This is a genomic window from Streptomyces sp. NPDC047525, from assembly GCF_040643025.1.
GTDB lineage: Bacteria > Actinomycetota > Actinomycetes > Streptomycetales > Streptomycetaceae > Streptomyces > Streptomyces durmitorensis.
The window spans coordinates 1-57329 of the sequence record NZ_JBEYTL010000015.1 but is presented as its reverse complement, the minus strand read 5'-3'; the positions used below and the strand labels follow the sequence as shown (position 1 = coordinate 57329).

Annotated in this window: 50 protein-coding genes and 2 pseudogenes (1 of these 52 running past the window's edge); 36 read left to right on the top strand and 16 right to left on the bottom strand. The window is 69.9% G+C overall.

The features are described 5' to 3' along the window. From ABZ833_RS33685 to ABZ833_RS33670, 4 genes are all read left to right on the top strand, one after another. On the top strand, nt 1-1436 hold the end of the coding sequence (locus ABZ833_RS33685; RefSeq protein ID WP_361054782.1) for a BTAD domain-containing putative transcriptional regulator. It extends 1549 nt beyond the left edge of the window; only the last 1436 of its 2985 coding nucleotides appear in the window; its start codon lies off the left edge, out of view; it ends in the stop codon at nt 1434-1436. Nucleotides 1437-1533: 97 nt separating this feature from the next. Further along, nucleotides 1534-2259: an A24 family peptidase gene (locus ABZ833_RS33680; protein WP_361054779.1), complete on the top strand. Its 726-nt coding sequence runs from the start codon at nt 1534-1536 to the stop codon at nt 2257-2259. 99 nt (nt 2260-2358) lie between these two features. Further along, nucleotides 2359-3558: a cyclic dehypoxanthinyl futalosine synthase gene (gene mqnC, locus ABZ833_RS33675; RefSeq protein WP_361054776.1), complete on the top strand. Its 1200-nt coding sequence runs from the start codon at nt 2359-2361 to the stop codon at nt 3556-3558. Nucleotides 3559-3581: 23 nt separating this feature from the next. Beyond that, a complete protein-coding gene (locus ABZ833_RS33670; protein ID WP_361054773.1) occupies nt 3582-4217 on the top strand; it encodes a hypothetical protein in 636 nt (211 codons plus the stop codon). A gap of 47 nt (nt 4218-4264) precedes the next feature. On the opposite strand, the gene ABZ833_RS33665 is transcribed toward ABZ833_RS33670, so the two are convergent. Further along, a complete protein-coding gene (locus ABZ833_RS33665; RefSeq protein ID WP_361055173.1) occupies nt 4265-5224 on the bottom strand; it encodes a chitinase in 960 nt (319 codons plus the stop codon). A 400-nt stretch (nt 5225-5624) separates the two neighbouring features. Between ABZ833_RS33665 and ABZ833_RS33660 the strand changes: the two genes are divergently transcribed. The 3 genes and pseudogenes from ABZ833_RS33660 to ABZ833_RS33650 all read left to right on the top strand — a co-directional run bounded on the left by ABZ833_RS33660 (nt 5625) and on the right by ABZ833_RS33650 (nt 9212). Continuing rightward, nucleotides 5625-6317: a demethylmenaquinone methyltransferase gene (locus ABZ833_RS33660; RefSeq protein WP_361054770.1), complete on the top strand. Its 693-nt coding sequence runs from the start codon at nt 5625-5627 to the stop codon at nt 6315-6317. Between the two features lie 216 nt (nt 6318-6533). Next, a pseudogene (locus ABZ833_RS33655) lies at nt 6534-6602 on the top strand (zinc-ribbon domain-containing protein); the annotation flags it as partial. Nucleotides 6603-6695: 93 nt separating this feature from the next. Next, nucleotides 6696-9212 carry a PT domain-containing protein gene (locus tag ABZ833_RS33650; protein ID WP_361055215.1) on the top strand — a complete coding sequence of 839 codons (2517 nt, stop codon included), beginning with the start codon at nt 6696-6698 and terminating at the stop codon, nt 9210-9212. 21 nt (nt 9213-9233) lie between these two features. On the opposite strand, the gene ABZ833_RS33645 is transcribed toward ABZ833_RS33650, so the two are convergent. Next, the gene (locus ABZ833_RS33645; RefSeq protein WP_361055170.1) at nt 9234-9518 is read right to left on the bottom strand and encodes a serine/threonine kinase; all 285 of its coding nucleotides are present in this window, start codon (nt 9516-9518) and stop codon (nt 9234-9236) included. Between the two features lie 94 nt (nt 9519-9612). Further along, nucleotides 9613-10137, bottom strand: a complete 525-nt coding sequence (locus tag ABZ833_RS33640) for a GNAT family N-acetyltransferase (protein WP_361054767.1) — start codon at nt 10135-10137, stop codon at nt 9613-9615. A gap of 97 nt (nt 10138-10234) precedes the next feature. On the opposite strand from ABZ833_RS33640, the gene ABZ833_RS33635 reads away from it, so the two are divergent. Genes ABZ833_RS33635 through ABZ833_RS33625 form a run of 3 tightly spaced genes read left to right on the top strand, consistent with a single transcriptional unit; the run spans nt 10235 to nt 12644 of the window. Continuing rightward, nucleotides 10235-11524, top strand: coding sequence for a geranylgeranyl reductase family protein (locus tag ABZ833_RS33635; protein WP_249588409.1), 1290 nt, complete (start codon nt 10235-10237; stop codon nt 11522-11524). 7 nt (nt 11525-11531) lie between these two features. After that, the gene (locus ABZ833_RS33630) at nt 11532-12269 is read left to right on the top strand and encodes an IclR family transcriptional regulator C-terminal domain-containing protein (protein WP_361054763.1); all 738 of its coding nucleotides are present in this window, start codon (nt 11532-11534) and stop codon (nt 12267-12269) included. Nucleotides 12270-12317: 48 nt separating this feature from the next. Beyond that, nucleotides 12318-12644 carry a putative quinol monooxygenase gene (locus ABZ833_RS33625; RefSeq protein ID WP_249588406.1) on the top strand — a complete coding sequence of 109 codons (327 nt, stop codon included), beginning with the start codon at nt 12318-12320 and terminating at the stop codon, nt 12642-12644. A gap of 82 nt (nt 12645-12726) precedes the next feature. On the opposite strand, the gene ABZ833_RS33620 is transcribed toward ABZ833_RS33625, so the two are convergent. Further along, nucleotides 12727-13542: a C40 family peptidase gene (locus tag ABZ833_RS33620; RefSeq protein WP_361054759.1), complete on the bottom strand. Its 816-nt coding sequence runs from the start codon at nt 13540-13542 to the stop codon at nt 12727-12729. A gap of 999 nt (nt 13543-14541) precedes the next feature. Between ABZ833_RS33620 and ABZ833_RS33615 the strand changes: the two genes are divergently transcribed. The 15 genes from ABZ833_RS33615 (at nt 14542) to recQ (ending at nt 32645) form a co-directional block, all read left to right on the top strand. Continuing rightward, nucleotides 14542-14901: an NADH-quinone oxidoreductase subunit A gene (locus tag ABZ833_RS33615; protein ID WP_003992243.1), complete on the top strand. Its 360-nt coding sequence runs from the start codon at nt 14542-14544 to the stop codon at nt 14899-14901. Nucleotides 14902-14921: 20 nt separating this feature from the next. Next, nucleotides 14922-15476, top strand: a complete 555-nt coding sequence (locus tag ABZ833_RS33610; RefSeq protein WP_160506582.1) for an NADH-quinone oxidoreductase subunit B — start codon at nt 14922-14924, stop codon at nt 15474-15476. Beyond that, complete coding sequence (locus ABZ833_RS33605; RefSeq protein ID WP_249588404.1) at nt 15473-16195, top strand: NADH-quinone oxidoreductase subunit C; 723 nt, start codon at nt 15473-15475, stop codon at nt 16193-16195. Before ABZ833_RS33610 ends, ABZ833_RS33605 begins: the two co-directional genes overlap by 4 nt. Beyond that, the gene (locus tag ABZ833_RS33600; RefSeq protein ID WP_361054754.1) at nt 16195-17517 is read left to right on the top strand and encodes an NADH-quinone oxidoreductase subunit D; all 1323 of its coding nucleotides are present in this window, start codon (nt 16195-16197) and stop codon (nt 17515-17517) included. Before ABZ833_RS33605 ends, ABZ833_RS33600 begins: the two co-directional genes overlap by 1 nt. A gap of 38 nt (nt 17518-17555) precedes the next feature. After that, the gene (nuoE, locus tag ABZ833_RS33595; RefSeq protein WP_361055167.1) at nt 17556-18362 is read left to right on the top strand and encodes an NADH-quinone oxidoreductase subunit NuoE; all 807 of its coding nucleotides are present in this window, start codon (nt 17556-17558) and stop codon (nt 18360-18362) included. Continuing rightward, complete coding sequence (gene nuoF, locus ABZ833_RS33590) at nt 18359-19723, top strand: NADH-quinone oxidoreductase subunit NuoF (RefSeq protein ID WP_361054751.1); 1365 nt, start codon at nt 18359-18361, stop codon at nt 19721-19723. The genes nuoE and nuoF overlap by 4 nt, the downstream gene beginning before the upstream one ends. Beyond that, nucleotides 19720-22233 carry an NADH-quinone oxidoreductase subunit G gene (locus ABZ833_RS33585; RefSeq protein ID WP_361054748.1) on the top strand — a complete coding sequence of 838 codons (2514 nt, stop codon included), beginning with the start codon at nt 19720-19722 and terminating at the stop codon, nt 22231-22233. Before nuoF ends, ABZ833_RS33585 begins: the two co-directional genes overlap by 4 nt. Beyond that, nucleotides 22233-23606: an NADH-quinone oxidoreductase subunit NuoH gene (nuoH, locus tag ABZ833_RS33580; protein ID WP_361055164.1), complete on the top strand. Its 1374-nt coding sequence runs from the start codon at nt 22233-22235 to the stop codon at nt 23604-23606. The genes ABZ833_RS33585 and nuoH overlap by 1 nt, the downstream gene beginning before the upstream one ends. Further along, nucleotides 23599-24261 carry an NADH-quinone oxidoreductase subunit NuoI gene (nuoI, locus tag ABZ833_RS33575; protein ID WP_361054745.1) on the top strand — a complete coding sequence of 221 codons (663 nt, stop codon included), beginning with the start codon at nt 23599-23601 and terminating at the stop codon, nt 24259-24261. Before nuoH ends, nuoI begins: the two co-directional genes overlap by 8 nt. After that, entirely contained in the window at nt 24258-25073 is an 816-nt protein-coding gene (locus tag ABZ833_RS33570) for an NADH-quinone oxidoreductase subunit J (protein WP_361054742.1), read from the top strand. Before nuoI ends, ABZ833_RS33570 begins: the two co-directional genes overlap by 4 nt. Continuing rightward, nucleotides 25070-25369 (top strand): NADH-quinone oxidoreductase subunit NuoK, encoded by a 300-nt coding sequence (gene nuoK, locus ABZ833_RS33565; RefSeq protein WP_249588397.1) that lies wholly within the window; start codon nt 25070-25072, stop codon nt 25367-25369. The genes ABZ833_RS33570 and nuoK overlap by 4 nt, the downstream gene beginning before the upstream one ends. 14 nt (nt 25370-25383) lie before the next feature. Continuing rightward, nucleotides 25384-27279 carry an NADH-quinone oxidoreductase subunit L gene (nuoL, locus tag ABZ833_RS33560; RefSeq protein ID WP_361054738.1) on the top strand — a complete coding sequence of 632 codons (1896 nt, stop codon included), beginning with the start codon at nt 25384-25386 and terminating at the stop codon, nt 27277-27279. Nucleotides 27280-27284: 5 nt separating this feature from the next. Beyond that, the gene (locus ABZ833_RS33555) at nt 27285-28856 is read left to right on the top strand and encodes an NADH-quinone oxidoreductase subunit M (protein WP_361054735.1); all 1572 of its coding nucleotides are present in this window, start codon (nt 27285-27287) and stop codon (nt 28854-28856) included. Further along, complete coding sequence (gene nuoN / locus ABZ833_RS33550; protein WP_249588394.1) at nt 28853-30517, top strand: NADH-quinone oxidoreductase subunit NuoN; 1665 nt, start codon at nt 28853-28855, stop codon at nt 30515-30517. Before ABZ833_RS33555 ends, nuoN begins: the two co-directional genes overlap by 4 nt. A 187-nt stretch (nt 30518-30704) precedes the next feature. After that, on the top strand, nt 30705-32645 hold the full coding sequence (gene recQ, locus ABZ833_RS33545; RefSeq protein ID WP_361054731.1) for a DNA helicase RecQ: 1941 nt from the start codon (nt 30705-30707) through the stop codon (nt 32643-32645). Nucleotides 32646-32751: 106 nt separating this feature from the next. Here the strand turns inward: recQ and fahA are convergent, their stop codons facing one another. Next, nucleotides 32752-34047: a fumarylacetoacetase gene (gene fahA, locus ABZ833_RS33540; protein WP_361054728.1), complete on the bottom strand. Its 1296-nt coding sequence runs from the start codon at nt 34045-34047 to the stop codon at nt 32752-32754. 194 nt (nt 34048-34241) lie between these two features. Between fahA and ABZ833_RS33535 the strand changes: the two genes are divergently transcribed. Together ABZ833_RS33535 and ABZ833_RS33530 are read left to right on the top strand one after the other, a co-directional pair. Beyond that, nucleotides 34242-35519, top strand: a complete 1278-nt coding sequence (locus tag ABZ833_RS33535) for an ATP-grasp domain-containing protein (RefSeq protein WP_361054725.1) — start codon at nt 34242-34244, stop codon at nt 35517-35519. 43 nt (nt 35520-35562) lie between these two features. Beyond that, on the top strand, nt 35563-36765 hold the full coding sequence (locus ABZ833_RS33530; RefSeq protein WP_361054722.1) for an FAD-dependent oxidoreductase: 1203 nt from the start codon (nt 35563-35565) through the stop codon (nt 36763-36765). On the opposite strand, the gene ABZ833_RS33525 is transcribed toward ABZ833_RS33530, so the two are convergent. The 3 genes from ABZ833_RS33525 to ABZ833_RS33515 form a co-directional block, all read right to left on the bottom strand. Then, on the bottom strand, nt 36656-37183 hold the full coding sequence (locus ABZ833_RS33525; RefSeq protein WP_361054719.1) for a hypothetical protein: 528 nt from the start codon (nt 37181-37183) through the stop codon (nt 36656-36658). The genes ABZ833_RS33530 and ABZ833_RS33525 overlap by 110 nt on opposite strands. A gap of 57 nt (nt 37184-37240) precedes the next feature. Next, nucleotides 37241-37807 (bottom strand): hypothetical protein, encoded by a 567-nt coding sequence (locus ABZ833_RS33520; RefSeq protein WP_361054716.1) that lies wholly within the window; start codon nt 37805-37807, stop codon nt 37241-37243. Between the two features lie 334 nt (nt 37808-38141). Then, nucleotides 38142-38459 carry a hypothetical protein gene (locus ABZ833_RS33515; protein WP_361054713.1) on the bottom strand — a complete coding sequence of 106 codons (318 nt, stop codon included), beginning with the start codon at nt 38457-38459 and terminating at the stop codon, nt 38142-38144. 346 nt (nt 38460-38805) lie between these two features. On the opposite strand from ABZ833_RS33515, the gene ABZ833_RS33510 reads away from it, so the two are divergent. Next, nucleotides 38806-39630 carry an HAD family hydrolase gene (locus ABZ833_RS33510; RefSeq protein ID WP_361054710.1) on the top strand — a complete coding sequence of 275 codons (825 nt, stop codon included), beginning with the start codon at nt 38806-38808 and terminating at the stop codon, nt 39628-39630. A 24-nt stretch (nt 39631-39654) separates the two neighbouring features. Here ABZ833_RS33510 and ABZ833_RS33505 read toward each other — a convergent pair whose 3' ends face one another. Continuing rightward, nucleotides 39655-41643 carry a CocE/NonD family hydrolase gene (locus tag ABZ833_RS33505; protein ID WP_361054706.1) on the bottom strand — a complete coding sequence of 663 codons (1989 nt, stop codon included), beginning with the start codon at nt 41641-41643 and terminating at the stop codon, nt 39655-39657. A gap of 19 nt (nt 41644-41662) precedes the next feature. Next, nucleotides 41663-43186, bottom strand: coding sequence for a peptide MFS transporter (locus ABZ833_RS33500; RefSeq protein WP_361054703.1), 1524 nt, complete (start codon nt 43184-43186; stop codon nt 41663-41665). 307 nt (nt 43187-43493) lie between these two features. Here ABZ833_RS33500 and ABZ833_RS33495 point away from each other — a divergent pair, with 307 nt between their 5' ends. The 5 genes from ABZ833_RS33495 to ABZ833_RS33475 all read left to right on the top strand — a co-directional run bounded on the left by ABZ833_RS33495 (nt 43494) and on the right by ABZ833_RS33475 (nt 49257). Continuing rightward, nucleotides 43494-44504, top strand: coding sequence for a polyprenyl synthetase family protein (locus tag ABZ833_RS33495; protein WP_361054700.1), 1011 nt, complete (start codon nt 43494-43496; stop codon nt 44502-44504). Nucleotides 44505-44657: 153 nt separating this feature from the next. Beyond that, nucleotides 44658-45704, top strand: coding sequence for a CHRD domain-containing protein (locus ABZ833_RS33490; RefSeq protein ID WP_361054697.1), 1047 nt, complete (start codon nt 44658-44660; stop codon nt 45702-45704). Between the two features lie 272 nt (nt 45705-45976). Beyond that, nucleotides 45977-47236 carry a DUF2092 domain-containing protein gene (locus ABZ833_RS33485; protein WP_361054694.1) on the top strand — a complete coding sequence of 420 codons (1260 nt, stop codon included), beginning with the start codon at nt 45977-45979 and terminating at the stop codon, nt 47234-47236. Between the two features lie 121 nt (nt 47237-47357). Further along, nucleotides 47358-48323: an ABC transporter ATP-binding protein gene (locus ABZ833_RS33480; RefSeq protein ID WP_361054691.1), complete on the top strand. Its 966-nt coding sequence runs from the start codon at nt 47358-47360 to the stop codon at nt 48321-48323. After that, complete coding sequence (locus ABZ833_RS33475) at nt 48310-49257, top strand: ABC transporter permease (protein WP_361054688.1); 948 nt, start codon at nt 48310-48312, stop codon at nt 49255-49257. Before ABZ833_RS33480 ends, ABZ833_RS33475 begins: the two co-directional genes overlap by 14 nt. Before the next feature lie 50 nt (nt 49258-49307). On the opposite strand, the gene ABZ833_RS33470 is transcribed toward ABZ833_RS33475, so the two are convergent. Both ABZ833_RS33470 and ABZ833_RS33465 read right to left on the bottom strand, forming a co-directional pair. Further along, complete coding sequence (locus ABZ833_RS33470; protein WP_361054685.1) at nt 49308-49889, bottom strand: NAD(P)H-dependent oxidoreductase; 582 nt, start codon at nt 49887-49889, stop codon at nt 49308-49310. Nucleotides 49890-50077: 188 nt separating this feature from the next. Beyond that, entirely contained in the window at nt 50078-51019 is a 942-nt protein-coding gene (locus ABZ833_RS33465; RefSeq protein WP_361054682.1) for a M28 family metallopeptidase, read from the bottom strand. Between the two features lie 376 nt (nt 51020-51395). Here ABZ833_RS33465 and ABZ833_RS33460 point away from each other — a divergent pair, with 376 nt between their 5' ends. After that, the gene (locus tag ABZ833_RS33460) at nt 51396-52616 is read left to right on the top strand and encodes a hypothetical protein (protein ID WP_361054679.1); all 1221 of its coding nucleotides are present in this window, start codon (nt 51396-51398) and stop codon (nt 52614-52616) included. Here ABZ833_RS33460 and ABZ833_RS33455 read toward each other — a convergent pair. After that, nucleotides 52550-53419: an AraC family transcriptional regulator gene (locus tag ABZ833_RS33455; protein WP_361054676.1), complete on the bottom strand. Its 870-nt coding sequence runs from the start codon at nt 53417-53419 to the stop codon at nt 52550-52552. The two genes, ABZ833_RS33460 and ABZ833_RS33455, sit on opposite strands and share 67 nt — an antisense overlap. Before the next feature lie 112 nt (nt 53420-53531). Between ABZ833_RS33455 and ABZ833_RS33450 the strand changes: the two genes are divergently transcribed. Beyond that, nucleotides 53532-54383, top strand: coding sequence for an NAD(P)H-binding protein (locus tag ABZ833_RS33450; RefSeq protein ID WP_361054673.1), 852 nt, complete (start codon nt 53532-53534; stop codon nt 54381-54383). A gap of 93 nt (nt 54384-54476) precedes the next feature. On the opposite strand, the gene rarD is transcribed toward ABZ833_RS33450, so the two are convergent. Continuing rightward, nucleotides 54477-55505 carry an EamA family transporter RarD gene (gene rarD, locus ABZ833_RS33445; protein WP_361054670.1) on the bottom strand — a complete coding sequence of 343 codons (1029 nt, stop codon included), beginning with the start codon at nt 55503-55505 and terminating at the stop codon, nt 54477-54479. Between the two features lie 133 nt (nt 55506-55638). After that, nucleotides 55639-56499 carry an NAD(P)H-binding protein gene (locus tag ABZ833_RS33440; RefSeq protein WP_361054667.1) on the bottom strand — a complete coding sequence of 287 codons (861 nt, stop codon included), beginning with the start codon at nt 56497-56499 and terminating at the stop codon, nt 55639-55641. 91 nt (nt 56500-56590) lie between these two features. On the opposite strand from ABZ833_RS33440, the gene ABZ833_RS33435 reads away from it, so the two are divergent. Continuing rightward, a complete protein-coding gene (locus tag ABZ833_RS33435) occupies nt 56591-56998 on the top strand; it encodes a helix-turn-helix domain-containing protein (protein WP_361054663.1) in 408 nt (135 codons plus the stop codon). A gap of 1 nt (nt 56999) precedes the next feature. Here ABZ833_RS33435 and ABZ833_RS33430 read toward each other — a convergent pair. Beyond that, nucleotides 57000-57329: pseudogene (locus ABZ833_RS33430) on the bottom strand (2-oxoacid:ferredoxin oxidoreductase subunit beta); the annotation flags it as partial.

Sequence of the window (57329 nt, the reverse complement as noted above, 5' to 3'; positions counted from 1 at the left end):
CGCGGCTGCTGCTCAACCTCGAAGCCGTGCCCGGTGTCGTCTCGCTGAGCGGGCGCGAGGCCGACCGTGCCGCCGTCTTCGCCTCCGTGGCCGCCGAGCTCGCCACCAACGGGTGGTCCGACCGCATGACCATCACCCTCGTCGGCTTCGGGCAGGACCTGACGCCGCTCGCGCCCAACCGTCTGCGGCACCTCGACGACATCGAGGCGCTGATCGAGACGATGGAGGCCGAGACGCGACAGCGCCGCGGAGCCCTGGGGGCCGCCGGGCACGACTCGGTGCTCACCGGCCGTACGGGACCCGCCCAGCACACCCGCTGGGCCCCGCACCTGGTGCTGCTCGCCGCCGAGCCCACCGGGGACGATGCCGTGAAGCTCGCCGAACTGGCCGCCGACGCGAGCCGGTTGGGCATCGGGTACCTCGTCGGCACCGAGTCCGGTGACCTGCCGGGCGCCGCCTGGGAGATGGAGATCACCCCCGAGGGCAAGCTCCTCGCCCCGCTGCTCGGCCTCGAGCTGGAGGCGCAGGCGCTGCCCGAGGCCCAGCAGCGGGCCGTCGTGGAGCTCTTCCTCGACGCAGACCCGGGGGAGGGCGGGACCGCAGGCTCCACCGGTTCCGGCCGTACGGCCGCCGCTCCGCCGTTCCTGGTCGACGTCACCGAGCAGGGGCGGCCCGCGGTGTACGCGCGCCTCGTCGGTACGTACGAGATCATCGGCCTCGACACTCCGGACGGCGAGCGCAGCCCGTTGATGCACGAGGCCCTGGCGCTGCTCCTGCTGCACCGCGAGGGCGTGCACCCGCGGGTGCTCTCCTCCGCGCTGTGGCCGCGCGGTGTCACCGAGGACGTGCGCGACGCGCTCGTCGAGCGGCTGCGGGAGTGGCTCGGCACCGAGCCCGACGGGTCGCCGCGGCTTTCGGCCGACCGGAGCGGGCGGCTCACGCTCGCCAAGTCCGTGGTCTCCGACCTGGACGTCCTGCGGTCGCTGTACCACGAGGCGACTCAGGGGCGCGGGGCCAACAGCCGGGCTGTGCGCGGGCGGATGCTCACCGACGCCCTGGTGCTCGTGCGCGGGCCGCTGCTCGCGGACCGGCCGCAGGGGCGGTACGCGTGGCTCACGCACGAGATCATCGACGCGCAGCTGCCGCTGCTCGTCGCCGACATCGGGCTCGCCCTCTCCGAGTTCCACCTGGAGAAGGGGCGCGCGGAGAAGGCCATCGAGGCGCTGAACGCCGCGTTGAACTCTTCGCCGGGGGACGAGCGGCTCTGGAACGAGCTGCTGCGGGCGACCCACGCGGTGGGTGATCCGGCGCGGCTCCAGCAGGTGGCCGCCGATCTCGTTGCCCGCAGTGGGGCGCGGGGCGTTCCGCCCCGGACCGAAGCCTTGCTGGACGAGTTGCTGCCTACCTGGCGCAGTGGCCTCACCGCCGTGGGGTAGTTCTTTCGCTGCGGAGGGTGGGGCGTTTCGAGGCCGCCGCTTCGCGGCGGACCTCTCCCACCCACCTACCCGTATCTCCGCCTCTAGAGGGTGACCGTTGGACCCGCTGTTGTACGTCGTCGTCGGCAGCGCCCTCTGGGGCGCCGCCGCCGGGCTGCTCGTCCCCCGTGCCGTCTACCGGCTCTCCGTGCCGCCCGACGAGGCATGGCGGGACAGCTGCCCCGACGGGCACCCCCTGAGCGGCTGGGTCGGGCTCGCGCGGTGCCCGCGAGGAGACCGCTTCGGGCCCCGCACTCTGACCGTCACCCTCGCCACCGCCCTCGTCTGCGCCGCCCTCGCCGCCGCCACAGGCCCACGGCCCGAGCTGGCAGTCTGGCTGCTGCTCGCGCCCTTCGGCGTCCTGCTCGCCGTCGTCGACTTCGGTGTGCACCGGCTGCCCGACGTGCTGACTCTTCCGCTCGCCGTGGCCGCGCTCGCCCTCCTCGGGGGCGCCGCGCTGCTGCCCGAGCACGGCGGTTCCTGGTCGCACGCGCTGTACGGGGCGCTCGGGCTCGGCGGTGCGTACTTCGTGCTCTTCCTCATCAGCCCGAACGGCATGGGCTTCGGGGACGTGAAGCTCGCGCTCAGCCTCGGTGCGGTCCTCGGCTGGTACGGCTGGGGCGGGGTGCTGCTCGGCACCTTCGCCGGGTTCCTGCTCGCCGCCCTGTACGGGACAGTGCTGGTCATCGCACGCCGCGCCGGGCGCAAGACGGCGATCCCGTTCGGGCCCTTCCTGATCGGCGGGGCGTTCGTGGGGCTGCTCGCCGGGGCGTACGCCGCCTGACGTGCCGCACGGTGCGTACGCCGCCTGACGTCGGGCGGCGCAAACAGCTGGCGTACGCTGGATCGGTCCGTCCAGAACCCTTACGAAAGGGACGCCCCGGTGACCGAGAAGGCCGACCTTCAGTCCGTCCTCGACCGTGCCGCCGCAGGTGGGCGGATCAGCGCCGAAGAGGCGCTCGACCTCTACCGCGATGCTCCGCTGCACGCGCTCGGCGCCGCCGCCGACGCGATCCGCCGCCGCCGGTACGCAGGGACCGAGCACATCGCGACGTACATCATCGAGCGGAACATCAACTACACCAACGTGTGTGTGACCGCCTGCAAGTTCTGCGCCTTCTACGCCGCCCCGAAGGACACCAAGAAGGGCTGGACGCGCGACCTCGACGACATCCTGCGGCGCTGCGCCGAGACCGTCGAGCTCGGTGGCACGCAGGTCATGTTCCAGGGCGGGCACCACCCGGACTTCGGCGTCGAGTACTACGAAGAGCACTTCTCCGCGATCAAGAAGGCCTACCCCCAGCTGGTCATCCACTCCCTCGGTGCCTCCGAGGTCGAGCACATGGCCCGCATCTCGAAGGTCTCCGCCGAGGAGGCCATCAAGCGCATCCACGCCGCCGGGCTCGACTCCTTCGCCGGCGCGGGCGCCGAGCTGCTCCCGGCCCGCCCGCGCAAGGCCATCGCCCCGCTCAAGGAGAGCGGCGAGCGCTGGCTGGAGATCATGGAGATCGCCCACGGGCTCGGCGTCGAGTCGACGTCCACGATGCTCATGGGTACGGGCGAGACCAACGCCGAGCGCATCGAGCACCTGCGGATGATCCGCGACACCCAGGACAGGACCGGTGGCTTCCGGGCCTTCATCCCGTACACGTACCAGCCCGAGAACAACCACCTCAAGGGCCGGACGCAGGCCAGCATCTTCGAGTACATCCGCATGATCGCGATCTCGCGGATCTTCCTCGACAACGTGGCCCACATCCAGGGTTCCTGGCTGACCACCGGCAAGGAGGCCGGCCAGCTCACCCTGCACTACGGCGCGGACGACCTCGGCTCCGTGATGCTGGAGGAGAACGTCGTCTCCATGGCCGGCGCCAAGCACCGGAACAACCTGCGCGACATGATCGACATGATCCGCACCGCGGACCGCGTCCCGGCCCAGCGCGCCACGACGTACGAGCACCTCGTCGTGCACGACGACCCGGCGAACGACCCGACCGACGACCGCGTCGCCTCGCACATCTCGTCCACGGCGATCGAGGGCGGCACGGCCCACCCCGAGCTGAAGCTCCTCGCCTCCAACTGAGGAACCAAGGAACTGAGGCCGCCGTGCTGACGATTCATGCCGCGCCGCTGGTCCTTCCGGTCGGCGCGGCGCCGGTGGCCGAAGGCGCGGTACTCGTCGACGGCGACCGGATCGCGGCCATCGGGCCGTACGAGGACGTGGTGGCCGCCCAGCCGCGCGCCCGCGTCAGGCAGTGGCCCGGCGTGATCACTCCGGGGCTTCGGCAGTGGCACGGCCGATGGCTCCTGACCCGCGTCTACCACCCCGATCCGCGCGAGGCCGACGAGCTCGGCACCGCGCCGATCCCGGACTTCGAGTGCGACGACGACGCCCGGTGGGCGGGGAGCGCGCGGCGCGGTCTGCAGCGGATGCTCGCGCACGGCACGACGCACGTCGGCGGGGATTTCCCCGACGGGGTGCGGCAGTCGGTGGCGCGGTCGGGGCTGCGCGAGGTGCCGGGCGCGTGGCGGCTGGCGCCGCCGCTGACGACTGGTCCTGACCTTGACCCCTTTGTCGAGGGGATCGACCTGGCGGGCACGGTCCACGGACCGCTGGCCGTCGGCGGGCGTGCCGACCTCGCCGCCTTCGATGTGCCCGACGAGGCGGCACTGGTCGAGCGCGGCGGGGCGACCTGCGTCGCCACGGTGCTCGGCGGACGCCTGGTGTACCGGCGCCGCTGATCTTCCGCGGGCCCGGTGGGGGCTTGTCGCGCAGTTCCCCGCGCCCCTTACGGGGCCGACAGAGTCTTCGCGAAAGCCCCCGGCTCCTGCTCCACCCCGCTGCACGAGTCCTGGGCCTTGGCCGTCGACGTGCCGTCCGGGCACTGCCGGTCGCGGAACGACGCCCACATCGAGACCCAGGCCAGGCCCTTCTTCTCGCCGTACGAACGGAGTCGGGCCGCGTCCGCGAGCGTGAACGTCTCGCCCTTCACGTCGTTCACGCCGATCATCGCGGTGACCGCGAGCCCCTTCCAGGCATTCCTGTCCGAGAGGCCGAAGGCCTTCTTGATCTGGGCGTGCGCCTTGGTGGCCGACGTGATCGCGTAGTCGCCCATGTCGCCGGTGAAGGACGTGCCGTAGTTCATCGCCATGATGTTCACCGTCGAGACCCGGGCGTCGTGGTCGTTGGCGGACTCAAGCAGCGCCACGCTGTCCGCGTCCAGACCCGACGGCATCACGGGCAGCGTGAAGGTCGCCTTGAGGTCGCGCTTCTTCTGCAGCAGCGCGATCGCCTCGGAGCGGCGGGCGACGGAGGCGGAATCGGTGAGCGCGTCGCCCTCGATGTCGAAGTCGGCCTCGCTCGCGCCGGTGGCGTCCAGGACCTCGGCGTAGGCGTCGGCGAGTTCGGACGCGCTGTCGCAGGTGAGCGCGAGCTCCTTGCCCGCCGCGCCGCCGAAGGAGACACGGACGGTGCCGCCCGAGGACTTCAGCTTCGCGATCCGGGACTTCACGGCGGCGTCGTCGACGTCCGTCGTCCCGCCCCACACGGGCGTGCAGTCGCTGCCGTCCGCGACGGCGAAGGCCACGTTGTACGCCGACGGGGTGCCGGAGCTGTCGCTGTCCCCGGCGGTCGTGGCGCTGACGTACGGGGCGTAGGCGGTGGTGGGTTCGGGCGTCGCGGACGCCTCGGAGGGCGATGTGCTCGACCGGGCCTCTGTGCTGCCGGACTCCGAGCACCCGGAGCACATCAGCACGACCAGACAGCCGAGACCGGCGGCCGGCTTCAGCAAGCGCCGGGTATTCCGCACGCCTCGTATGTTCCGCACGCTTTACTCGCTCACTTGCTCTCGCGCTCGCGCGCTGCCGTGAAGTTCCTGAACCAGGGGAATGGGCTGGCTTTTCAACGTACAGGGAGACGAGTTCAGGGAGTTTTGCGAAAGTGGCCTGCTTGCCTCCTCGAATGCATATGGCCCGCTTCGGGTTCTCGACCGGCTCGTGACGGTCTTCGAGCGGTGGCTGCCGCTGGACAGTCAGGGGTTCCTGTTCGGCGCGGGCCCCGGCCGCTGCCGTGAGCCGCTTCGCGCCCGCTTCGCGCCCGCTCCGTGAGCCGCCTCCTTGAGCCGCCGCCCGTACTGCCACAATGGCCGGGTGACCCGCGCATCTCTGGACAAGCAGCCGCACGAAGTCGCCTCGATGTTCGACGACGTGGCGGAGAAGTACGACCTGACGAACGACGTGCTGTCGCTCGGGCAGGCCCGGCTGTGGCGCAAGGAGGTCGCGAAGGCCGTCGACGCGCGGCCCGCGCAGAAGGTCCTCGACCTCGCCGCGGGGACCGCCACCTCGTCGCAGCCCTTCGCCCAGGCGGGCGCGTACGTCGTGCCCTGCGACTTCTCGCTCGGCATGCTCCAGGTCGGCAAGGGCCGCCACCCCTGGATGCCGTTCACGGCCGGGGACGCGACGAAGCTGCCGTTCAAGGACGACACGTTCGACGCCGTCACGATCTCCTTCGGCCTGCGCAACGTCCACGAGACGGACGAGGCGCTGCGCGAGATGTACCGCGTGACGAAGCCCGGCGGCCGGGTCGTCATCTGCGAGTTCTCGCACGCGACGTGGGCGCCGTTCCGCACGGTCTACGAGGAGTACCTGATGCGGGCGCTGCCGCCGGTCGCGCGCACGGTCTCCTCCAACCCCGACGCGTACGTCTATCTCGCGGAGTCCATCCGCTCCTGGCCGGACCAGCCGACGCTGGCCGCGCGGTTGCAGGGCGCGGGCTGGTCGAAGGTGGCGTGGCGGAATCTGACGGGTGGGGTCGTGGCCCTGCACCGGGGGTTCAAGGCCTAGGCCTGCGCCCTTTCCGCGCCTGGACCGGGAGCGCGCAGAATCCTGCGTTGTGAACCGAGTTGACGGGAACCAGCCGCCGGGCAAGATGTGTCCGTTGTGATACGACTCCGCCGACGCGACGGGTCGATGCGAAGCCGCTCTTTCGCACCGGCCGCCGCGGGATCTTTCGGCACGGGTCGGTCATTCTGGTCATCTCCCCAATGACGGAGCGTTCCCATGGCGTCGCATTGCCCTCACTGCGGGGCACCCACCCCTGACGAGGCCCGCTTCTGCATGAAGTGCGGGCGAGAGCGTCCGCGTGACACGACGGTGGACGCGGGGCCCGCGGAGCTGCCTGCGGCCGAGCTTGGGGTCCCGACCTCCGCGGATGCGGCGCCGGTGGAACCTGAGGCCGACGCACCCGCCGGTGAGGCGCCGGAAGCTCCGGCGCCCGAAGTCACGCCCGCAGGCCCCGGGTTCACCGCGACCTCCCTGCCCGCGCCCGCACTTCCGCCCGCCCCGGCGCCCGCCACCCCCGCATCCCCGCCCCCTCCCGCGTACGTTCCCGCGGCGCCCGCCGCTCCCTCGCCCCTCGGCGCCTTCTTCGGACGGGCGTTCAGGGGCGACTGGGCCGGGGCCGCGCAAGCCGCCCTGTGGCCGGTGGGGTTGGTGCTCGTCGCGGCTGTCGCACTGGCCATTCCCTCCTACGGGCAGGGCGACGACAGTGACGTCGTCGTCGGGTTCGGCGAGCGGATGCGGATCGCTCTCGCGCTGCTGCTCCAGGCCGTCGGCGGCGGCTTCGAGATCTCCGGGAGCGAGCGGCAGCAGTCGTCGCTCTTCGGCGGCGAGAGCTCCAGCGTGGACGTCGCCTTCGACGGCACCGCCACGCTGCACCTCATTCCGCTCACCGCCACCGCGCTGTGGATCGGGGCCCTCTTCATCGGCGTACGCATCCTGCGCAACCGCGTCCTCCTGCGCTCCGGAGGCCTCGGCGGCGGCACGGCGGGGCTCGAATCGGCCGTGCGCGTCACCCTGTTGGTGACCGTGGGCACCCTCGTGCTCAGCCTCTTCGCACAGCCCGAGATCGAGGGCGTCGAGCTCTCCTCCTCGCCGGTGCTCGCCGCACTCGGTGCCTTCGTCCTCGGCATCGCCGTCTGTGGCGGTGTGCTGCACCGCCACGACCTGGCCCACTGGCTGGCGGCGCGGCCCGGCTGGCAGGCGGCGTTCCGCGCCACCGGCACCGCGCTGCGGGCGCTCGCGATCGTGCTCGTGCTCTGCTCGGTCGTCGCGTTCATCAGCCTCGCCCAGATCGACGACCTCGAAGGCCTCACCGACCTCGACGACGCGGACGTGTCCCCGCTGCTCATCGCCCTGCTCCTGCTGCCGAACCTCGGCGCGGCCGCCCTCGGCCTCGGCTGGGGAGCGCCGCTCGACGCGTCGGTGCAGGGGAGCAGTTCGGCGTACGGCGGTGGCTACGAGAGCGAGTCCTTCGGGCTCTCCGAGCTCGGCGACGTCACCAACGACTGGGCGATCGCGGGCGCGTTGGCACTCGGGCTCGTGTGTGCGCTGACCATCGGCGTCCTCGCCGCACGCCGCTCCGCCCACCGAGGCGAGCAACTGCTCGCCGCCGGTGTCTTCTTCGGGCTCTTCCTGCTCCTTGCCGGGCTCAGCGGATTCAGCGTCGACGCCTCCGGGAGCGCGGCGTCGGAGTTCGGCGGAGGCGGCGGCGGGAGCGGCTCGGGCAACGGCAGCTTCGAGGCGGGCGTGAGCGTGCCGGACGCGCTGCTGTTCGGGCTGCTCTGGGTGTTCGCCGCCGCGTTGATCGCGCCGTTCCTGCTCCAGATGACGGGACAGCGGACGGGCGTCCTGGCGCCGATGCCGCAGGTTCCTCCGATGCCGGCGGGACCCGCGGGCGCGCCCGGCGCCATCGGCGCTCCCGGTTCCGTGTCCACCGCGCCCACCGAAGGCGCCGTCGGTGCAGTCGGTGCAGTCGGTGCAGTCGGTGCAGTCGGTGCAGTCGGTGCAGTCGGCGCCGTGGGGCCCGTCACCGGCGACGCCCCCGCGCCCGGAGTCGCCACCCCGGCGCCCCAACCCGCGTACGACCCGGCCGCGAACCCGGCCTACGCCCCCGCCGCCTACGACCCCCACACCTTCCAGCTGCACCAGCGGCCCCCGGCCACCCCTCAGTCCCGCCGCACCGCCCTCTGGGTCGGTACCCTCGCCGCCGCCTTCCTCATCGGCAGCGGCATCGCGGCCGGCGTCCTGCTCTGGCAGAACAACGACGACGGCAAGGCCGACAAGGCCGGGGGCAAGGACGACAAGCCCGCCATCAGCCGCAGCGAGAACCCCACCCAGGACCCCACCGAGGACCCCACCGAGGCGCCGTCGCCGTCCCCCACGTTCACTCCCACCGAAGAGCCGAGCGAGACCCCCGACACCGTGGACGAGGGCCCCGAACTGCCCGCAGGCTACGACCTGGTGTCCGACGTGAGCGGCTTCGAGTTCGCCGTGCCCGACGGCTGGACCCGGCAGGGCGAGGAACGGCCGGGCCAGGTCGTGTACGCCGGGTCGACGGGCCGGGAGGAGTTCATCGTCGGCGTGGTCCCGAACGCCCCGTACACCTCGTACCAGAACTTCACGACCATCGAGAAGGATGCCAAGAAGGACCCGAAGAAGTCGGACTACGAGCGGATCCGTCTTGAGCCGAACACCTTCCAGGGGCGCAGCGGCGCGATCTGGGAGTACACCTACACCGACACGGCGGGCCGCGAGATCCATGCCCTGAACCAGAGTTACGTCGCGGACAACGGCACCGAGTACGCCATCCAGCTCTCCTGGCGCGCGGACTTCTGGCCCGCGGTCGAGGGCGAGGAGACCCACAGGACCGCGCTCGAACACTGGCGGATCAACGGCTGAGGCACCCGGCGGCTCCGTGCCTCACGGCATGGCGCCGACCTCGTTCCCCGGCTCGTCCAGTTCCTGGCGCAGCCCGCCGTCCCCGGGCCCCGGGCGGCGCGGCTCGCGCACCCCCGCGCCGCCGTCGCCCTCGCCGGGGCCGAGCTCGAACCAGACGGTGACGACGGCGTCGCGCGGGATCCACATGTCGGGGAGCGGGTACTGCCGGACGACATGGTCGAGGACGACGAGGTGGAAGTCGGGGCGGTCCGGCGCCGCGAGCAGCACGCCGTGCTTCGCCGCCGACTCGCGCGCGTCGACGGCCATCAGACCGATCAGCCGCGGCACGCGCACTTCGTCGGCTGTCCTGGGTGCCTTCGGCACGGGCGTCACCCCCCAGCGGTACCGGCAGGGTAGACCGCTACAGGGCGAGCCGGAAGCGGTGTGCCTGCCGCTTCGACGGCGTCGTGAAGGTCTCGGCCAGCTCCATGCCGAGCCGCCGGGCCACCGCGGCGGACCGCGCGTTGCGGGCGTCGACCATCGCCACCACATGCCCCACGCCCGCCGCGCGCACCCGCTCCAGGGTGGCCTGCGCGGCTGCGGTCGCGTACCCCTTCCCCCAGGCGGCGCGGCCGAGCCGCCAGCCGATCTCGATCTCGCCCTTGGGTCCCCAGTCGTGCGGCCAGGGCTGCGCTCCGGTGAAGCCGATCGGCTCGCCGTCCGCGTCGAGCAACGTCCAGAAGCAGAAACCGCGTTCGGCGTCGTGTCTGCGCTGCCGGGCGGTCAGCTCCTCGTACACGGAGAGCTCGGCCGACGCACCGCTGCCGAAGAACTCCATGACGTCCGGATCGTCGAAGAGCCGGTGCCAGACGAAGGCGTCCTCGTGGGTCGGAACACGCAGCTGTACGGCGGGCAGGGTCTTCGTCGGCAGTGCCTGCTTTGTCACGGGTGGCCCTTCGGCTTGCTGATCAGTACCGCTGCATAGACTGCCCATAACCCGTGCCCTCCGGCACACAGATTTCGAGCCTTGGGGAGAACCCGCCGTGACCGAGCCCCAGCCCCTCACCGAACACACCGCTGATGTGATCGTCGTCGGGGCCGGGCCAGCCGGTTCCACGACCGCCTACTACTTGGCGAAGGCCGGACTCGACGTACTCCTCCTGGAGAAGACCGCGTTCCCAAGGGAAAAGGTCTGCGGCGACGGCCTGACGCCGCGCGCCACCAAACAGCTCGTCTCCATGGGGATCGACATCTCCGAGGAGGCGGGCTGGCTGCGGAACAAGGGCCTGAGGATCATCGGGGGCGGCGTTCGGCTCCAACTGGATTGGCCGGAACTCGCCGCCTACCCGAACTACGGCCTCGTCCGTAAGCGCGACGACTTCGACGAGCAGCTCGCCAACCAGGCCCAGAAGGCGGGCGCCCGCCTGCACCAGCGCTGCAACGTCGGCGCCCCGATCGTCGACGACCGCACGGGCCGCATCACCGGCGTGCACGCCAAGCTCGGCGAGGAGAAGACCCCGGTCACCTTCCACGCCCCGCTGGTGGTCGCCGCCGACGGCAACTCGACGCGGCTCTCCCTCGCGATGGGGCTGCACCGCCGCGACGACCGCCCGATGGGCGTCGCCGTCCGTACGTACTTCACCTCGCCCCGCCACGACGACGACTACCTGGAGTCCTGGCTGGAGCTGTGGGACCGGCGCGGCTCCGAGGACCGGCTCCTTCCCGGCTACGGCTGGATCTTCGGCATGGGCGACGGCACGTCGAACGTCGGGCTCGGCATCCTCGACTCCTCCTCCGCCTACAAGGAGCTGGACTGGCGCGAGGTGCTGAAGGCCTGGTGCGCCTCGATGCCGGAGGACTGGGGCTACACCCCGGACAACATGACGATGCCGATCCGCGGCGCCGCCCTGCCCATGGCCTTCAACCGCCAGCCGCACTACACCAAGGGCCTGCTCCTGGTCGGCGACGCGGGCGGCATGGTGAACCCCTTCAACGGCGAGGGCATCGCGTACGCCATGGAGTCCGGGCAGATCGCGGCGGACGTCATCGTCCAGGCGCACGCCCGGCAGACTCCCGCCCAGCGGGAGTTGGCGCTGCACCGCTACCCGAAGGTCCTCAAGGACACCTACGGCGGCTACTACACGCTGGGCCGCGCCTTCGTGAAGCTCATCGGCAACCCGAAGGTCATGAAGATCGCCACGCAGCGCGGTCTGACCCACCCGATGCTGATGCGCTTCACGCTGAAGATGCTGGCGAACCTGACCGACCCGACGGGCGGCGACGCGATGGACCGCATCATCAACGGCCTGAGCAAGGTGGCCCCGAAGGCGTGAGTACCCCATGAGCGCGGACCCCGGTCCCGCATCGGTGGACCGGGCGCTCGACCTCCTGGAGGCGATCGCCCGGGCCCCCGGCCCCGTCCCCGCCAAGGTGCTCGCCGGTGAACTCGGCTGCGCCCTGTCGACCGTGTACCACCTGCTCGCGCCGCTCACCGCGCGCGGACACGTGGAGCGCACGGGCGCCGGATACGCGCTCGGGCCGCGCGTGCCCGCCCTCTACCGCTCCTTCCAGCGGCACGCCGGGATCGACGAGGCAAGCAGAGGGCTCCTGTTGGGCGTACGAAGGGCTGTCGGCGCCCATGCCTATCTGAGCGCGCGGCGAGGCAGCCGGATCGCGGTCGTCGACAGCACCGCGTCGCTGGGGGAGAGCGACCCCTTCGAGGTCGGCCTCGACCGGGGCGCCCACGCCACCGCCCACGGCAAGGTGCTGCTCGCCTCGCTGAGCCGGGCGGCCAGACGCCGCTACCTCGACGCGCACGGTCTGCCGCGCCTCACCGAGAACACGATCACAAGCCCCGACCGCTTCGAGGCCGAGCTGCGCCGGGTGCGCGCGGCGGGCGTCGCCGTGTCGGTGGGGGAGACGGACCCCGCGTTCACCTGCGTGGCCGTGCCGCTGCCGGACGGTGCGCGGGCCCTGTCGGTCTCGCTGCCGACCGCCGCCTACCGCGGGCGGCAGCGGGAGTTGGCGCGGGTTCTCACGCGGGCCGCGCGGCGCGGGTTTCCGACCCTGCCGGAATAGGGACATCTCCGGCTTGCCCCGCGCGGCGGTCGGCAGGACGCTGGCCGCATGATTTTCATCGCCGTCAAGTTCACCGTCCGCCCCGAGCACGCCGACACCTGGCTGGAGCGGACCGCCGAGTTCACGCGGGCCACGCGCGCGGAGGAGGGCAACCTCTTCTACGACTGGTCCCGCAGCGTGGACGACCCCAACCAGTTCGTCCTCCTGGAGGGCTTCGCCTCGCAGGAGGCGGGCGCCGCGCACGTCGGTTCCGACCACTTCAAGGCCGCCATGGAGACGATGTCCGAGGCGATCGCCTCGACCCCGGAGATCATCCACACGGAGATCCCGGGCAGCAGCTGGTCGGAGATGGGCGAGCTCTCGCCGAAGAGCTGACGCCTGCGCCTCGCTGGACGCACGGAAGGGCCGGGAACCCCACAGGGGGGTTCCCGGCCCTTCCAGGTGGCTGTGAGGGCCCTCAGAGGACGCGCACGGCGCCGTCGGCGGGGTAGCCCGACAGGTCCTGGATGACAACGCCCTTGCCGGGGTTGGCGGCGTCGAGGTACTGACCGTTACCGATGTACACACCCACGTGGTACGCGGAGCCCGCGCCACCCCAGTAAAGGATGTCGCCCACCTGGACGTTGGAGAGCGAGACCGGCGTACCGGAGACCGACTGGTCCTGCGAGACGCGCGGAAGGTCCACGCCCGCCTGCTTGAACGCGGCCTGGACGAGGCTGGAGCAGTCCCAGGCGTTGGGTCCTGAGGCACCCATGACGTACGCGTCGCCGAGCTGGGCCTTGAGGAAGCTGATGACCGTGCCGACGCTGCCGCTGGCCGGGGCCGGCGTGTCGGCGGTGGCGGCGCTGGAGCCGCCGGCGGCGCTGAGCGTGGTGCGCTCGGCGGAACGCGAGGCGCGCTCCTCCTCCGCCTTCTTCTTGGCGGCGGCCTCGGCCTTCGCCTTGGCCTCGGCCTTCTTCTCGGCCTGAGCCTGGTCTTCCTTGGCCTGCTTGGCGGCCTTCACGGCGGCCGCGTCCTGCTCGGCACGGAGCTCGTAGCTGTCGGCGGTCTGCTGCGTGGCTTCCGCGGACTGCGCGATCTGCGTGGAGAGATCCGTGGTGAGCGTGGGCATTTCGATGGTCTCGGTCACCGGCTCGGCGGCGGTCGCCGTGCCAGCGGCCGCGGCCACTGCCAGGGTGCTGAGGACGCCACCGGCAACTCCGGCGCGCAGGGCCTGCTTCGTGGCGCTACGACGGGGCTTCCGGTGGCTGGGTATGTGAGCGGTGTGGGACATGAGACCAACCGCTATCAGGGAGTCCGGGTTCCCTTCAAGAAACGTGGGCTGCGCCACAGTTGCCCGCGGAGGCCTCGAATCCCGGGCGTGTCACTTCTTATTGACGCCGTAACGGGCAATGCGGACAACGGCGATCACGCCTGTGATCATGGGTTTTCTGCGATACGCCCGAATTGCCCGTGGACTACCACCGGTTGAGTCGGTTGGCCAAGCCCCGCTTCTCCGCCGGATCATGGGGTGTGGCACAGGTCACATGTTTGACCCTAGGGGATCTCCCTGAGATCCCGCCGAGACCTTCCTGAGATCTCCCGAAGAAATCAGGGGTGTTGTGGGTGTGGGGGATCGGTGACGGATCGACGCCGGATCGACGAGGAGCCGGTGTTCGGTCGATGCGGAACCGGCGGCGGTTCGATGTGGACCCGACGACGGTTCGATGCGGATCCGGCGACGGTCGATGCGAACCCGGCGATGGATCGATGTGGATCGGGTGCCGATTCGCGCTCGGTCCGAGCGCGCCGAATCGGTCCCGTCGGTCGGCTCGGTCCGAGCGCGTCGACTCGGCCCCCCTCGGCCGCGTGCCGACCGCTCGTGAATCTGTGCACGCGTCCACGGCTGTCCACCCTCATCCACACCTCTCCCGCCAAAGTGTGAACGAGCCGCCACTATCAAGCCATCGCGTCCAGCGCCAATTTGCTTGCGGCGGCCATCGCTTGATAGGGCGACCCCCTCCCGACCAGCGGTAACTCGCTGAGATGTCACCTCTGGTGATCACTCAGGCGCTTCGCGTATGAAGATCACCGCTCATCCGACTTCATGATCCTTCGTCAGGTGGTGGAGATCACAAAGCCGTTGTCGCACCCCGTGTCGCAGATCACAGACCGGCGGGCATAAGATGCGGGGCAGTTGGGCTTGTGACCTGCTTCACATGTACGCGATCTTCGCGGGCCGCAGTCCGATGCAACCGCCAACAGTCAGTGCCGACTGAGAGGAGCGAGGAGCGTGAACGCCTATGCGCCCATCCTCGTGCTGGGAGCCCTCGGGGCAGGCTTTGCGATCTTCTCCGTGGTCATGGCCACGCTTATCGGTCCAAAGCGGTACAACCGCGCCAAGCTCGAGGCGTATGAGTGCGGAATCGAGCCGACGCCGACTCCGGCCGGTGGTGGGCGATTCCCCATCAAGTACTACCTGACGGCGATGCTCTTCATCGTCTTCGACATCGAGATCGTCTTCCTTTACCCCTGGGCCGTCACGTTCGACGCGCTGGGGATTTTCGGGCTCGTGGAGATGCTGCTCTTCGTGCTCACCGTCTTCGTCGCGTACGCGTACGTATGGCGGCGCGGCGGCCTGGAATGGGACTAAGGGTCTGAGGGGCAAAGAGCATGGGACTCGAAGAGAAACTGCCGAGCGGATTTCTGCTCACCACCGTCGAACAGGCCGCGGGCTGGGTGCGCAAGTCATCCGTCTTCCCCGCGACCTTCGGCCTCGCGTGCTGCGCCATCGAGATGATGACGACGGGAGCCGGGCGCTATGACCTGGCTCGCTTCGGCATGGAGGTCTTCCGCGGTTCACCGCGCCAGGCCGACCTGATGATCGTGGCCGGACGCGTGAGCCAGAAGATGGCGCCGGTCCTGCGGCAGGTCTATGACCAGATGCCCAACCCCAAGTGGGTCATTTCCATGGGGGTTTGCGCTTCATCGGGCGGGATGTTCAACAATTACGCGATTGTGCAGGGTGTGGACCACATTGTCCCTGTTGACATCTATTTGCCCGGCTGTCCGCCGCGGCCCGAGATGCTGATGGACGCGATCCTCAAGCTCCACCAGAAGATCCAGGGCGGAAAGCTCGGGGTCAACGCCGAGGAAGCGGCCCGCGAGGCGGAGGAGGCGGCCCTCAAGGCCCTCCCCACCATCGAGATGAAGGGGCTGCTGCGGTGAGCGACGCGCACGACGAGCACCTGAACGGAAACGGCGTCCCTGCCCCTCGCGACGAGGCCGGCGAGGTCATCGGCGTACGCAAGGGCATGTTCGGCGCCAACAACGGCGGCGACACGTCCGGTTACGGCGGGCTCGTGCGGACGGTCACCCTGCCGGGCGCCACCGCGCGCCCCTACGGCGGCTGGTTCGACGAAGTCGCGGACGAGCTGGAGGGGGCCCTGGAAGAACAGGGGCTCCTGCCCGAGAACGCGATCGAGAAGACGGTCGTCGACCGCGACGAGCTCACCTTCCACATCGCGCGCGAGCACCTCGTGAGGGTCGCCCAGACCCTGCGCGACGACCCGGCCCTGCGCTTCGAGCTCTGCACGGGCGTCTCGGGGGTCCACTTCACCGAGGACAAGGGCCGCGAGCTGCACGCCGTCTACCACCTGCGCTCGATCACCCACAACCGCCTGATCCGGCTCGAAGTCAGTGCCCCTGACGCCGATCCGCACGTTCCCTCGCTGGTCGCGGTCTATCCGACCAACGACTGGCACGAGCGCGAGACGTACGACTTCTTCGGCCTGATCTTCGACGGTCACCCAGCCCTTACGCGGATCATGATGCCGGACGACTGGCAGGGCTTCCCGCAGCGCAAGGACTACCCCCTCGGCGGCATCCCCGTCGAGTACAAGGGCGCCCAGATCCCGGCTCCGGACCAGCGGAGGTCGTACAGCTGATGAGCACGTCACATGCATCCGCGCGCGAGACGACCGAGGGGACTGTATATACAGTCACCGGCGGCGACTGGGACGAGGTCGTCCAGTCCGCGGCCCGGTCCGACGACGAGCGCATCATCGTCAACATGGGTCCGCAGCACCCCTCCACCCATGGTGTGCTCCGGCTCATCCTGGAGATCGAGGGCGAGACCGTCTCCGAGGCCCGTTGCGGCATCGGCTATCTGCACACGGGCATCGAGAAGAACCTCGAGTACCGCACGTGGACGCAGGGCACGACGTTCGTCACGCGCATGGACTACCTGACGCCGTTCTTCAACGAGACGGCGTACTGCCTCGGGGTCGAGAAGCTCCTCGGCATCGAGGACCAGATCCCGGACCGCGCCTCGGTCATCCGCGTGCTCCTGATGGAGCTCAACCGGCTCTCCTCGCACCTGGTGTGCATCGCCACCGGCGGCATGGAGCTGGGCGCGACGACGATCATGATCTACGGCTTCCGTGATCGTGAACTCGTTCTCGACATCTTCGAGTTGATCACCGGCCTGCGCATGAACCACGCGTACGTCCGGCCCGGCGGACTCGCCCAGGACCTGCCCCCGGGCGCGGTGGACCAGATCCGCGAGTTCGTGAAGAAGATGAGCAAGAACCTCGGCGAGTACGACAAGCTCGCCACCGGTAACCCCATCTTCAAGGCCCGCATGCAGGACGTCGGCTATCTCGACCTCGCGGGCTGCATGGCCCTCGGCGCCACGGGCCCTGTCCTGCGCTCGGCGGGCCTGCCGCACGACCTGCGCAAGTCGGAGCCCTACTGCGGCTACGAGAACTACGAGTTCGACGTGCCGACCGCCGACACCTGCGACTCCTACGGACGCTTCCTGATCCGCCTGGAGGAGATGCGCCAGTCGCTGCGCATCGTCGAGCAGTGCCTGGACCGCCTGGCGCCGGGTCCGGTCATGGTCGAGGACAAGAAGATCGCCTGGCCCGCGCAACTGGCGCTCGGCCCGGACGGCCTCGGCAACTCGCTCGATCACATCAAGAAGATCATGGGCACCTCCATGGAGGCCCTGATCCACCACTTCAAGCTGGTGACCGAGGGCTTCAGGGTCCCGGCCGGGCAGGCGTACACCGCGGTCGAGTCGCCCAAGGGCGAGCTCGGGGTGCATGTCGTCTCCGACGGCGGCACCCGCCCCTACCGGGTCCACTTCCGCGACCCGTCCTTCACCAACCTGCAGGCCATGGCGGCGATGTGCGAGGGCGGCCAGGTCGCCGACGTCATCGTCGCCGTCGCGTCCATCGACCCCGTGATGGGAGGCGTCGACCGGTGACCACCACTCCCCAGCAGGGCACGGGCGTCAGCCTGGGCATGCCCCAACTCCCCGCCCCCGACTTCCCGGCCGACGTACGGGCCAGGCTCGACGCGGACGCCAAGGAGGTCATCTCCCGCTACCCGGACTCGCGGTCCGCGCTGCTCCCGCTGCTGCACCTCGTGCAGTCCGAGGAGGGCCACGTCACGCGCACGGGCATGGCCTTCTGCGCGGAGGTGCTCGGCCTGACCACCGCCGAGGTCACCGCGGTCGCGACCTTCTACACGATGTACCGGCGCAAGCCCTCCGGTGACTACCAGGTCGGCGTCTGCACGAACACGCTGTGCGCCGTCATGGGCGGCGACGCGATCTTCGAGTCGCTCCAGGAACACCTGGGTGTCGGCAACGAAGGGACCACGGAGGACGGCAAGGTCACGCTGGAGCACATCGAGTGCAACGCGGCCTGCGACTTCGCCCCCGTCGTGATGGTCAACTGGGAGTTCTTCGACAACCAGACTCCCGAGACCGCCAAGCGGCTCGTCGACGACCTGCGCGCGGGCGTGCAGGTCGAGCCGACCCGCGGCGCCCCCTTGTGCACGTACAAGGAGACGGCCCGGATCCTGGCGGGCTTCCCGGACGAGCGCGCGGGCGCCGTCGAGGCGAGCGGCGGCGCGGGCCCGGCCTCGCTGATCGGACTGCGCCTGGCCAAGGGCGAGTTGCCGCAGCCCCGGGTGGTCCACCCGCGCGCGGGCGGCCCGCAGGACGAGGCGCCTGCCGAGCACCTCAGCTCGCACGACGCACCGCAGCAGACCTCGGCATCCGACCCGGCCCACCCGGCCGGACCGACCGCCGAGGAGGGGGAGTGATGACCTTGGCAGCCGAGATCGACAACGAGACGAGCCCCGAGAAGCTGCTCGCGCCGGTGCTTTCGGCGTTCTGGGACGAGGAGAAGTCCTGGACGCTGGACACCTACCGACGGCACGAGGGGTACGAAGGCCTGCGCAAGGCCCTGGCCATGGCGCCGGACGACCTCATCGCGTACGTGAAGGACTCCGGTCTGCGCGGCAGGGGCGGCGCGGGATTCCCCACCGGAATGAAATGGCAGTTCATTCCGCAGGGAGATGGAAAGCCGCACTATCTAGTTGTCAACGCCGACGAATCGGAGCCGGGGACCTGCAAGGACATCCCGCTCCTCTTCGCGAACCCGCATAGCCTCATCGAGGGCATCGTGATCGCCTGTTACGCGATCCGTTCGTCGCATGCCTTCATCTATCTGCGTGGTGAAGTCGTCCCCGTGCTCCGGCGGCTGCACGAGGCCGTGCGTGAGGCGAAAGAGGCGGGATTCCTGGGCGAGAACATCCTGGGCAGCGGTCTCGATCTCGAACTCACCGTGCACGCGGGCGCGGGCGCGTACATCTGTGGTGAGGAGACCGCGCTGCTCGACTCGCTCGAAGGCCGCCGTGGCCAGCCGCGACTGCGTCCCCCTTTCCCGGCCGTCGCGGGCCTCTACGCATGCCCCACTGTCGTGAACAACGTCGAGTCCATCGCGTCGGTTCCCGCGATCCTGAACCGCGGAAAAGACTGGTTCAAGTCGATGGGGAGCGAGAAGTCCCCCGGCTTCACGCTCTATTCGCTGAGCGGCCACGTCACGAGCCCCGGCCAGTACGAGGCCCCGCTGGGCATCACCCTGCGCCAGCTGCTCGACATGAGCGGCGGGATCAGGGCGGGCCACCGGCTCAAGTTCTGGACGCCGGGCGGCTCTTCGACGCCGATGTTCACCGACGAGCACCTCGACGTCCCGCTGGACTACGAGGGAGTGGGCGCCGCAGGGTCGATGCTCGGCACGAAGGCACTGCAGTGCTTCGACGAGACGACCTGCGTCGTACGGGCCGTCACGCGCTGGACCGAGTTCTACGCCCATGAGTCCTGCGGAAAGTGCACGCCCTGCCGCGAAGGGACGTACTGGCTGGTCCAGTTGCTCCGCGACATCGAGGCGGGCAAGGGCGTCATGTCCGACCTCGACAAGCTGAACGACATCGCCGACAACATCAACGGCAAGTCGTTCTGCGCCCTCGGCGACGGCGCCGCCTCGCCGATCTTCTCCTCGCTCAAGTACTTCCGCGAGGAGTACGAGGAGCACATCACCGGCAAGGGCTGCCCCTTCGACCCGGCCAAGTCGACTCTCTGGGCCGACCGGCCCGCCAAAAACTCGGAGGTGAACGCATGACAGTGACCACCAACAGCGCTCCCTCCGGAGGAGGCGAGCCGGCGGTTCCGCCGGAAGATCTCGTGTCGCTGACGATCGACGGCATCGAGATCAGCGTCCCCAAGGGGACGCTGGTGATCCGGGCCGCCGAGCTCCTCGGCATCGAGATCCCCCGGTTCTGCGACCACCCGCTGCTCGACCCGGCGGGCGCCTGCCGCCAGTGCATCGTCGAGGTGGAGGGCCAGCGCAAGCCGATGGCTTCCTGCACCATCACCTGCACCGACGGCATGGTCGTGAAGTCGCAGCTCTCCTCGCCGGTCGCCGAGAAGGCACAGCGCGGTGTGATGGAGCTGCTGCTCATCAACCACCCGCTGGACTGCCCGGTCTGCGACAAGGGCGGCGAGTGCCCGCTGCAGAACCAGGCGATGCAGGTCGGCGACACGGACACCCGCTTCGAGGGCAAGAAGCGGACCTTCGAGAAGCCGGTGCCGATTTCGACGCAGGTCCTCCTCGACCGCGAGCGGTGTGTGCTCTGCGCCCGCTGCACCCGGTTCTCCAACCAGATCGCGGGCGACCCGATGATCGAGCTGCTTGAGCGCGGCGCGCTCCAGCAGGTCGGCACGGGCGAGGGTGATCCCTTCGAGTCGTACTTCTCCGGGAACACCATCCAGATCTGTCCGGTCGGCGCGCTGACCTCGGCGGCGTATCGCTTCCGCTCCCGGCCCTTCGACCTGGTGTCCTCGCCGTCGGTCTGCGAGCACTGCGCGGGCGGCTGCGCGACCCGCACCGACCACCGCCGCGGCAAGGTCATGCGGCGGCTCGCGGCGGACGACCCCGAGGTCAACGAGGAGTGGCTCTGCGACAAGGGGCGCTTCGGCTTCCGTTACGCCCAGAAGCCGGACCGCCTCACCACGCCGCTGGTGCGCAACGCCGAGACGGGTGAGCTGGAGACCGCGAGCTGGCCCGAGGCTCTCGAAGTCGCGGCCAACGGGCTCGCCGCGGCGCGCGGCCGGGCCGGTGTGCTGACCGGCGGTCGCCTCACCGTGGAGGACGCCTACGCGTACAGCAAGTACGCGCGCGTGGCGCTCGACACGAACGACATCGACTTCCGCGCGCGCGTGCACAGCAGCGAGGAGGCCGACTTCCTCGCCGCACGCGTGGCGGGACGGGGCCGGGATCTCGACGGCACCGGAGTCACGTACGCGGAAGTGGAGAAGGCGCCCGCCGTCCTGCTCGTCGGACTTGAGTCCGAGGAAGAGGCGCCCGGGATCTTCCTTCGGCTTCGCAAGGCCTGGCGCAAGCACGGCCAGCGGACCTTCTCCCTCGCGACGCACCAGACGCGCGGCCTGGAGAAGGCGGGCGGCACCCTGCTGCCCGCGGCTCCCGGCACCGAGACCCAGTGGCTCGACGCCCTTGCCGCCGGAACCGGCCTGGAGGGCGACGGCGCCAAGGCGGCCGAGGCGCTGCGCACTTCGGGCGCGGTGATCGTGGTCGGTGAGCGTCTTGCCGCCGTGGCGGGCGGTCTCACCGCCGCCGTACGGGTCGCGTCCGCGACCGGTGCGCGGCTGGTGTGGATCCCGCGCAGGGCGGGGGAGCGCGGCGCCGTCGAGGCGGGCGCGCTGCCTTCGCTGCTTCCCGGCGGGCGCCCGTCCACCGACCCGCGCGCGCGGGAGGAGGTCGCGACCGCCTGGCGCGTCGCCGAACTCCCGCACCGCTACGGCCGCGACACCGGCCAGATCATCGAGGCCGCGGCGACCGGCGAACTGGGCGCGCTCCTGGTGGCGGGCGTGGAGGTCGCCGACCTTCCTGACCCGGCACGCGCGCGTGAAGCACTCTCCGAGGTCGGGTTCCTGGTCTCCCTGGAGCTGCGGCCCAGCGAGGTCACCGAGCACGCCGACGTCGTACTCCCCGTGGCCGCGGTCGCGGAGAAGCCCGGCACCTTCCTCAACTGGGAGGGCAGGGCCCGGATGTTCGGCGCCGCGCTCAAGCCCGACCAGATGACGCGCACGCTGGCCCCGACCGACGCCCGTGTGCTGCACATGCTGGCCGACGCCGGGGACGTGCACCTGGGCCTTCCCGACCTGGCGACGGCCCGGCGCGAGCTGGACCGGCTCGGCGGCTGGGAGGGGACGCACGCCACCGACCCCGTGGAGAGCGCCGCTCAGCCTCCGAGGCCCGCCTCCGGAGAGGCCGTTCTCGCGGGGCACCGGCTGCTGCTCGACCAGGGCCGCCTCCAGGAGGGCGACGAGGCGCTGGCCGGCACGCGGCACGCCGCGGTCGCCCGGCTCTCGGCGGCCACCGCGGCCGAGGCGGGCGTCAAGGACGGCGACGTCCTGGCCGTCACCGGATCCGCGGGGACGACCGAACTGCCGCTCCTGGTCACCGAGATGCCCGACCGCGTGGTGTGGCTGCCGCTGAACTCGACCGGGGGAGGCGTCACTTCCGACACCGGCGCGCACCCCGGCGACCTCGTCCGCATCGGCCCGGCGCTCCTGCCGGAGCCCTCTGAGGCCCCGGAGGTGACGTCGTGATGCACACCGTGGTGCCGCTTGCGGCGGAAGACCTGTCCATGTTCGGCCGTGACCCGTGGTGGCTGGTCGCCGTCAAGGCGGTCTTCTGCTTCGCGTTCCTGATGGTGACGGTGCTCTTCTCCATCGTGTGGGAGCGCAAGGTCGTCGCCTGGATGCAGCTGCGCATCGGCCCCAACCGGCACGGCCCCTGGGGCATGCTGCAGTCCCTCGCGGACGGCATCAAGCTGATGCTCAAGGAAGACCTGATCGTCAAGCGCGCGGACAAGGTGGTGTACATCCTCGCGCCGATCATCGCGGCCATCCCGGCCTTCATGGCGATCGCGGTGATCCCCTTCGGGCCCGCGGGCAACGAAGTCTCGATCTTCGGCCAGCGCACGACGATGCAGCTCACCGACCTGCCGATCGCGATGCTCTACATCCTCGCGGTCGCCTCGGTCGGCATCTACGGCATCGTGCTCGCCGGCTGGAGCTCCGGATCCACCTATCCGCTCCTCGGCGGCCTGCGCTCCTGCGCGCAGATGATCTCGTACGAGATCGCGATGGGCGCCGCGTTCGCCTCGGTGTTCCTCTACTCCGGGTCGATGTCGACCTCGGCGATCGTGGAGGCGCAGGCGGACCGCTGGTACGTGCTGCTGCTTCCGGTCTCGTTCCTGATCTACATCGTGACGATGATCGGTGAGACCAACCGCGCGCCCTTCGACATGCCGGAGTCCGAGGGCGACCTCGTCGGCGGCTTCAACACCGAGTACTCGTCGATCAAGTTCGCGCTGTTCATGCTCGCCGAGTACGTCAACATGGTCACCGTCTCGGCGGTCTCGGTCACCCTCTTCCTGGGCGGCTGGCGGGCCCCGTATCCCATCAGCACCTTCTGGGAGGGCGCGAACCACGGCTGGTGGCCGATGCTCTGGTTCGTGATCAAGGTCCAGCTGCTGCTGTTCTTCTTCATCTGGCTGCGCGGCACGCTGCCACGCGTCCGCTACGACCAGCTGATGAAGCTCGGCTGGAAGGTCCTGATCCCGGTCTCGGTCGTCTGGCTGATGCTCGTCGCGACGGTCAGGGCGATGCGGAACGAGGAGTACGACTTCACCTCGATCGCGCTCTATGTGGGCGGCGGAGTCATCGCGCTCCTGTTGCTCTCCGTCGTCGTCGACATCTTCCGCGACAAGCGCGAGAAGGAAGCGGCGGTCGAGGAGGAGCCGGTCGCCTTCGACCCGATGGCGGGCGGATTCCCGGTCCCGCCGCTGCCCGGACAGAGCTTGCCGCCCGTACCGCGCCGACGCCCGCGCCAGGAGCGCGAGTTGATTGTCAGTGGTGGGCCGGATACTCAAAGTGACGGAACCCGAAGTGACGGAAAGGAGGCGTCCGATGGCTGAGTCGAAGAAAGAGTCACAGAACGAGTCGAACCAATCGAAGCAGGGGTTCCAGAACCCTGTCGCGGGCTTCGGCGTGACCTTCAAGGCCATGTTCAAGAAGCGGCTGACCGAGCAGTATCCGGAGCAGGAGAAGACCACCGCTCCCCGCTTCCACGGCAGGCACCAGCTCAATCGCCATCCGGACGGCCTGGAGAAGTGCATCGGCTGTGAGCTCTGCGCCTGGGCCTGCCCCGCGGACGCGATCTATGTGGAGGGCGCGGACAACACCGAGGAGGAGCGCTACTCCCCGGGCGAGCGGTACGGCCGCGTCTACCAGATCAACTACGCCCGCTGCATCCTGTGCGGCCTGTGCATCGAGGCGTGCCCCACGCGCGCGCTGACGATGACGAACGAGTTCGAGCTGGCCGACAGCAGCCGCGAGAAGCTCATCTTCACCAAGGAGCAGCTGCTCGCCGGCCTGGAGGAAGGCATGGTCGAGTCACCGCACTCGATCTTCCCGGGCACGGACGAGCAGGACTACTACCGAGGTCTGGTCACGGAGGCCGCTCCCGGAACGGTGCCCCAAGTGGCCCTCTCCAAGGGTGAGACGCCCCAGGAAGCCGCTTCCACCTTCGGGGACTCCGAACCCGCGTCGGGGGAGGTGATCAACCGATGACCCAACTCGCCGCCTACGCCACCTCCACCGGTGAGGCCGTCCAGTTCTGGGTGCTCGGCACGGTCGCCGTGATCGGCGCCCTGTGCACGATCCTCATGAAGAAGGCCGTGCACAGCGCGCTCTGTCTCGCCGGGACCATGATCATCCTGGCGGTCTTCTACCTCGCCAACGGGGCGTACTTCCTGGGCATCGTCCAGGTCGTCGTCTACACCGGCGCGATCATGATGCTCTTCCTCTTCGTGGTCATGCTCGTCGGCGTCACCGCCGCCGACTCCCTGAAGGAGACCATCAAGGGGCAGCGCTGGCTGGCCGGGCTCTGCGGCTTCGGCTTCGCCATCCTGCTCTTCGCGGGCATCGGGAACGCCTCGGTGAACGAGTTCGCGGGCCTCGGCAAGGCGAACGCGGGCGGCAACGTGGAGGGCCTCGCGGAGAGCATCTTCACGAAGTACGTCTTCGCCTTCGAGATCACCGGCGCGCTGCTCATCACCGCCACGGTCGGCGCGATGGTCCTCACCCACCGCGAGCGCACGGAGCGTGCCAAGACGCAGCGCGAGATGTCCGAGGAGCGCGTGCGCGGCAAGCACCTGCCGCCGCTGCCCGCCCCCGGTGTCTACGCCCGGCACAACGCCGTGGACGTCGCGGGCCTGCTCCCCGACGGCACCCCGTCGGAGCTCACGGTCAACAAGACGCTGCGTGAGCGCGGCCAGATCCGCGATGTGTCGGACGAGGCACTGGACGACCTGCGGGCCCTCGAACAGCGTTCCGAGGACCGTCTCGAGCGGTCGTCCAAGAGCGAGGAGGCGTCGAAGTGAATCCGGTCAACTACCTGTATCTCGCGGCGCTGTTGTTCTCGATCGGCGCCACCGGCGTGCTGATCAGGCGGAACGCGATCGTGGTCTTCATGTGTATCGAGCTGATGCTCAACGCGTGCAACTTGGCCTTTGTCGCCTTCTCCCGGCTGCACGGCAATCTCGACGGCCAGATCATCGCGTTCTTCACGATGGTCGTCGCCGCGGCGGAAGTCGTGGTCGGTCTCGCGATCATCGTGTCGCTGTTCCGCTCCCGTCACTCGGCCTCGGTCGACGACGCCAGCCTGATGAAGCTGTAAGGGGTCGCTGAAAAGTGGAGAACCTGATCGCGCTGCTCGTAGCGGCGCCTCTGCTCGGAGCGGCCGTACTGCTGTGCGGCGGGCGGCGGCTCGACCGTGTGGGCCACTGGCTCGGCACGCTGCTCGCTGCCGCCTCCTTCGTCGTCGGCGTCGTGCTCTTCGCCGACATGCTGGGCAAGGGCGCCGAGGAGCGCTCCCTGTCGCAGCACCTGTTCAGCTGGATCCCGGTGGAGGGATTCCAGGCGGACGTCGCCTTCCAGCTGGACCAGCTGTCGATGACGTTCGTCCTGCTGATCACCGGTGTGGGCACCCTGATCCACATCTACTCCATCGGGTACATGGAGCACGACGAGCGGCGTCGCCGCTTCTTCGGCTACCTGAACCTGTTCCTCGCGGCGATGCTCATCCTGGTCCTCGCCGACAACTACCTCCTGCTGTACGTCGGATGGGAGGGCGTCGGCCTCGCCTCGTACCTCCTGATCGGTTTCTGGCAGCACAAGCCCAGCGCGGCCACCGCCGCGAAGAAGGCCTTCCTGGTCAACAGGGTCGGCGACATGGGCCTGTCGATCGCGATCATGCTGATGTTCACCACCTTCGGGACCTTCGCCTTCGGGCCGGTCCTGGAGGCCACCGGTGAGACGTCGGAGGGCAAGCTGACGGCCATCGGCCTGATGCTGCTGCTCGCGGCCTGCGGCAAGTCGGCCCAGGTGCCGCTCCAGTCCTGGCTCGGCGACGCGATGGAGGGCCCGACCCCGGTCTCGGCCCTCATCCACGCGGCGACGATGGTGACCGCGGGCGTGTACTTGATCGTCCGCTCCGGCGCGATCTTCAACGGCGCACCGGACGCGCAACTGGTCGTCACGGTCGTCGGCGCGGTGACGCTCCTCTTCGGTGCGATCGTCGGTTGCGCGAAGGACGACATCAAGAAGGCGCTCGCCGGCTCGACGATGTCCCAGATCGGGTACATGATCCTGGCCGCGGGCCTCGGCCCCATCGGCTACGTCTTCGCGATCATGCACCTGGTGACGCACGGCTTCTTCAAGGCTGGGCTCTTCCTGGGGGCCGGTTCGGTCATGCACGGCATGAACGACGAGGTCGACATGAGGAAGTACGGCGGCCTCAGGAAGTACATGCCGGTCACCTTCGTGACCTTCGGGCTCGGCTATCTGGCGATCATCGGCTTCCCCGGTCTGTCCGGCTTCTTCTCCAAGGACAAGATCATCGAGGCGGCCTTCGCCAAGGGCGGCACGGAGGGCTGGATCCTCGGCTCGGTCGCGCTGCTCGGCGCCGCGATCACCGCGTTCTACATGACGCGCGTAATGATCATGACCTTCTTCGGAGAGAAGCGCTGGCAGCCGGATGCGGACGGCCATGAGCCGCACCCGCACGAGTCGCCCAAGTCCATGACGATCCCGATGATCGTGCTCGCCTTCGGGTCGGTCTTCGCGGGTGGCTTCTTCAGCATCGGCGACCGCTTCATGCACTGGCTCGAGCCGGTCACTCAGCACGACCACGGGCACTCGCCGCTGAGCGCCACCACGGTCACCGGCGCCACCATGGTGGTCCTGGTCATCGGTGTGGCCCTGGCCTACGTCCAGTACGGCCGCCGTCCCGTCCCGGTCACCGCCCCGCGCGGTTCGCTGCTCACCCGGGCGGCCCGGCGCGATCTCCTCCAGGACGACTTCAACCACGTCGTCCTGGTCCGCGGCGGAGAGCACCTCACCCGCTCCCTGGTCTACGTCGACCACACCCTGGTCGACGGAGTCGTCAACGGCTCGGCGGCCTCGGTCGGCGGGCTCTCCGGGCGGCTGCGCAAGATGCAGAACGGCTATGCCCGCTCCTACGCGGTCTCGATGTTCGGCGGCGTTGCGGTACTCATCGCCGCGACCCTGCTGATGAGGGCGGTCTGATACCGATGTCCTTTCCTCTGCTGACAGCGACGGCGGCCCTGCCCGCGGTCGGCGCGATCGCCACGGCAGCCGTCCCGGCCGCCCGGCGGACCGCCGCCAAGTGGCTCGCGCTGCTCGTGTCGCTCGCCACGCTCGCGCTCGCCGTGACCGTGCTCGTGCGGTTCGACCCCGACGGATCCCGCTATCAACTGACCGAATCCCGCGCCTGGATCGCGGAGTTCGGGGTGCGGTACGAGCTCGGCGTGGACGGCATCGGTGTCGCCCTCATCGCGCTCACCGCGCTCCTGATGCCCTTCATCATCCTGGCGGGCTGGCACGACGCCGATCCCCTGGAGACGAAGTCCTCGCGCTGGCGGCCGACTCAGGGCTTCTTCGCCCTGATCCTGGCGGTCGAGGCGATGGTGATCATCTCCTTCGCGGCCACCGACGTCTTCCTCTTCTACATCTTCTTCGAAGCCATGCTCATCCCGATGTACTTCCTCATCGGCGGCTTCGGGGACCGCGCCCACGCGGGCAGCGACGAGAACGCATCGGCGCAACGCTCGTACGCGGCCGTGAAGTTCCTCCTCTACAACCTGGTCGGCGGCCTCATCATGCTGGCCGCCGTGATCGGCCTCTACGTGGTGGCGGGGAACTTCTCGCTCCAGGAGATCGCCGAGGCGCGGGCCAACGGCACGCTGGACATGGCGACGAGCACCGAGCGGTGGCTCTTCCTCGGCTTCTTCTTCGCCTTCGCGGTGAAGGCGCCGCTGTGGCCGCTGCACACCTGGCTGCCGAACGCGATGGGCGAGTCCACGGCCCCGGTCGCCGTGCTGATCACGGCCGTGGTCGACAAGGTCGGCACGTTCGCGATGCTGCGGTTCTGCCTCGGGCTCTTCCCCGAGGCGAGCAAGTGGGCGACGCCGGTCGTCCTCGTGCTCGCCCTGATCAGCATCATCTACGGCGCGCTGCTCGCGGTCGGCCAGCGCGACATCAAGCGCCTGGTGGCGTACGCGTCGATCTCGCACTTCGGGTTCATCATTCTCGGCATCTTCGCGATGACCTCGCAGGGCCAGTCCGGCGCGACGCTCTACATGGTCAACCACGGGATCTCGACCGCCGCCCTGATGCTGGTGGCCGGCTTCCTGATCTCGCGGCGCGGTTCGCGGCTCATCGCGGACTACGGAGGGGTGCAGAAGGTCGCACCCGTACTCGCGGGCACCTTCCTGATCGGCGGTCTCGCGACGCTCTCGCTGCCGGGGCTCGCACCGTTCGTCAGTGAATTCCTGGTCCTGGTGGGCGCGTTCGCGCGCTATCCGGTGGTCGGGATCATCGCCACCATCGGCATCGTGCTCGCCGCGCTCTACACCCTCGTCCTCTACCAGCGGACGATGACGGGCCCGGTGAAGCCGGAGGTCTCGGCCATGCCGGACCTGCGGGTACGTGAACTCGTGGTCGTCGCACCGCTGATCGCGCTCCTGATCGGCCTCGGTGTCTACCCGAAGCCGCTCACCGAGCTGGTGAACCCGGCGGTCAAGCACACCATGTCCGACGTACAGCAGAAGGACCCGAAGCCCGACGTGGAGGCGGCCAAGTGAGCGCATCAGCTGTCCACAGCCTGTGGACAATGGCGTCGGCCGCGGCGCCCCAAGATCAGATCGACAAGATCGACACTCCCACCATCGAGTATGCGCAGCTGTCGCCGACGTTGATCGTCATCGGCGCGGCGGTCATCGGGATCCTCATCGAGGCCTTCGTGCCGCGCAAATCCCGGTACTACGCGCAGGTGTTCGTCGCCGTCGTCGCCCTCACCGCGTCCTTCGCCGCGGTCGTCGGCCTCGCGGCCACGGGGTACGGCACGACGAAGGCGCACATCGCCGCGATGGGCGCCATCGCGGTCGACGGGCCCGCGCTCTTCCTGCAGGGCACGATCCTCCTCGCGGGACTCGTCGCGATCTTCACCTTCGCGGAGCGGCGGCTCGACCCGGTGACCCACGGCAATCGCGTCGACTCGTTCGCCGCGCAGGCCGGATCGACGCCGGGCAGCGAGGGCGAAAAGGCCGCCACGAAGGCCGGGTTCACCACCACCGAGGTGTTCCCGCTTGCGCTCTTCGCGATCGGCGGGATGCTCGTCTTCCCGTCGGCGAACGACCTCCTGACGCTCTTCATCGCCCTCGAGGTCTTCTCGCTGCCGCTCTACCTCCTGTGCGCGCTCGCCCGCCGCAAGCGCCTGATGTCGCAGGAAGCCGCCGTCAAGTACTTCCTGCTCGGCTCGTTCTCCTCGGCGTTCCTGCTCTTCGGGATCGCCCTTCTCTACGGGTACGCGGGCTCGGTGTCGTACGGCACCATCGCGAAGGTCATCGACGGCAGCGTCCAGACGGTCAACCCGGCACTCGCCGACACCATGGGCAACGACGCGCTGCTCCTGATCGGCGCCGCGATGATCGTCATGGGTCTGCTCTTCAAGGTGGGCGCGGTGCCGTTCCACATGTGGACGCCCGATGTGTACGAGGGTGCGCCCACCCCGGTCACCGGCTTCATGGCCGCGGCGACCAAGGTGGCCGCCTTCGGCGCGCTGCTCCGGCTGCTCTACGTGGTCCTGCCGGGCCTTCGCTGGGACTGGCGTCCCGTGATGTGGGGTGTCGTGGTCGTCACGATGCTGGTCGGCGCGATCGTCGCGATCACCCAGACCGACATCAAGCGGCTGCTCGCGTACTCCTCGATCGCCCACGCGGGCTTCATCCTCGCCGGTGTCATCGCCATGACCCCGGACGGCATCTCGTCGGTCCTCTTCTACCTGGCGGCCTACTCCTTCGTGACGATCGGCGCGTTCGCGGTGGTCACGCTGGTGCGGGACGCGGGCGGCGAGGCCACGCACCTGTCGAAGTGGGCGGGGCTCGGCCGGCGCTCGCCGCTGGTCGCCGCCGTCTTCGCGGTCTTCCTGCTCGCCTTCGCGGGCATTCCGCTGACCTCCGGGTTCTCCGGAAAGTTCGCGGTGTTCAAGGCGGCGGCCGAGGGCGGCGCCGGTGCGCTTGTCGTGGTCGGTGTGATCTCGTCCGCGATCGCGGCGTTCTTCTACATCCGCGTGATCGTGCTCATGTTCTTCAGCGAGCCGAAGGCGGACGGCCCGACCGTCGCCGTGCCCTCGCCGATGACGATGACGGCGATCGGCGTGGGCGTGGCGGTGACGCTGGTCCTGGGCGTGGCCCCGCAGTACTTCCTGGATCTGGCGAACCAGGCGGGGGTCTTCGTCCGGTAACCGCTCATGGGGGCCACCTCTCCGGTAGCCCACCTGTTCTACTCGCCGCCGCCCGGCACCCCGTCCGACAGGGGTGCCGGGCGTCGGCCTGTGGATAACTTCCAGAGGTGTCGGTCCTGAGCCCTATCGTGGAGTCAGTGGTCGAAGCGCGACGTACGGGGGCAGGGCGATGGATGGGATCAAAGGCATGAGCGAGGTGACCGTACCGAGCGCGGTGGCGGAGAGTGACGCACTGCGGACGCTGCACCGCGTCTTCGGATATGACGCGTTCCGCGGTGAGCAGGAAGCGATCATCGAGCACGTGGTCGCGGGCGGTGACTCCGTCGTCCTGATGCCCACCGGTGGCGGCAAGTCGCTCTGCTATCAGATCCCCGCCCTGGTCAGGCCCGGCACGGGCGTGGTCATCTCTCCCCTCATCGCGCTCATGCAGGACCAGGTGGACGCGCTGCGGGCACTGGGCGTGCGGGCAGGGTTCATCAACTCCACGCAGGACTTCGACGAGCGGCGCGTGATGGAGGCCGAGTTCCTCGCGGGGGAGCTCGACGTGCTGTATCTCGCGCCGGAGCGGCTGCGCCTGGAGGGGACGCTCGATCTGCTCTCCCGCGCCAAGATCTCCGTCTTCGCGATCGACGAGGCGCACTGCGTGGCCCAGTGGGGCCACGACTTCCGCCCCGACTATCTGGCGCTCTCGCTGCTCGGCGAGCGCTGGCCCGACGTCCCCCGCATCGCCCTGACGGCGACGGCGACGCACGCCACGCACCGGGAGATCACCGAGCGGCTCGGCATGCCGGACGCGAAGCACTTCGTGGCGAGCTTCGACCGCCCCAACATCCAGTACCGCATCGTGCCGAAGGCCGAGCCGAAGAAGCAGCTCCTGGCCTTCCTCAAGGAGGAGCACGCGGGCGACGCGGGCATTGTCTACTGCCTCTCGCGCAACTCGGTCGAGAAGACCGCCGAGTTCCTGTGCAAGAACGGCATCGAGGCCGTTCCGTACCACGCGGGCCTGGACGGCGGGACGCGCGCGAGGCACCAGTCCCGCTTCCTTCGGGAGGAGGGCCTGGTCGTCTGCGCCACGATCGCCTTCGGCATGGGCATCGACAAGCCGGACGTCCGGTTCGTCGCCCACCTCGACCTGCCGAAGTCGGTCGAGGGGTACTACCAGGAGACGGGCCGCGCGGGACGTGACGGCCTGCCCTCCACGGCCTGGATGGCGTATGGCCTCCAGGACGTCGTCCAGCAGCGGAAGATGATCCAGGGCAGCGAGGGGGACGAGGCGTTCCGCCGCCGGGCGGCCTCGCACCTGGACTCGATGCTGGCGCTGTGCGAGACGGCCCAGTGCCGCAGGGCCCAGCTCCTCACGTACTTCGGCCAGGACGCGGCCCGGGAGTCCTGCGGCAACTGCGACACCTGCCTCGCGCCGCCGGAGACCTGGGACGGCACGGTCGCGGCCCAGAAGGTCCTCTCCACGATCGTCCGTCTTCAGCGCGAGCGCGGGCAGAAGTTCGGGGCGGGCCAGATCATCGACATCCTGCTCGGCAAGAAGACCGCCAAGGTCATCCAGTTCGACCACGACCAGCTCTCGGTCTTCGGCATCGGCGAGGAGCTCGCGGAGGCCGAATGGCGGGGCGTGGTGCGGCAGTTGCTGGCCCAGGGACTGCTCGCGGTCGAGGGGGAGTACGGCACGCTGGTCCTGACCGAGGAGAGCGGCACAGTCCTCGGCCGGGAGCGGGAGGTGCGGTTGCGCAAGGAGCCGAAGCGGCCCGCGGTGGCGAAGTCCGCGAAGGGGGAGCGCAAGGCGAAGTCGGCGGCGGCCGTCGCCGAGCTGCCTCAGGAGGCGGTGCCGGTCTTCGAGGCGCTGCGGGCGTGGCGCGGTGCGCAGGCCAAGGAGCTGGGCCTGCCGGCGTACGTGATCTTCCACGACGCCACGCTGCGGGAGATCGCCACGCTACGGCCCTCGTCACTCGCGGAGCTGGGCGGCGTCGGCGGTCTCGGCGAGAAGAAGCTGGCGACGTACGGGGAGGGCGTGCTCGGGGTCCTCGCGGAACTGGGGGGTACGGCGGCTCCGGTGCCCGCACAGGCCCCGGAGCCCCCGGAGGAGGAGTGGCCGGAACCGCCGGAGGACTTCTGAGAGCGCCCGGGAAGGGGCGCGGGGAACTGCGCGCCCAGCCACGACGGCGCTGCGGACGACCACCGTGCATGGGGGCCGGGGGTGACCTCACCCCCGGCCAGCAGCCTCAACGGGCGGAGGCGACCCTGCCAGAAACCTCACCGAGGCCCACCCGCGTGCCGTCCGGGCCCGGGGCCCACGCCGTCAGCGTGACCTCGTCCCCGTCCTCAAGGAACGTCCGCTTCCCGTCCGGGAGGACAAGCGGGTCGCGGCCGTTCCAGGTGATCTCGATCAGGGAGCCGTACTGCCCCTCGGAGGGGCCGCTCACGGTGCCCGAGCCGTACAGGTCGCCCGTGCGCAGGGACGCGCCGTTCGCCGTCATGTGGGCCAGCTGCTGGGCGGCCGTCCAGTAGACGGTGGAGAAGGGCGGCTCGGAGATGACGTGGCCGTTCAGGGTGACGGTGATGCGCAGGTCGTAACCGGCGGGCTCGTCCGCGACGGACTCCGCCGAGTCGTCCAGGTAGGGGAGGAGTTCGTGGGTGCGCTCCGGAGGGGCGACCCGCGCGGTGTCCAGGGCCTCCAGGGGGGTGATCCACGCGGAGACCGAGGTGCAGAAGGACTTGCCGAGGAAGGGGCCGAGCGGCACGTACTCCCAGGCCTGGATGTCGCGCGCCGACCAGTCGTTGAGGAGGCTCAGGCCGAAGACGTGCTCCCTGAAGTCCGCGAGCGGCACCGGGGTGCCGAGCTCCGACGGCGTACCCACGACGAAGCCGACCTCGGCCTCGATGTCGAGGCGGACGGAGGGCCCGAAGACCGGTGCGGTCTCCGAGGGCGCCTTGCGCTGCCCCGACGGACGTACCACGTCGGTTCCGGAGACCACAACGGTGCCGGACCGGCCGTGGTAACCGATGGGGAGGTGCTTCCAGTTGGGGGTCAGAGGGGTCGGTGCGTCCGGGCGGAAGATCTGCCCCAGGTGTGTCGCGTGGTGCTCGGAGGCGTAGAAGTCCACATAGTCCGCGACCTCGAAGGGGAGGTGCAGCGTGACCTCCGACAGCGGGTGCAGCAGAGGGCGTACGACCTCGCGGTGAGCAGGGATCGTCACCCACGCGGTGAGCGCGCGCCGCACGTCGGACCAGGCCGTGCGGCCCGCGGCGAGCAGCGGGTTGAGCGTGGGCCCGGCGAGCAGCGAGACATAGGGCGAGCCGAGCGCGGCCGCCGCGGCGCCCGCGTCGAGGACGTGATCGCCGAGTCGTACGCCGACCCGGCGCTCCGCGGCCCCTGCCGCATCCCCGGCCAGGGAGAACACGCCGTACGGAAGATTGTGCGGCCCGAAGGGGTCGCCCTCCGCGAGAGCGAAGGGGTCGCCTACGGAGCGGACGGAAGGGTCGCTCCCGGCCTGATCGAGCGGGGTGTGCTCGGACATGCGTACCTGCCTCGCTTTCCATATGGGTGTGCCACACGTTACGTGGAAGCCCCCGGTTGGGGCAGTGTCTAAAGAGTTCGCAATGTCCGAATAAGCCTTGCTGGAGTGGTCAGTTCCGGCTTAGCGTCCTGTGGGGGGACGCGGACGGGGTGGGTCCGGGTCATACGGAGGGACACGTGGGGGGACCCGTGGCCATGAGGAACGACAGCCTGCCCTTCGCGGTGGACCGTGAGGTGCCCGGCCTGATCGTGAAGTTCGGCAGTTATCCGCTGCACCACGGCGGCGTGGGGGCGATCCGCAGCCTGGGGCGGCTCGGCGTGCCCATGTACGCGATCACGGAGGACCGGTACACACCTGCCGCTGCCTCCCGCCATCTCACCCGCGCGCTTCCCTGGCCGACCACCGGCGCGGAGGAGCCGGAGCGGCTCGTCGAGGGGATGCTGCGCGTCGCGCGCCGGATCGGCAGGCCCACGGTCCTGATCCCGACCGACGAGGAAGCGGCCGTCCTCATCGCCGAGCACCAGGAGCCGCTGAGCGGGGCGGGATTCCTCTTCCCGCGCGTGGAGCCGGGGCTGCCCCGCCGCCTCGCCAGCAAGCAGGGTCTGCACGAGCTGTGCGTGGAGCACGGCATCGCCTCGCCGGCCGCGTCCTTCCCCGAGTGTTACGGGGACATCGAGCAGTTCGCCGCCGCGGCGGTCTTCCCGGTGGTCGCCAAGAACCGCGAGGCGTTCACGCGCCGCTCCCGGCCCGCGGTGAACGGGACGACGCGCATAGAGACCCGGGAGGGCCTGCTCGGCCTCGCCCGTGACTGGGGCGAGCGGCCCGGGGTGATCCTCCAGGAGTATCTGCCGCGGGAGCAGGCCGAGGACTGGATCGTGCACGCGTACTTCGACGAGGACTCGGCGCCGCGCGCGATGTTCACGGGCGTCAAGGTGCGCTCCTGGCCGCCGCACGCGGGGATGACGGCGAATGCGTACGTCGTCGACAATCCGGAACTCGCGGACCTCGCCGCGCGTTTCATCAAACAGATCGGCTTCACCGGCGTCATCGACCTCGACCTGCGCTATGACCGACGCGACGGTCAGTACAAACTGCTCGATTTCAACCCCCGTATGGGCGCGCAGTTCCGGCTCTTCGAGAACGAATCGGGGATCGACGTCGTCCGCGCGATGCACCTGCACCTGACGGGGCGCCCGGTCCCGAAGGGGGAACAGCGCGCCGGTCATCGGTATGTCGTGGAGAACATCGACCTGCCCGCCCTCCTCGCCTACCGCCGCAGCGGCTACACCACACCGCACGCGCCCCCGCGCGCGAGCGGCACGGAGCTGGCGTGGCTCGCTTCGGACGACATGAAGCCGTTCTTCATGATGCTCGCGCGTTTCATACGGCCTGGGGCGAAGCATCTGTATCAGCTGTGGCGCACCAACCGCCGTGGCAGCAGCACCGGTTCGCGCAGCACCACCACGAAGTAGGCACACGGCACACGCGGCAAGTGACGTCCTGGGGAGGGACTTCGTGATCAGTCCAGTAGCAGTCATCGGGGCGGGTCCGTTCGGCCTGTCCACCGCGGCCCATCTGCGGGCCAGAGGCATTCCGGTCCGGATCTTCGGTGATCCGATGGTGAGCTGGCGCGCGCACATGCCCGCGGGGATGCTCCTGAAATCGACCCCGGTGGCCTCGAACATCGACGCCCCGCAGCGCGGCCACAACCTCGTCGACTACTGCGACGCGGCGGGGATACGGCGCCTGGTCACCGACGAGGACATCATCCCGGTCCAGACCTTCATCGACTACGGGGAGTGGTTCAAGGAGAAGCTCGTGCCCGACCTGGAGCAGGTGCGGGTGGTCTCCGTCGACCGCAAGGGCACGGCGGGCTTCGACCTGAAGCTGGACTCCGGCGAGCAGTTCACGGCCCGCGCGGTCGTCGTCGCGACCGGCCTCTCGGGCCTGGCGCAGCTGCCGCCGGCGCTCGCCGCGGCCGCGCCGGACGGGCCGACCCCCACAGGGCCCGTCTCGCACAGTTCGCAGCACAGCGACCTGTCGCGCTTCGCGGGACGTGAGCTGATCGTGGTCGGCGCGGGGCAGTCGGCCCTGGAGACGGCCGCGCTCGCCGCCGAAGCGGGCGCGAGCGTAAGGGTGGTGGCGCGCGGCAAGGGATCCGTGGCCTTCGGCGAGCCCCCGTGGAAGCAGCCGAAGCTGCGCCCCGAGTCGCCGTTCGGCCGCGCCTGGTCGCTCTACGCGATCAGCTACTACCCCCACCCCTACCGCCATCTGCCCCCGCAGGCCCGCCACTTCCTGGTCCGCCGCGTCCTCGGCCCGCTGGGCGCGTGGTGGCTGCGCGAGCGCTTCGAGGGCAAGGTCGAGAAGCGTGAGGTCCGCCGCATCGCGTCTGCGGACATCCAGGACGGCAACCCGGTCCTGAGGGTGGAGACCCTGGGCGGCCGCATCCGCGACCTCTCCGCCGACCACGTCATCGCGGCGACGGGCTACCGCGTGGACATCGCCGCGATGGACTTCCTGGGCCCCGCGCTCCGCGCCCGCCTCACCACGAGCCGGGGCACACCGAAGCTGGGCGCGGGCTACGTCTCGTCGGTCCCCGGCCTGTACTTCACGGGGCTTCCGGCGGCGGCGTCGTACGGCCCTGTGATGCGCTTCGTGTGCGGCACGGAGTTCGCTTCGCCGCGGCTGGTGGGGCATCTGGCGCGGGCGCACGCGTGAAGTCGGCCAGGACGTCCCTCGAGAACGGGTCGGCCGCGGGGTCTTCCGGCGTGACGAGACTGACGGCGTAGGCCTTCACGGACTCCACCCGCCCGGCGTACGGCGGCTGCGGGTGGGGCCGGTAGAAGACCGAGAAGGGGCCTTCGCCCGCGCTGTCGAGGGCGTAGCCGTTCTCCTCCCAGAAATCCTCCATCGCCTGGCCTGCCGAGAAGGTGACGATGCCGGCGTATCCGTCGGCGTCGTCGTGGTCACCATCGGCTTCCGGGAGACTCCAGGCGGCCAGGGACTCCGCACGGACCGGCGCTCCGTCCAGGAAGAACCCGGGCCAGCGGCGGTGCTGACGCATGACGAACTGCTTCATCGCCGCGGGGAAGCCTGCGTCCACGATGAAGTCGGTTGAGTGGCCGGTGATTTCCATGGGATCCGTATCGAGAAGTACGAGAAGTGCGCGAAGTGCGAGAGGCGATCGTCGGGCTCAGTCCTCGCTCGCCAGGGTCCAGGCGGGGGAGTCCTTCGGTGGCGCCGGGAGGGTCTCATAGGCAGAGAGGTCGATGTCTTCGCCCTCGTCGCCGGAGGGGAGTGGCAGCCCGCCTTCGGTCGGCTTGAGATACAGGCCGTAGACCCAGTACTCCGGCAGTTCGTGGCACATGAGGTCCGGGTAGGGGGAGATCTCCAGGTCCCCGTACCTCTCGTTGACCCGAGCCACGGCCTCCGCGCGGGAGACCCCGAAGCGGGCCACGGACTCGTCGACGATCTGCCGGAAGTACTCGAGCATGCCGTCGTCGAGACGCGTGACGAATTCAGTGGTCGGGTGTCTCGACGACAAAGGCGTGTCGATGCGCCTGCGGAACTCCCCGACAGCCCTCACCGACCCCTCAAGGTCCTGACGCGCCGCGTCCTCTTCGGGCAACTGCTCGCGATGCCGCCAGAGAAAGCAGTCCGCCGCCGTGCAGGCCACGTCGAGCACATGCGCCGCCGGTGACGCGTCGATGGTCTGGCCCTCGCCCTCCGTGGTGATCGGGCTCTTGCGCTGCCTGTCCACATCCGGCCATCAGCCCCGCCCAGCATTTCGTCCTCGTCGTATCCGAGCTCCTCGTCGATGCCCAACTCCTCCGCCGCGTGCCACTGGAGGGGCTTGGGCCAGTCGCCGGTTGCGATCTCGCGCAGGAGGTCCAACGCATTCGGAGTGCCGATCTCGGCCAGCGACTGAACGCATTTGATGCACAAGGGGAAATAGGGCGCGTCGGTTTCCCTGCGCTTCAGCAGCAGCGTGCCGAGGGCGCCGACCGCTTCCGGGGAGTGGATCTCCCCCAGCATGTCGACCAGGTCCTCTTCATTCGGCCCGCGTCCGCTGCGTTTGGCCTGCTCACTCGATGTCAGCGCCGATACCAGTACGTCGGCAAGACCATCGGGACGCACATGGACGGCCACCCCTGCGAGTCGCTCGAACCTCCGCCAGTCCCCGGCCTCGGCCGACGCCCGCAACCAGTCGTGAACGATTCAGCGGTCTTGCCCGCCCAGGTGAGGATCGCGTCCTCGCCCGCCATCCCCTTGATGTCGCGGAGGACTTTCGACACGTCGTCGGCGAAGTCGTGCAGGTTCTTGGCGAGGTTGCGGACCCGGTCCGGATCGCCGGGAGTCGGATCCTTGTCCAAGTCGAGGACATGCCAATCCGTCGGACGATTGCCCCCCATGTTGCTTCCCCCGTCACGCGTTTACTGCCTTCACCTCTGTGCGGGGAGCAAAGTTACTAGGTCTGCTGGTGGGGATCGGTTGTGGCAGGTGTTTGGTTACCAGATGCGTACGTTGCGCAGGCCCCGCGGGGCAGGGGCGTGAGGAACTCGTGTGTCGGTCTGTGTCGGCTCGTGCGTCATGGCTCTCACGGGGTGCGGGCCGGGCCAAGTACTACCTTCGGGTCGGTTCGCCGCGACACGTCCAAGTGAATCCCGCGAGCGCCGGTTGTGCGACCAGCGCACTGCGCGCGTCACAGGTCCTGTGACGTTGCTTTCGGCATCGCCCAGGATCCGTATTCTCTGGATCATGGCTGCACCCCTCGCATATTCACTCATCGCCACTGACCTGGACGGGACGCTGCTGCGCGGCGACGACACCGTCTCCGACCGGTCGCTGGCCGTGCTGGCCGCGGTGGCCGCGGAGGGGGCGCGTCACCTGGTGGTGACCGGGCGGCCCGCGCCGCGTGTGAAGCCGCTTCTCGACGATCTAGGGGGCGGCGGCCTCGCTGTCTGTGGGCAGGGGGCGCAGTTGTACGACTCCGGTGCCGACCGCATGATCTGGTCCGTGACGCTCGACCGCGAGCTCGCCGAGGCCGCGCTCGGGAAGATCGAGGCGGAGGCCGGGCAGGTCTACGCCGCCGTGGACCAGGACGGCGTGGACGGGCTCACGCTCATCGAGCCCGGGTATCTGATGCCGCACCCCACCCTGCCCGCCGTCCGCGTGAAGGGGCGCGACGCCCTCTGGGCCGAGCCCATCAGCAAGGTGCTCCTGCGCCATCCCCAGCTGACCGACGACGAGTTGGCGGCCGTCGCCCGCGATGCCGTCGGGTCCCTCGCCACCGTCACCATGTCCGGGCCCGGCACCGTCGAGCTTCAGCCCCGCGGAGTGACCAAGGCGACGGGCCTCGCGCTGGCCGCCGAGCGGCTCGGGATGACCTCCGAGGACACCATCGCCTTCGGGGACATGCCCAATGACGTACCGATGTTCGTGTGGGCGGCCCGCGGTGTCGCCATGGCCAACGCCCACCCCGACCTCAAGTCGGCCGCCGATGAGGTCACTTCGTCCAATGAGGACGACGGGGTGGCCGTCGTGCTCGAGCGACTGCTCGAAGCAGGGGGCATGGAGCGCTAGCCCGCCGTCCTCGGGATGCGAGCGTCAGCCCGCCGTCCTCGGGATGCGCTTCTCCCACGTCCTGTGGAACACCACCTCGTCCCGGTCCTTGCATACCACCTCGTTCGACGTGATGAAGTCCGCCGCGTCGCACGTGATCTCGGAACGGGACTTGATCGACACGTCCCATCCCAGCTCGGGGCGGTGCAGGCGGATCGTCCAGTCGGAGCGGGTGCGGGCGCTGAGGGGATCGGACTCGTTGATCGTGTACGTCTCCACCGCGTCCTCGGTGAATTCGAGGCCGTCCGGGTAGACCCGCGTACCGCCGTAGCGCGGGTCCACCTCCATGCGCCACTCGCCCTTCGCCACATCGCGTACGACAAGGCGCTCGGGCCGCAGCTCGTCGAGCGTCGCCGGGTACACCACCCCGAGCGGCTCCGACTGCTCCGGAGCGGCGAAGGTGATCGAGGGGTCCAACTCGCCCTCCCGCACCGGAAGTTCCAGCGCGCTGCCCGCCGGGTCGAGGACGAAGCCCGCCGAGTCCGCCTGCGGCCAGATCCACGGCCAGTACGCCGACGACACCGCCAGGCGGATCTTGTGGCCCGGCGGGAAGGTGTGGCCGATCGCGTTCAGCTCGAACGTCACGTCCTCCGTGCCGCCGACCGGCCACGGGTCCACCCGGTCACGGCCGTTGCGGGAGGAGAGGTTCAGTACGCCCCGCGTGACCAGGGTCGACGAGCCGTCCGGGGCCACGTCGCACACCCGCGCGATCGCCTGGCCGGACGGGGTGTCCATCTTCAGGCGCAGCGTCACCTTGGGGCGGCCCAGGATGCGTACGGCCGAGGGGACCTCGAACTCGAAGCACGCCGACTTCGCGTCCTCGTCCCGCTGGTCCGGCGGCAGGTCCGCGTCGTTGCCGAAGGGGAAGTAGCGCCCCGCGTCCAGGCCCGTGTGCTGCGGCGAGTCCACGGTCATCGGGGTGCCCTGGAGGGCGTACGCAGTCGGGGTGACGTTCGGGGAAGGCCAGGAAGGGTCCCCGACCCAGCCGCCCGGCAGTTGCGCGTACACCGTCGCCGGCGGATGGGAATCGCTGATCCAGGAGCGCAGCTTCGGCTCGGCCATGACGCCCGTGTCGATGCCCTTGAGGTGGTGGTCCCACCAGCGCAGCGTCTCCTGGAGGAAGCCGATCGCCGGGCCCGGCGGAAGGCCCCGGTCCGGGTACTGGTGCGACCACGGGCCGATCAACCCCCGGACGTCGCCCGGCAGGTGCTCGACCAGGCGCAGGACCGTGTCCCGGTAGGGGTCGTGGAAGCCGCCGACCGCTAGCACCGCCGCGTTGATCGCCGAGTAGTCCTCGCAGACGCTGCCGTGCTGCCAGTACGCGTCCCGGGTCTGGTGGTCCAGCCAGGTGTGGATGAACGGGTCGACCGCTTCGAGGCGGGTCAGCCACATGTCCCGCCAGGCGTCGCCGACGAACAGCGGGTCCGGCGGGCGCGACACGAAGGCCAGCATCGTCGCCGCCCACGCGTGCATGTCCACGGCGAGGACGGAACCACCCATGTAGTGCACGTCGTTGTCATAGCGGTCGTCCGCGGAGCAGACCGTGATGATCGCCTTGAGCGGCTCGGGTGCGAGGGCCGCGATCTGGAGGGAGTTGAAGCCGCCCCAGGAGATGCCGAACATGCCGACCTTGCCGGAGCACCAGGGCTGCTCGGCGAGCCAGTTGACGACCGCGACCCCGTCCGCGAGCTCCACGGCGTCGTACTCGTCGCCCGGCATGCCCTCCGAGTTGCCGTGGCCCCGCACGTCCACGCGCACGGAGGCGTAGCCGTGGCCCGCGTACCAGGGGTGGCGCTGGAAGTCGCGCGGCGCCGTCCAGTCGCTCAGGCGGTAGGGGAGGTACTCCAGGAGCGCGGGGACGGGTTCGTCCGTCACCGGCCGCCAGATGCGCGCGTAGAGCTTGGTCCCGTCCGGGAGGGGTACCTGGACGTCCTCGCGCGTGGTCTCGTACGGGAAGGAAGTGCGAATCTGCATGGCGGGAACCTCAGTGTCCTCAGTGGACGGGGTGCATGGTGCGGCGCAGCCACGGGGCGAGCAGGATGACGGCGACACCGGCGGCGACCGCGATCGCGCCGTTCACGCCGAAGTACGCCGGGTTGGAGACCTCTCCGTACAGCTTCACGATCTGTGCCTGGATGCCGTTGGCGAGGGCGAGCGAGAGGAACCAGAGGGCCATGGTCTGACTGGCGAAGGCCTTGGGTGCGAGCTTCGTCGTGGCCGACATGCCCGAGGTCTCGACGAGGATGTCGCCGAGGCCGAGCAGCAGGTACGAGCCGACGATCCACCAGACCGCCATCTTGTACGTGTCGTCGCCGTGCCCGGAGGTGGGCAGGACCATCAGGAGGAACGACAGACCGCCCAGGATCACACCGAAGGCGATCTTGTTCGAGGCGTGCGGCTGGCGGTGGCCCATCCGGGCCCAGACCGCGGCGACGACGGGGGCGAGCGCGACCTCGAAGGCGCCGAGCGCGGAGGCGTACCAGCTGGCGGGGAAGGTGAAGCCGAGGATCGACGTCTCGGCGTTCGTCGATGCCAGCAGGATCATCGTCGAGTAGGCCTGGAAGAGGATGAAGTTGAAGACGACCGAGGCCAGGAAGAGGACCACGTAGGGCTTCAGGCGCCCGCGTTCCTCGCCGCTCACGCGCGGGCTGCGGAACATGACCACGAAGTAGACGACCGGCGCGATCACCGAGATGACGGTGAGTACGTCGACGAAGCGGTCCATGGTCAGCCAGCCGGCACCGGCGAGCACCGCCGCGAGGGCCCCGAAGGCGAGGATGCCCGCCACGATCAGGACGACCGCGCGGCGCATCGCGTCCTTGGGCAGTGCGAATTCGGCGGACGCCTTGCGTCCGGCGAGGTGACGGCGGCCGAGCACGTACTGGATCAGACCGAACGTCATGCCGATCGCGGCGGCCGAGAAGCCCCAGTGCCAGCCCTTGTGGTCGCCGAGCCAGCCGGTGATCAGGGGGCCCGCGAAGGCGCCGATGTTGATGCCCATGTAGTACAGCGCGAAGCCCGCGTCGCGCCGGTCGTCGTCGGTGCGGTAGAGCTTGCCGACCATCGAGGCGACGTTCGGCTTCAGGAGGCCGGTGCCCGCGCTGATCAGGCCGAGGCCCACCCAGGTCATCGTCGCCGTCGGGACCGCCATCGAGTAGTGGCCGCAGGCGATGAGGATGCCGCCCCACAGGACCGCGCGGTACGAGCCGAGGATGCGGTCGGCGAGCCAGCCGCCCGCCACCGAGACGAGATAGACGAGTGTTCCGTACGCGGCCGACACCGAAGCGGCGGTCCCGGAATCCATGCCCATTCCGTCGTTCGCGACGGAGTCCGCGAAGTACAGGACGAGGATGGCCTGCATGCCGAGGAACGAGAAGCGCTCCCAGACCTCCAGGCCCGACAGGGTGAGCAGCCCGCGCGGCTGCCCGAAGAAGGCGTGGTCGTCGCCGGGCGGCGGCTCCGTCGCCTCCCTGGAGGGGTCCGCGGGCGGTTCTGCGTCGGCCTCAGTGCGGGACAAGGGTTCTGCTCCCGGTAGTTCCGTTGTTCATGGGGCTTTCGGGGATTGCGGGGAATACGGTGCGATGCGGTCTTCTGTGTCGTATCAGCTGATCAAGAACATACCGGTGGTGATCGCACGTCGCCTGGGCGGCATTGCACAGGCGGGTGCCCACTGTGATCGAAAGGCGACCGGATACGCTGACTTGAGTGATGGCAGCGACACATCGACAAACCGTGTCATCGACGCGATCATCACGCAAAGATCGACCGAGTGATGATCGACCGAGTGACCGACTTGTGATCGTCAGCAGACAGGAGAACCCCTCGTGACCGTCGTCGGGCCCTTCGGCCTCAGCGTGCGGGACCAGGCTCTCGAAGCCGATGTCCAGGCCGGATTGGCGGCCGTCGAGGAAGGCCTGCTCGACGCCACCAAAAGCGGGGTCCCCTTCATCACGGAGGCCGCGCAGCATCTGGTGCGCGCGGGCGGCAAGCGGTTCAGGCCGCTCCTCGTGATGCTCGCCGCGCAGTTCGGCGATCCGTACGCGCCGGGCGTCGTGCCCTCCGCCGTCGTCGTCGAGCTGACGCATCTCGCGACGCTCTACCACGACGACGTGATGGACGAGGCGGACGTGCGCCGCGGCGTCGAGAGCGCCAACCAGCGCTGGGGCAACTCCGTCGCCGTGCTCACCGGTGACTTCCTCTTCGCCCGCGCCTCGTACATCCTGGCCGACCTCGGCCCGGACGCCGTCCGCATCCAGGCGGAGGCCTTCGAACGCCTGGTCACCGGCCAGATCCTGGAGACGGCGGGCCCGACCGAGGGCCGCGACCCGATCGACCACTACCTCGACGTGCTCGGCGGCAAGACCGGCTCGCTCGTCGCCGTGGCGTGCCGTTTCGGCGCCATGATGTCGGGCGCCGACGAGACCGTCGTGGACGTCCTGACCCAGTACGGCGAGCGGCTCGGCGTCGCCTTCCAGCTCGCCGACGACGTCCTGGACATCGCGTCCGACTCGCACGAGTCGGGCAAGACGCCGGGCACGGACCTCCGTGAAGGCATCCCCACCCTTCCGGTCCTGCGGCTGCGCGAGCGGGTGGAGAAGCTCGGGCTCGCCGAGGACATCGCCCTGTGCGAGCTCCTGGACTCGGATCTGACGGACGACGCGCGGCACGCCGAGGCGCTGGCGCGGCTGCGGGTCCACCCGGCCCTGGAGCAGGCGCGCAAGGACACCGTGCGGTTCGCGGAGGAGGCGCGGGACACGCTCGCGCCGCTGCGGGACTGCGACGCGAAGACGTCGCTGGTCGAGCTCTGCGATCTGGTGGTGCACCGGGCGGGCTGAGGCCTGGCCTTGCGTGACGGGGACCTACGGAGTGTGACCTACGTCACACTTTCCGTTGGCCTTGGATTGAGTCCAGGATCGGATCGATTCCGTACCTATGCCCGGAAGCCGACGCAGTGGGGTGTCGGCTCAGGTACGGGGAGATTTCTGACCATGGGTACTTTTGGTACGTCTGGCCTGTCTGGCACGTCTGGCACGTTCGCGAATCGCCGCCGGGCGCTGCTCGCCGCCGGTGTGGCCGTCGCCGCCGCGGGAGGTGTGGCGATCGCGGCGCCGCCCGCGGCGGCGAGCAGCGCCACCAGCTCCGGCAGCAGCTCCAGCAGCTCCAGCAGCTCCAGCAGCTCCGGCAGCGGGGGATCCGTCTTCGCGGCGAGCATGAACGGCGCGAACGAGGTGCCGGTGCAGGGCGGGCCCGCGGTCGGCGACAAGGACGGCCAGGCGCTTGAGTTCGTCCAGGTCAAGGGCGACAAGGTGTCGGTCACCGTCAAGTGGCGCGGCACCGGCAAGCCGACCGCCCTCCACATCCACCAGGGCGCCAAGGGCACCAACGGCGGCGTCAAGGTCGACTTCACCAAGCTGCTGGACACGGGCAAGGACAAGGGCAAGAGCGAGAAGAGCAAGAGCAACCGCGTCACCGGCACGGTCAAGGTCCACGACGCCGCGCTGCTGGAGCAGTTGAAGGCGGACCCGGGCAGCTTCTACGCCAACCTGCACACCGCCGAGTTCCCCGGTGGCGCGGTCCGCGGCCAGCTCCACAAGGTGACCACGGACGTCGACTTCCGCGACGCCGCCGCCAACTTCCAGGCGTCCGTGATCCAGGGCGAGCAGATCTACGAGTGCAAGAAGACCGACGACGGCTCGGGCAAGTTCGCCTTCGCGCAGCGTGACGTGCGCGCACGGCTCGGCGGCGGCATCGCGCACGACTTCGTCGCCCCCAACTCGGGCACACCGCGCTGGACGGCCCCCGACCGCAGCCAGGTCACCGGCACGCTGATCTCCAGGACCCCGAACGGCGACAAGAACATCCCCGAACTCGACCTGGCGGCAACCCAGACCGGCAAGCCGCGCGGGCTGCTCGCAGGCACCGCGGAGATCCTGCGCCTGAACACGGTGGGCGGGGTCGCACCGGCCGGTGACTGCGAGCCCGGCGCGATCGCGAAGGTGCCGTACAAGGCGGACTACGTGTTCGTGCAGCGCTGAAGTCCCTACCGCAAGCGCTGAAGTCCCTACCACCGAGGCGGCGTCTACCCCTACGGGACGGGGGAGGCGCCGCCGCTCTGTGTCATCCCACAGCAGTACGTGGAGTTGCTCCCGGGGTCTGACGCTTCTGGCTGGCCGATTTGGTCATATGGAGAACAACAAGGTCCAGCAAGAACAACCACTCCTGACCTATTCGGGTGAGAATGGCGGCGCGGGGTGGACGCACGTACGTACTGGGAAGGCCGCCGCCGACCACGGAGGTAGGGCACACAATGGCACCGTACGAACCGGAGCAGAACACCAGTGAGACCGGGGAGCTGCGCGCAGGCCGCCGCAAGGCGGCGCGCTATGTAGTCCCCGTCGCGGTGGCGGGGGTGGCGGCGGCGACCATCGGGCTCGTCCCGGCGCTCGCGACGTCGGGGGACCCCAAGCTGCCCGACGTGACCGCACAGGAACTCATCGAGAAGATCGCCGCTTCGGACACGGAGCAGCTCTCGGGCACCGTGAAGATCAGCACCGACCTCGGCCTTCCGTCCTTCGGCGGCGACATGGCCGGAAGCTTCGCTCCGGGCAGCGGCTCGGGCGGCGAGGGCGGGGACGGCAAGGGTTCGGCCGCGGACCCGCAGTCCAAGCTGATGGAGCTGGCGTCCGGCACGCACACGCTGCGCGTCGCCGCCGACGGCCCCGACAAGCAGAAGCTGTCCGTCCTGGACGACGCCGCCGAGTACAGCCTGATCCACAACGGCGACGACGTGTGGGCGTACGACAGCAAGTTGAACGAGGTCTACCACTCCAAGTCGGCGGGCAAGGACTCCGGCGAGGACTCCGGCAAGGATTCCGGCAAGAAGGACCTCCCGAAGGACGTCCCCTCCACGCCCAAGGAGCTGGCCGAGGAGGCCCTGAAGGCGGTCGACGACACGACGTCGGTGAAGGTGGACGGCACCGCGCAGGTCGCGGGCCGTGACGCCTACCGCCTGGTCATCAAGCCCAAGCAGTCCGGCTCGACGATCGGCCAGATCACGGTCGCGGTCGACTCCAAGACCGGTACGCCGTTGAAGTTCACCCTCACTCCGTCGAGCGGCGGCAGCGCGGTCGTCGACGCGGGCTTCACGAAGGTCGACTTCGGCAAGCCGGCCGCGTCGACCTTCGACTTCACGCCGCCCAAGGGCGCGAAGGTCACGGAGGGCGATGACGCCAAGGCCGAGAAGCACGGCGGCAAGGAGTTCGGCGGCAAGGAGTTCAAGGGCGAGAAGGACCTGAACGGTCTGAACGTCATCGGCGAGGGCTGGAACTCCATCGCCGAGCTGAAGACGCCGGGCGGCCAGGGCATCCCGACGGGCGACTCCGGAGATGTCCCGCCGGACGCTCAGCGGCTGCTCGACTCGCTCGGCGACAAGGTGTCGGGCGACTTCGGCTCGGGCACGGTCTTCAAGACGCGCCTGGTCAACGCCCTCATCACCGAGGACGGCACGGTGTACGCGGGCGCGGTGACAAAGGACGCCCTCGTCAAGGCAGCAAACGCGGCGAGCTAGGAGCGCCCCTTAAGGGGCGCGGGGAACTGCGCGACAAGCCACGAAGCACTCGCAGAGGACGTACAGGCGGCGGGCTCAGGGGGACAACCTCTGAGCCCGCCGCACCGGTGAGGGAGGACAAGTGCCCCGCACAGACGGCAGCCCGACGCAAAGCGTGATCGAGACCTCCGCGCTCACCAAGCGCTACGGCAAGCAGCTGGCCGTGGACCGCCTCAGCCTCACCGTCCCCGCCGGAAGCGTCTTCGGCTTCCTCGGGCCGAACGGCTCGGGCAAGACGACCACCATCCGGATGCTGATGGGCCTGATCGAGCCGACTTCCGGCCACGCCAGGGTCCTCGGCCGCCCCATGCCGCGCGACACCCGCACGGTGCTCCCGCACGTGGGCGCGCTCATCGAGGGCCCTGCTCTCTACGGCTTCCTCTCCGGCCGCGACAACCTCCTGCGGTACGACGCCGCCGACCCGGCCGCCGACCCGCGCACCCGCCGCGCCCGTGCTGAATCGGCCCTGGACCGGGTGGGTCTCACGGCCGCCGCCGGCAAGAAGGCGAAGGCGTACTCGCTCGGCATGAAGCAGCGCCTCGGCCTCGCGGCCGCGCTGCTCCAGCCGCGCAGGCTCCTCGTGCTCGACGAACCGACCAACGGCCTCGATCCGCAGGGCATGCGCGAGATCCGGGCGCTGGTCAGGGAGTTGGCGTCGGAGGGCACGACCGTCTTCCTCTCCTCGCACCTCCTGGACGAGATCGAGCAGGTCTGCACGCATGCGGCGGTGATGGCCCAGGGCCGCCTGATCACCCAGGGCCCGGTCGCCGAACTGGCCGCCGGTGCGCGGGGGCGTCTGGTCGTGACGACCCCGGACACGGGTGACGCCGTCCGCGTCCTGAAGGAGCTCGGCGTGACGGATCTCGTCGTGACGGAGGACCGCGTGACGGGCGAACCGCCGGGCGCGGACACCGGCACGGACCTCGCGGAGCTGAACGCCGCCCTGGTCGGCGCGGGCGTACGGGTGCGGGGCTTCGGCGTCGAACGGGCCTCGCTGGAGGACGCGTTCGTGGCACTGACGGGGGAGGGGTTCGATGTCGCGGGCTGAGGTCGACGACGTACGCGGGACAAGTGATGTGAGCGGGAAGGGCGACGCGCGGGTGCCCGACGCACGGGAAGTGCACGACGCACGGGAAGTGCGGCGGATCTGGACGCTCGGGCTCTTCCGCAGCGAACTGGGCATCACCTTCCGCCGCTGGCGCACCCTCGCCCTGCTCGGTGTGCTCGCCGCCGTGCCGGTCCTGGTCGGCATCGCCCTCAAGATCGAGACCAGCGACGGTTCGACGGTCGGCGGGGGCGGCGAGGGCGGTGGGCCCGCGTTCATCGCGCAGGTCACCAACAACGGCCTGTTCCTGGTCTTCACGGCGCTCGCCGCGACGCTTCCCTTCTTCCTGCCCATGGCGGTCGGCGTCGTCGCGGGCGACTCCATCGCGGGCGAGTCCAGCTCGGGGACGCTGCGCTATCTCCTGGTCGCCCCGGCGGGACGGACACGTCTGCTGCTCGCCAAGTACGCGACGACGATGACGTTCTGCCTGGTCGCGACGCTCGTGGTGGCCGTCTCTGCGCTCGCCGTCGGGGCGTTGCTCTTCCCGGTCGGCGAGGTCACCACGATCTCCGGCACCCGGATCAGCTTCGGCGAAGGGCTGCTGCGCGCCCTGCTCATCGCCCTCGTGGTCGCCGCGTCACTGATCGGTGTGGCGGCGCTCGGTCTCTTCGTGTCGACGCTGACCAGCAGCGGCATCGCGGCGATGGCGACGACCGTCGGGCTGCTCATCACGATCCAGATCCTCGACCAGATCCCCCAGCTGCACGCCATCCAGCCGTACTTCTTCTCGCACTACTGGCTGTCCTTCGCGGACCTGATGCGTGAGCCCGTCTACTGGGACGAGCTGGTCAAGAACCTCGGCCTGCAGGGCCTGTACGCGGTGCTGTTCGGCTCGGCGGCGTGGGCGCGGTTCGGGGCGAAGGACATCACGGCGTAGGACATCACGGCGTAGGACGGCGTCCGGACGTCGCGGCGGCCTGGGCGGGTTCAGTTCTCGTACGCGAAGCGCGCGAGCGGCGGCTCCTGCGCGAAGAACGTCTTGGCCTCCGTCAGCGCCCGCTCGTCCTTCAGTACGTCGCCGGGCTTGCTGCCGTTGCCGAGCAGTACGCCGCCGAAGCGCATCCCGAGATACGCGGCGGAGTTGCGCAGGGTGCCGACGAGCGGCTCCGCGACGACCGGCTCCTCGTCGGCCAGCGCCGTCACGCCCCACAGGGTGCGCCCGGCCAGCGTGGCCTTGAAGTCGACCTCGGGGATGCGCAGCCAGCCCGACCAGTAGTCGAGGTAGCGCTTGGTGGTGGCCGAGACCGAGTACCAGTACAGGGGCGACGCGATGACGATGTCGGTCGCCTCGACGGTCGCGTCGAGCAGCGTCGCGGTGCTGTCGCCTGACGGGCGGACGTAGTCGCTGTCGTGGCGGAGGTCCTCGAAGTCGGGCAGCGGGTGGTCGGCCAGGTTCAGCCAGCGCTGCTCGACGTCCGGGGAGAGCTGTTCGGCGGCCCGGCGGGCCAGGACCTCCGTGTTGCCCTCGGGGCGGGAGCTGCCGAGCACGAAGAGGAACTTGCGGGTCATGGTGTGCCCCCTGGGTGTGGCGTGGTGGTGCGCGGCCGCACAGGGCCGCGCAATTACCTGCGTGTGCACTATATGCATACGCAGGTAATTGCGTCCAGGGGGTTCCGGGGGAGCCGGGGAGTCGGGGTCCCGGGGGATCCGGGGAGCCAGGGTTCCGGGGGATCCGAGGCTGCCCCGGAGGCGACCGGCTAGGAGGAGAGACCCCACACCGCGTACGCCACGGCGTCGCTGTTGTGGTTGAGCGCTGTCCCGTCGATGTTCGACTCCGTGTCGCACGCGGAGTGGTAGCACTTGTCGAACGGCTCACCGGCCGTGCCGCCCCAGTTCTGGGCCTGCTCGGCGGTCTTCTCGTAGTCGGCGCCGCTGAAGAGGCCGCCGACCGGGACGCCCGCGTCCTTGAACGGGGCGTGGTCCGAGCGGCCGTCGCCCTCCTCGTCGGGCTCCGTGGCGAGGTCGAGGCCGCCGTAGAAGTCCTTGAAGGTCTTCTCGATCGTGGGGTCGTCGTCGTAGACGAAGTAGCCCGGGTTCGGGGAGCCGATCATGTCGAAGTTCAGATAGTCCTTGATCTTCGAACGCTCGTCGGCCGGCAGCTTGTCGACGTAGTGCGAGGAGCCGACGAGTCCCAGCTCCTCGGCGCCCCACCAGGCGAACCGCAGGTGCTTGGTCGGCTTGTACTGCTCGCGCGCCACGGTGAGCGCGGTCTCCAGGATCGCGGCCGAGCCCGAGCCGTTGTCGTTGATGCCGGGGCCCGAACCGACGCTGTCGAGGTGCGAGCCCGCCATGACGACCTGGTCGGCGTCGCCGCCGGGCCAGTCGGCGATGAGGTTGTAGCCGGTCTTGCCGTTGGAGGTGAACTCCTGGAGGGACGTGGTGAATCCGGCCTCGTCCAGCTTGCCCTTCACGTAGTCGACGGACGCCTTGTAGCCCGCGCTGCCGTGGGCGCGGTTGCCGCCGTTGGACGCGGCGATGGACTGCAGCTGCGAGAGGTGGGCCTGGACGTTGGCCACGGAGATGTCGGGGGCGGCCGCCGTGGGGGCGGGGGCCGCGGAGGATATCGCGTTGGTGGTGAGGAGGCCGGTGACGGCTATGACGGCGGCCGCCGCGGCACGTCCGGGAACGGAGAGCTTCATGTGGGGGGCTCCGTGTTCTGTTGGATCGTTCGTTCTGTGGGGGGTACGCCAATTCGGTGAACGTCAAACCGAATTGGCGTGCCTGATGGTGCTGGTGAGATTGACCGCGCGTCAAGAGCGCATATCGGTCGACGTGTTCCGCAGGGCGGTCGCTCGGGCCCTTCCGCGCGGCGGCCGTTGGTTTCTTCTCGCTCGCGTTCCGCGTCACCTAGGGGCCGCTTGGGGGGCCGCTCAGGGTGATCCCGGATCGCTGGGAGATCTCCGTTCCCTCAAGCTGGGATCACAGGCTGCCGGAGGGTCGGCGGCTGTCCGTGCGGGGGTCCGCGGGGATTCGCGGGGGGTCCGCGGGGGATCGCCCAGGGGGAGAGGACGCGACGTGCGACGACGCAAAGGGCTGCCGAGCGGGCCCACGCTGGTCCGGGTGGCTGTCGCCCCCACCGACCTGAAACTCTTCGCGCTCTCCGGCATCGCCACGGTCCTGGTCACCCGCGCCTTCCTTGCCCTGGCGGGGTATCCGAAGCTGGGCGGGGGCGGCGCGGGCGGTCTGCACATCGCCCACATGCTGTGGGGCGGGCTCCTGATGATGGCGGCGATCGTCCTCATGCTCACCTTCATCGGCCGGACGCCCCGCATCGCCGCCGCCCTCGTCGGGGGTGTCGGCTTCGGCCTCTTCATCGACGAGGTGGGCAAGCAGATCACGGACGAGCCGGGCTACTTCTACCAACCGGCCGCAGGGATCATCTACTTGAGCTTCGCCCTGCTCCTGGTCCTGACCCACCTGATACGCAGGCACACGGCGAACACGGCACGGGCGGAGACACAAGCTGGGTCACATGCGCATGCGGTGCCGCAGGCGATGACGCAACTCACGGCACGGGCCGCCGCGCAACGCACCGTGAACGCCGCCGACCTCGCCCTGGCCGGCGTCACCGCGGGGCTCACGGCCGAGCAGCGGCAGACGGCGACACGTCTCGTGGCGGGCTCCGGGAGCGAGGTCGACGCCGCCCTGGTGAGGCTGCTCGCGGCCTTGCCCGAGCGTCCGCCCGCCGAGCCGGCGCGGTGGCGGTCCTGGGCCACCGGCGTCGGACGCGTCCTGCGGCGGGTGGCCCGCAGCCGCCTCGTGCTCGGTCTCGCGGTGTTCTGCCTGCTGACGGAGGCGGTCCTGTTCGCCGTGTGGATGACCATGGACGTCGTCGGGGGCGAGCTGGTGAACGGTCCGCATCCGGGGGCCCATCTGGCCGTCGCGCTCACCGAGGTGACCTCGGCCGTCCTCGGGGTGGTGGGCCTGACACGGCTCGGCTCCGACCGGATGTCGGCGTTCCGGTTCTTCCAGGCGGCTCTGCTCGTGGACATCCTGTTCGGCCAGATATTCAAGTTCACGCTGTCCCAGTTCGCGGCGGTCATCGAACTGGGCATAGACCTCGGCCTGTTCTGGGTGGTCTCCGTCTTCGTGTCAGGTCAGGACCGCGCTGTCTTCTCCTCAGGTCAGGGCCGGGTTCCGGAGCCTGCCGGGCGGGCAGGGAACGGGGGTCAGCCCGCCGCCCTGAGCGAGCCGGAGCCGGAGTCAGGGCGCCCGGCGGTCAGCGAGGCGCGGTAGCCGCTCGGTGCGATGCCGCGGATCCGCTTGAAGGCGTCGCTGAAGCCGAAGCCGTCCGCGTACCCGACCTGTCCGGCCACGGCGGCCACCGTCGCGCCCGGCTCGGCGAGCAGTTCGGCGGCGAGCGTCATCCGCCACTCGGTGAGGTAGGCCATGGGGGGCCTGCCGACCAGCTCCGCGAAGTTGCGGGCGAACGCCGCCCGGGACACCTGGGCGCGTGCGGCGAGGGAGGCCACCGTCCAGGGCCGCGAGGGCTCGTCGTGCATGGCGTGCAGGGCGGGGCCGACCACTTCGTCGCCGAGCGCGCGGTACCAGGCGGGCGGGCAGGCGTCCGGCAGGTCGAACCACTCGCGAAGGGTGCAGGCCAGCATCCAGTCGAGCATCCGGTCCATCACGTACTGGCGCCCCGGCCGGTCGGCGGCCACCTCCGCGGCGATCAGCTCCAGGATGGGCATGCAGTCGTCGCCCGCGGGGACGATCAGGAGCGGCGGCAGCATGCTGATCAGGCGTCGGCCGACGGCGCTGTCCAACTGGTATGCGCCGGTGACCAGTTCGCACTCGTCGGAGCCCGCGGCCGAGAGGGTGAACGGGGCCGTCGTGCAGACCACGGCCGCGTCCCCCTCCCGCAGGGCGCAGGGCGTGCCCGGCACGACCGTGATGCGGGCCGTGCCGCGCACCACTGTGGCCAGCGTCAGCGCCGCCCCTTCGCTGTGCTCCGACTCCCAAGGCCCGCTCAGGACCGTGCGGTTGAACAGCGCTCCGTCCGCGCGTACGCCGCGCAGGAGATCCCCCAGTGCGTCCATGCCCCCACCGTAGACGGATCCCGTGCGCCGGGCCGCGGGCAGTAGACGTACTCCCATCCGTGCGAGACGAACGCCCATGTCCGTGCCGCCCGGCACGCGATTGGCTGAGCCCATGACCGACAACAAGGCAGTGCAGACAGCGAATTCGACCATCCTCGTCCTCGGCGCCACCGGCAAGACCGGCCGCCGACTGGTGCCCCGGCTGCGGGACGCGGGCCGGACCGTGCGCGCCGCGTCCCGCTCCGGCGAGACCCGCTTCGACTGGGCCGACCGCACCACCTGGGCCCCGGTCCTGGAGGGCGTGGGCGCCCTCTACCTGGTCGGCCCGCCCACCCCGGAGCCGATCGCCGACTTCGTGGACCAGGCCGTGGCGGCGGGCGTACGCCGCTTCGTGGTCCTGTCCGGGCGGGGCGTCGAGGTGTACGGCGACTCCTTCGAGCCGTCCATGGCGGAGGCCGAGCGCGTGGTGCGCGACGCGGGCGTGGACTGGACGGTGATCCGCCCCAACAACTTCACGCAGAACTTCGACGAGGACATCTTCGCCGCGCCCCTGCTCGCAGGCCGCCTCGCGCTGCCCGTCGGCGACGTGCCGGAGCCGTTCATCGACGTGGACGACATCGCGGACGTGGCCGCCGTGCTGCTCACCGAGGACGGGCACACGGGCCGGGTCTACGAACTCTCCGGGCCGCGCGCGCTGTCCTTCGCCGATGCGGTCGCGGAGCTGGCGGAGGCGTCGGGGAGGCCGATGCGGTTCGAGGACATCACGGCGGACGCGTACGTGGCGGAACTGACCGAGGGCGGCGTCCCCGCCGACACGGCACGCGCCCTGGCGGACGTCCTGGCCTGGCTGGCGGACGGCTACAACGCGGCGCCGGTGAGCGGAGTACGCGACGTGCTGGGCCGGGAGCCCCGGGACTTCAGCGTGTACGCGAAGGCCGCGGCGGAGGCGAAGGCCTGGGGCTGACTTCCCGCCGGGGGGCGCCCCGTAAGGGGCGCGGGGAACGGCGCGACCAGCCAGAGCGCACCCGCAGATGCAAACGGCGGCCCGCAGGGTAGGTCAGACCGCGGTCTCTGATTCCCGCCCGGCAGCGGGAGTCATGGGCTCCGTCGCCCGCCCCGCGACGGGGGCTGCGGGAACCGGCGGAGCAGCCGCAGCCTTCCGCGCAGCGGAAAGCCGCACCGCATTGCGCCGCGCACCCCGCAACGCGTCCCAGGTCAGCAGCGTCAGCGCCAGCCACACGAGCCCGAACCCGGCCCACCGCTCGGGCGGCATCGCCTCATGGAAGTAGAGGATGCCGAGCAGGAACTGGAAGACGGGCGCGAGGTACTGCAGCATCCCCAGCGTCGCGAGCGGCACCCGGATCGCGGCGGCGCCGAAGCAGACCAGGGGAATGGCGGTGACCACACCGGTCGCCGCGAGCAGCGCCCCGTGCCCGACACCCTCGGTCCCGAACGTGGCGTCACCCTGCACGCCGAGCCACACCAGGAACCCGACCGCGGGCAGGAACTGGATTGCGGTCTCGGCGGCGAGCGACTCCAGACCGCTGAGGCCGACCTTCTTCTTCGCCAGGCCGTACGTGGCGAAGGAGAAGGCGAGGCAGAGCGAGATCCACGGCGGCTGCCCATACCCGAAGGCGAGGACGAGGACCGCCGCGAGGCCGACGGCGACGGCCGCCCACTGCACGGGGCGCAGCCGTTCGCCGAGGATCAGGACGCCCATCGCGATGGTGACCAGGGGGTTGATGAAGTAGCCGAGGGAGGCCTCCACGACGTGGCCGGAGTTCACGGCCCAGATGTAGACGCCCCAGTTGATCGTGATGACCCCAGCGGCGATCGTCACCAGGCCGAGCTTCCGCGGTTGGCGGATCAGCTCGCCCGCCCAGGCCCAGCGCCGCACGATCAGCAGCGCGATGCCGACCACGACGAGCGACCAGGCCATGCGGTGCGCAAGGATCTCGCCCGCCCCGGAGGGCTTGAGCAGGGGCCAGAAGAGGGGCACGAGGCCCCACATCCCGTAGGCCGCGAAACCGTTCAGCAGTCCTATGCGCTGTTCGCCCTTCGACTGCTCAGCTGCGGCAGCGTCCACGGCCCCTCCTTGGTGCACGGCCCCTCCTTGGCGCACGGCAGCCTCACGCTGCATCCAAGAAGGTAGCGGCCAGGACGCCCCGGTGTCATGCCCGTCTCACGAAAACGGTCATGACCCGTCTCACCCTGCGGCGTCAGCCCTTGAGCGCCACCGCGACCGCGTCGGCGAGCGGCGTCGTCGGCCGCCCGATGAGCCGGGCCAGATCACCGCTCGTACCGGCGAGCAGCCCCCGCTCGATCGCCGAGTCCACGTCGACGAGGATCGTGGCGAACTGCTCCGGAAGGCCCGCGCCGGTCAGGATCGCGTGGTTCTGCTCGGCGGGCACGTTCGCGTACGAGATGTCCTTGCCGGTCTGCCGGGCGATCTCGGCGGCGTACTCGCCGAGGCTCCACGCCACGTCGCCGCTCAGCTCGTAGGTCTTGCCCTCGTGGCCCTCGCCGGTCAGTACGGCGACGGCGGCGGCCGCGTAGTCGGCGCGCGAGGCGGAGGCGATCCGGCCCTCGCCCGCGGAGGCGACGACGGCGCCGTGCTCCAGGACGGGGGCGAGGTTGGCCGTGTAGTTCTCGTGGTACCAGCCGTTGCGCAGGAACGTGTGCGGCAGACCGGAGTCGAGGACGAGCCGCTCGGTCTCCTTGTGCTCGTCCGCGAGGCTGAAGTCGGCGTCGGGCCCGCCCAGGACGCCGGTGTACGCGAGGAGCGCGACGCCCGCCGCACGCGCGGCGTCGATCACCGCCGCGTGCTGCGGCACGCGCTGCCCGACCTCGCTGCCCGAGATCAGCAGGACCTTGTCGCCCGCGGCGAAGGCGCCGGCGAGGGTCTCGGGCGCGCTGTAGTCGGCGACCCGCAGCTCGACGCCGCGCGCGGCGAGGTCGGCGGCCTTCTCCTTGTCGCGGACGACGGCGGCGATCTGCCCGGCGGGCACCTGCGCGTCGAGCAGCCCGTCGATGACGAGACGGCCGAGGTTTCCGGTGGCTCCGGTGACGACGATGCTCATGTCTGATATCTCCCTTTGGTGTGATTCTGAGAATGAGCCTATGTCGAGCGCTAACTATTGGAAAGTACCCACTTTGAAGTAAGGTACGGGCATGACAGTAAGTACCTGGAACCTCGGCGACGAGGGCATGTGCCCGCAGCGCCTCGTCCTGGAACACGTCACGAGCCGCTGGGGCGTGCTCGTCCTGATCGCCCTGGACGAGCGCTCGTACCGCTTCAGCGAGCTGCGCAGGGCTCTGGGCCGGGTCAGCGAGAAGATGCTGACGCAGACCCTGCAGACCCTGGAGCGCGACGGCCTGGTGCACCGCGATGCCAAGCCGGTCATCCCGCCGCGCGTCGACTACTCGCTCACCGACCTCGGGCGCGAGGTCGGCGGGCAGGTCAGGGCGCTCGCCGAGTGGACCGAGCGCCGCCTCGCGGACGTGCAGGAAGCGCGTCTGGCATACGACGAGGCCCGGTTCCTGAAGGATCAGAACCGGGCCTCGGACAGGGCGAGTTGAGTTAGCCGACGACCGTCCAGGTGTCGCCGCCCGCGAGCAGAGCGGCCAGGTCGCCCTTGCCGTTCTGCTCGATGGCGGTGTCGAGTTGGTCGGACATCAGCGTGTCGTAGACCGGACGCTCGACGTCGCGGAAGACACCGATCGGGGTGTGGTGCAGGGTGTCGGGATCGGCGAGGCGCGACAGCGCGAAGGCCAGTGTCGGGGACGTCGAGTGCGCGTCGTGGACCAGGATCTGAGACTCGGTCTCAGGCGTGACCGGGACGACTTTGAGGTCTCCGGTGGCCGGGTCGCGTACGACGCCCTTGGCGCCTTCGGCCCCGAAGCGGATGGG

Excerpts from the sequence above, each read along its gene's own strand:
- ABZ833_RS33665 (WP_361055173.1), bottom strand. The coding sequence starts at position 5,224 with ATGTGCTCCGGGTGCTCGGAGTCCGGCAGCACAGAGGCCCGGTCGAGC.
- ABZ833_RS33645 (WP_361055170.1), bottom strand. The coding sequence starts at position 9,518 with ATGGCCGTCGACGCGCGCGAGTCGGCGGCGAAGCACGGCGTGCTGCTC.
- ABZ833_RS33630 (WP_361054763.1), top strand. The coding sequence starts at position 11,532 with ATGAGCGCGGACCCCGGTCCCGCATCGGTGGACCGGGCGCTCGACCTC.
- ABZ833_RS33625 (WP_249588406.1), top strand. The coding sequence starts at position 12,318 with ATGATTTTCATCGCCGTCAAGTTCACCGTCCGCCCCGAGCACGCCGAC.
- ABZ833_RS33620 (WP_361054759.1), bottom strand. The coding sequence starts at position 13,542 with ATGTCCCACACCGCTCACATACCCAGCCACCGGAAGCCCCGTCGTAGC.
- ABZ833_RS33610 (WP_160506582.1), top strand. The coding sequence starts at position 14,922 with ATGGGACTCGAAGAGAAACTGCCGAGCGGATTTCTGCTCACCACCGTC.
- ABZ833_RS33600 (WP_361054754.1), top strand. The coding sequence starts at position 16,195 with ATGAGCACGTCACATGCATCCGCGCGCGAGACGACCGAGGGGACTGTA.
- nuoE (WP_361055167.1), top strand. The coding sequence starts at position 17,556 with ATGCCCCAACTCCCCGCCCCCGACTTCCCGGCCGACGTACGGGCCAGG.
- ABZ833_RS33585 (WP_361054748.1), top strand. The coding sequence starts at position 19,720 with ATGACAGTGACCACCAACAGCGCTCCCTCCGGAGGAGGCGAGCCGGCG.
- nuoH (WP_361055164.1), top strand. The coding sequence starts at position 22,233 with ATGCACACCGTGGTGCCGCTTGCGGCGGAAGACCTGTCCATGTTCGGC.
- nuoI (WP_361054745.1), top strand. The coding sequence starts at position 23,599 with ATGGCTGAGTCGAAGAAAGAGTCACAGAACGAGTCGAACCAATCGAAG.
- ABZ833_RS33570 (WP_361054742.1), top strand. The coding sequence starts at position 24,258 with ATGACCCAACTCGCCGCCTACGCCACCTCCACCGGTGAGGCCGTCCAG.
- ABZ833_RS33555 (WP_361054735.1), top strand. The coding sequence starts at position 27,285 with ATGTCCTTTCCTCTGCTGACAGCGACGGCGGCCCTGCCCGCGGTCGGC.
- recQ (WP_361054731.1), top strand. The coding sequence starts at position 30,705 with ATGAGCGAGGTGACCGTACCGAGCGCGGTGGCGGAGAGTGACGCACTG.
- fahA (WP_361054728.1), bottom strand. The coding sequence starts at position 34,047 with ATGTCCGAGCACACCCCGCTCGATCAGGCCGGGAGCGACCCTTCCGTC.
- ABZ833_RS33535 (WP_361054725.1), top strand. The coding sequence starts at position 34,242 with ATGAGGAACGACAGCCTGCCCTTCGCGGTGGACCGTGAGGTGCCCGGC.
- ABZ833_RS33525 (WP_361054719.1), bottom strand. The coding sequence starts at position 37,183 with ATGGAAATCACCGGCCACTCAACCGACTTCATCGTGGACGCAGGCTTC.
- ABZ833_RS33515 (WP_361054713.1), bottom strand. The coding sequence starts at position 38,459 with ATGGGGGGCAATCGTCCGACGGATTGGCATGTCCTCGACTTGGACAAG.
- ABZ833_RS33510 (WP_361054710.1), top strand. The coding sequence starts at position 38,806 with ATGGCTGCACCCCTCGCATATTCACTCATCGCCACTGACCTGGACGGG.
- ABZ833_RS33505 (WP_361054706.1), bottom strand. The coding sequence starts at position 41,643 with ATGCAGATTCGCACTTCCTTCCCGTACGAGACCACGCGCGAGGACGTC.
- ABZ833_RS33490 (WP_361054697.1), top strand. The coding sequence starts at position 44,658 with ATGGGTACTTTTGGTACGTCTGGCCTGTCTGGCACGTCTGGCACGTTC.
- ABZ833_RS33485 (WP_361054694.1), top strand. The coding sequence starts at position 45,977 with ATGGCACCGTACGAACCGGAGCAGAACACCAGTGAGACCGGGGAGCTG.
- ABZ833_RS33475 (WP_361054688.1), top strand. The coding sequence starts at position 48,310 with ATGTCGCGGGCTGAGGTCGACGACGTACGCGGGACAAGTGATGTGAGC.
- ABZ833_RS33470 (WP_361054685.1), bottom strand. The coding sequence starts at position 49,889 with ATGACCCGCAAGTTCCTCTTCGTGCTCGGCAGCTCCCGCCCCGAGGGC.
- ABZ833_RS33465 (WP_361054682.1), bottom strand. The coding sequence starts at position 51,019 with ATGAAGCTCTCCGTTCCCGGACGTGCCGCGGCGGCCGCCGTCATAGCC.
- ABZ833_RS33455 (WP_361054676.1), bottom strand. The coding sequence starts at position 53,419 with ATGGACGCACTGGGGGATCTCCTGCGCGGCGTACGCGCGGACGGAGCG.
- ABZ833_RS33450 (WP_361054673.1), top strand. The coding sequence starts at position 53,532 with ATGACCGACAACAAGGCAGTGCAGACAGCGAATTCGACCATCCTCGTC.
- ABZ833_RS33440 (WP_361054667.1), bottom strand. The coding sequence starts at position 56,499 with ATGAGCATCGTCGTCACCGGAGCCACCGGAAACCTCGGCCGTCTCGTC.
- ABZ833_RS33435 (WP_361054663.1), top strand. The coding sequence starts at position 56,591 with ATGACAGTAAGTACCTGGAACCTCGGCGACGAGGGCATGTGCCCGCAG.